General features: G+C 62.9%; 41 protein-coding genes and 1 tRNA gene. 32 read left to right on the top strand and 10 right to left on the bottom strand.

Features of this window, described 5'->3' with window-relative positions:
* From LLH00_03760 to LLH00_03790, 7 genes are all read left to right on the top strand, one after another.
* The coding region (locus tag LLH00_03760; GenBank protein MCE5270378.1) for a hypothetical protein at positions 1-195 on the top strand (195 nt) is incomplete at its 5' end.
* Positions 192-578 carry a hypothetical protein gene (locus tag LLH00_03765; protein ID MCE5270379.1) on the top strand — a complete coding sequence of 129 codons (387 nt, stop codon included), beginning with the start codon at positions 192-194 and terminating at the stop codon, positions 576-578. The genes LLH00_03760 and LLH00_03765, both read left to right, overlap by 4 nt.
* A 124-nt stretch (positions 579-702) precedes the next feature.
* Positions 703-1128 carry a hypothetical protein gene (locus LLH00_03770; GenBank protein ID MCE5270380.1) on the top strand — a complete coding sequence of 142 codons (426 nt, stop codon included), beginning with the start codon at positions 703-705 and terminating at the stop codon, positions 1126-1128.
* A gap of 654 nt (positions 1129-1782) precedes the next feature.
* The gene (locus tag LLH00_03775; protein MCE5270381.1) at positions 1783-2433 is read left to right on the top strand and encodes an HK97 family phage prohead protease; all 651 of its coding nucleotides are present in this window, start codon (positions 1783-1785) and stop codon (positions 2431-2433) included.
* A 12-nt stretch (positions 2434-2445) separates the two neighbouring features.
* Positions 2446-3627 (top strand): phage major capsid protein, encoded by a 1182-nt coding sequence (locus tag LLH00_03780; GenBank protein MCE5270382.1) that lies wholly within the window; start codon positions 2446-2448, stop codon positions 3625-3627.
* Between the two features lie 250 nt (positions 3628-3877).
* Positions 3878-4135, top strand: coding sequence for a helix-turn-helix domain-containing protein (locus tag LLH00_03785; GenBank protein ID MCE5270383.1), 258 nt, complete (start codon positions 3878-3880; stop codon positions 4133-4135).
* Between the two features lie 44 nt (positions 4136-4179).
* Positions 4180-5268: a tyrosine-type recombinase/integrase gene (locus tag LLH00_03790; GenBank protein MCE5270384.1), complete on the top strand. Its 1089-nt coding sequence runs from the start codon at positions 4180-4182 to the stop codon at positions 5266-5268.
* Between the two features lie 117 nt (positions 5269-5385).
* Here LLH00_03790 and LLH00_03795 read toward each other — a convergent pair.
* A tRNA-Gly gene (locus LLH00_03795) sits at positions 5386-5460 on the bottom strand.
* Positions 5461-5554: 94 nt separating this feature from the next.
* Positions 5555-5728: a hypothetical protein gene (locus tag LLH00_03800; GenBank protein MCE5270385.1), complete on the bottom strand. Its 174-nt coding sequence runs from the start codon at positions 5726-5728 to the stop codon at positions 5555-5557.
* Positions 5729-5892: 164 nt separating this feature from the next.
* On the opposite strand from LLH00_03800, the gene rph reads away from it, so the two are divergent.
* From rph to hflC, 7 genes are all read left to right on the top strand, one after another.
* A complete protein-coding gene (gene rph / locus LLH00_03805) occupies positions 5893-6609 on the top strand; it encodes a ribonuclease PH (protein MCE5270386.1) in 717 nt (238 codons plus the stop codon).
* Positions 6599-7210 carry an RdgB/HAM1 family non-canonical purine NTP pyrophosphatase gene (rdgB, locus tag LLH00_03810; protein MCE5270387.1) on the top strand — a complete coding sequence of 204 codons (612 nt, stop codon included), beginning with the start codon at positions 6599-6601 and terminating at the stop codon, positions 7208-7210. The genes rph and rdgB overlap by 11 nt, the downstream gene beginning before the upstream one ends.
* Before the next feature lie 222 nt (positions 7211-7432).
* Positions 7433-8362 (top strand): cysteine synthase A, encoded by a 930-nt coding sequence (gene cysK, locus LLH00_03815; protein ID MCE5270388.1) that lies wholly within the window; start codon positions 7433-7435, stop codon positions 8360-8362.
* Positions 8363-8491: 129 nt separating this feature from the next.
* Positions 8492-9259: a HesA/MoeB/ThiF family protein gene (locus tag LLH00_03820; protein MCE5270389.1), complete on the top strand. Its 768-nt coding sequence runs from the start codon at positions 8492-8494 to the stop codon at positions 9257-9259.
* Positions 9260-9279: 20 nt separating this feature from the next.
* On the top strand, positions 9280-9510 hold the full coding sequence (locus LLH00_03825) for a sulfurtransferase TusA family protein (GenBank protein MCE5270390.1): 231 nt from the start codon (positions 9280-9282) through the stop codon (positions 9508-9510).
* Positions 9511-9632: 122 nt separating this feature from the next.
* Entirely contained in the window at positions 9633-10610 is a 978-nt protein-coding gene (gene hflK, locus LLH00_03830) for an FtsH protease activity modulator HflK (protein ID MCE5270391.1), read from the top strand.
* Positions 10611-10623: 13 nt separating this feature from the next.
* Complete coding sequence (gene hflC / locus LLH00_03835; protein ID MCE5270392.1) at positions 10624-11487, top strand: protease modulator HflC; 864 nt, start codon at positions 10624-10626, stop codon at positions 11485-11487.
* A gap of 343 nt (positions 11488-11830) precedes the next feature.
* Here the strand turns inward: hflC and LLH00_03840 are convergent, their stop codons facing one another.
* Positions 11831-12658, bottom strand: a complete 828-nt coding sequence (locus LLH00_03840; protein ID MCE5270393.1) for a DUF72 domain-containing protein — start codon at positions 12656-12658, stop codon at positions 11831-11833.
* 178 nt (positions 12659-12836) lie between these two features.
* On the opposite strand from LLH00_03840, the gene LLH00_03845 reads away from it, so the two are divergent.
* Genes LLH00_03845 through LLH00_03860 form a run of 4 tightly spaced genes read left to right on the top strand, consistent with a single transcriptional unit; the run spans position 12837 to position 17715 of the window.
* Positions 12837-14960: a beta-galactosidase gene (locus tag LLH00_03845; protein ID MCE5270394.1), complete on the top strand. Its 2124-nt coding sequence runs from the start codon at positions 12837-12839 to the stop codon at positions 14958-14960.
* Between the two features lie 33 nt (positions 14961-14993).
* Entirely contained in the window at positions 14994-15347 is a 354-nt protein-coding gene (locus LLH00_03850; protein MCE5270395.1) for a cupin domain-containing protein, read from the top strand.
* Positions 15348-15389: 42 nt separating this feature from the next.
* Complete coding sequence (locus LLH00_03855; GenBank protein ID MCE5270396.1) at positions 15390-16055, top strand: hypothetical protein; 666 nt, start codon at positions 15390-15392, stop codon at positions 16053-16055.
* Complete coding sequence (locus tag LLH00_03860; GenBank protein ID MCE5270397.1) at positions 16042-17715, top strand: amidohydrolase family protein; 1674 nt, start codon at positions 16042-16044, stop codon at positions 17713-17715. The genes LLH00_03855 and LLH00_03860 overlap by 14 nt, the downstream gene beginning before the upstream one ends.
* Before the next feature lie 9 nt (positions 17716-17724).
* Here the strand turns inward: LLH00_03860 and LLH00_03865 are convergent, their stop codons facing one another.
* Positions 17725-18030, bottom strand: coding sequence for an MTH1187 family thiamine-binding protein (locus tag LLH00_03865; protein MCE5270398.1), 306 nt, complete (start codon positions 18028-18030; stop codon positions 17725-17727).
* 272 nt (positions 18031-18302) lie between these two features.
* On the opposite strand from LLH00_03865, the gene rnr reads away from it, so the two are divergent.
* Together rnr and LLH00_03875 are read left to right on the top strand one after the other, a co-directional pair.
* A complete protein-coding gene (rnr, locus tag LLH00_03870) occupies positions 18303-20528 on the top strand; it encodes a ribonuclease R (GenBank protein ID MCE5270399.1) in 2226 nt (741 codons plus the stop codon).
* The gene (locus LLH00_03875) at positions 20482-20976 is read left to right on the top strand and encodes a hypothetical protein (GenBank protein ID MCE5270400.1); all 495 of its coding nucleotides are present in this window, start codon (positions 20482-20484) and stop codon (positions 20974-20976) included. Before rnr ends, LLH00_03875 begins: the two co-directional genes overlap by 47 nt.
* Positions 20977-21065: 89 nt before the next feature.
* Here LLH00_03875 and rpsT read toward each other — a convergent pair whose 3' ends face one another.
* Positions 21066-21347: a 30S ribosomal protein S20 gene (gene rpsT / locus LLH00_03880; protein MCE5270401.1), complete on the bottom strand. Its 282-nt coding sequence runs from the start codon at positions 21345-21347 to the stop codon at positions 21066-21068.
* Between the two features lie 96 nt (positions 21348-21443).
* On the opposite strand from rpsT, the gene LLH00_03885 reads away from it, so the two are divergent.
* The 10 genes from LLH00_03885 to LLH00_03930 all read left to right on the top strand — a co-directional run bounded on the left by LLH00_03885 (position 21444) and on the right by LLH00_03930 (position 33057).
* Positions 21444-22454: a hypothetical protein gene (locus tag LLH00_03885; protein ID MCE5270402.1), complete on the top strand. Its 1011-nt coding sequence runs from the start codon at positions 21444-21446 to the stop codon at positions 22452-22454.
* A 102-nt stretch (positions 22455-22556) separates the two neighbouring features.
* Positions 22557-23120: an RNA polymerase sigma factor gene (locus LLH00_03890; GenBank protein ID MCE5270403.1), complete on the top strand. Its 564-nt coding sequence runs from the start codon at positions 22557-22559 to the stop codon at positions 23118-23120.
* Between the two features lie 4 nt (positions 23121-23124).
* Positions 23125-23745 (top strand): zf-HC2 domain-containing protein, encoded by a 621-nt coding sequence (locus LLH00_03895; protein ID MCE5270404.1) that lies wholly within the window; start codon positions 23125-23127, stop codon positions 23743-23745.
* 47 nt (positions 23746-23792) lie between these two features.
* Positions 23793-24593: a hypothetical protein gene (locus tag LLH00_03900; protein MCE5270405.1), complete on the top strand. Its 801-nt coding sequence runs from the start codon at positions 23793-23795 to the stop codon at positions 24591-24593.
* A 103-nt stretch (positions 24594-24696) separates the two neighbouring features.
* A complete protein-coding gene (locus LLH00_03905; protein ID MCE5270406.1) occupies positions 24697-25179 on the top strand; it encodes a hypothetical protein in 483 nt (160 codons plus the stop codon).
* A gap of 271 nt (positions 25180-25450) precedes the next feature.
* On the top strand, positions 25451-26488 hold the full coding sequence (locus LLH00_03910) for a hypothetical protein (protein ID MCE5270407.1): 1038 nt from the start codon (positions 25451-25453) through the stop codon (positions 26486-26488).
* A 72-nt stretch (positions 26489-26560) separates the two neighbouring features.
* A complete protein-coding gene (locus tag LLH00_03915; protein MCE5270408.1) occupies positions 26561-28087 on the top strand; it encodes a TolC family protein in 1527 nt (508 codons plus the stop codon).
* Between the two features lie 118 nt (positions 28088-28205).
* Positions 28206-30053: a hypothetical protein gene (locus LLH00_03920; protein ID MCE5270409.1), complete on the top strand. Its 1848-nt coding sequence runs from the start codon at positions 28206-28208 to the stop codon at positions 30051-30053.
* A gap of 128 nt (positions 30054-30181) precedes the next feature.
* Entirely contained in the window at positions 30182-31363 is a 1182-nt protein-coding gene (locus tag LLH00_03925) for an asparagine synthetase B (protein ID MCE5270410.1), read from the top strand.
* A 203-nt stretch (positions 31364-31566) separates the two neighbouring features.
* Positions 31567-33057, top strand: coding sequence for a UDP-N-acetylmuramoyl-L-alanyl-D-glutamate--2,6-diaminopimelate ligase (locus tag LLH00_03930; GenBank protein ID MCE5270411.1), 1491 nt, complete (start codon positions 31567-31569; stop codon positions 33055-33057).
* Between the two features lie 97 nt (positions 33058-33154).
* On the opposite strand, the gene LLH00_03935 is transcribed toward LLH00_03930, so the two are convergent.
* The 4 genes from LLH00_03935 to LLH00_03950 form a co-directional block, all read right to left on the bottom strand.
* Positions 33155-34456, bottom strand: coding sequence for a right-handed parallel beta-helix repeat-containing protein (locus tag LLH00_03935; protein ID MCE5270412.1), 1302 nt, complete (start codon positions 34454-34456; stop codon positions 33155-33157).
* Positions 34457-34609: 153 nt separating this feature from the next.
* Positions 34610-36058, bottom strand: a complete 1449-nt coding sequence (locus LLH00_03940) for an oligosaccharide flippase family protein (protein ID MCE5270413.1) — start codon at positions 36056-36058, stop codon at positions 34610-34612.
* A 2-nt stretch (positions 36059-36060) separates the two neighbouring features.
* Positions 36061-37218 (bottom strand): phospho-N-acetylmuramoyl-pentapeptide-transferase, encoded by a 1158-nt coding sequence (gene mraY / locus LLH00_03945; GenBank protein ID MCE5270414.1) that lies wholly within the window; start codon positions 37216-37218, stop codon positions 36061-36063.
* Positions 37215-39275 (bottom strand): glycosyltransferase, encoded by a 2061-nt coding sequence (locus tag LLH00_03950; GenBank protein ID MCE5270415.1) that lies wholly within the window; start codon positions 39273-39275, stop codon positions 37215-37217. The genes mraY and LLH00_03950 overlap by 4 nt, the downstream gene beginning before the upstream one ends.
* Before the next feature lie 461 nt (positions 39276-39736).
* Between LLH00_03950 and LLH00_03955 the strand changes: the two genes are divergently transcribed.
* Both LLH00_03955 and LLH00_03960 read left to right on the top strand, forming a co-directional pair.
* The gene (locus tag LLH00_03955) at positions 39737-40837 is read left to right on the top strand and encodes an aldo/keto reductase (protein MCE5270416.1); all 1101 of its coding nucleotides are present in this window, start codon (positions 39737-39739) and stop codon (positions 40835-40837) included.
* A 66-nt stretch (positions 40838-40903) separates the two neighbouring features.
* Positions 40904-42079, top strand: coding sequence for an NADH:flavin oxidoreductase (locus tag LLH00_03960; GenBank protein MCE5270417.1), 1176 nt, complete (start codon positions 40904-40906; stop codon positions 42077-42079).
* A gap of 25 nt (positions 42080-42104) precedes the next feature.
* On the opposite strand, the gene LLH00_03965 is transcribed toward LLH00_03960, so the two are convergent.
* A complete protein-coding gene (locus tag LLH00_03965; GenBank protein ID MCE5270418.1) occupies positions 42105-43298 on the bottom strand; it encodes an MFS transporter in 1194 nt (397 codons plus the stop codon).
* Positions 43299-43495: the final 197 nt, after the last annotated feature.

A 43495-nucleotide genomic window follows, 5' to 3' on the forward strand; every position in this document is an offset into this window, starting at 1 on the left:
TCGATGAACTGGCCGCCAGCTACGCGGCATGACATGGGAGCCGCTCAGATGAAAAACCGAGAGCAGGGCAAGGCGCATCGAGAAAAGCGATTTCGCACGCTCACTGAGCGCAAGGCCGCCAGCAAGTACGGCAACTTCCTGGCCGATCAGATCAGCGGCCCGAACAGTCCATACCGGAAACCGAGGGCAAAATGAGACAGTCGGAACTCGATCTTGAAGCCCGTATCGAGCGCATCGAGGAAATCCTGGGAACGATAGTCGACCTGGAGGCATTCGACAAGAAGTGGTGCGTCCTGAGAGCCAACCGGCTTATGATCCTGAACACTTCCGGCCAGATGCGGGCCGCTCTGACAGTGAATAAGCACCAGGACAAAGGTAATGGCGCTCTCTACCTCTGGGACCGGAGCGGCAACTTACAGGCGTCCTTGTTCGCTGTCCCGGATGTGGGCGGCCAGCTTTCGCTCTTCTCTCCTGACGAACTGAGGAAAGTCGCGGTCGGGGTGGATTCGACCGGCGACGGCAGAGTCAAGACCTTCAACGACGAGGTAAGCAGCATGGTTCCGGTATTCGACCGGTAAAAACAATGGCCCGGTGAAAGTTCGAGGCTTCCACCGAGCCGGCGTCTGCAACGGCTAAACTTGGTGGCCAGCCGAAGCAGACAACACGATCATACACCCGGGCCGCCGGGGGGTCAAGAGGTTCATGTATGACGAGGTTGCAGAGGTACGAGAGCGCCTTGAGCGCGTGGAAGAGCTTCTTCAGTCGTTCGTGTTTCAGAGAGAGAAGAGCGGCGGGATCATCCTGAAGGTGTCGGAACTGTGGATTGTGAACCAGGCGGGACAGAGGCGAGTCCACCTTGCCGAGTCCGCCAACCTCAAGGGGGGCAACATCCGGCTCTACGACCGAGGGGGCAACATCCAGATCGGTCTTGGAGCGGACAACGACAGCGGGGGAGTCGTGGCAGTCTACAGTCCGGACGGTGGAGTCAAGGCAAGGATGGACGTTGACCAGCACGGCAACGGAGAGATGGAAGTGTGCGGGCCCGACGGCATGGCATTCGTGGGAGTGAGTCACTACTCGAAGAGCGGCATCGTTTCGTTCTACGGTCCGCGAAAGGAAGGCTGGTAAAACTGCCCTGTGAGCGACGATCTCCACTCACGGACATGGTACGACCAGGGCGGCGGTGAGATCGTGCAGCCTGGGCCGCCGCTCGAAGAGCTTCGGCAATCGACAGAGGGGATAGGGGGATTGAATCATGCCGGGGATGATGGTTCCAGACCGACGGACCAGTCGAGAACGAAAACTCGCAAGTTTTGAGGGGGGGGGAGTCCCCCTCCACTCGGTAGGGGTAGGGGGGATCAAATCACGCGGAGAAAAAGGCTTCCAGACCGCTACCCCAGGCTTGCTTACAGTCGGTCAAAATGAAGACAGGGGGTCAAAATCGAAAAGGGCTTGAAAAATAAGCAGTTAAGTGTTGTTTGAGAAGGTAAGAAAAAAGTTAAGTGGAGAAATCACAGTAGGTTGAAGAGTCGAATGTTGAAGGAAAAGGGCCATTTTAAGGCGAAAAAGGCAGGAAAAAGAGCTTTATTAGCGAGTGCAAAGACACAACCACTTTAAAAATAAACGAGTTGTAGAGTTTGAAAACGGACGTTTTCGTGTAAGAAACCACGCTTTTCTTCACGAGAGGTAAGAAAGGCCAGGGTCATGTTCCAACGGGAAGCTGGTGTGGCCTTGCTTCGGTTTCAGTATGAGAGCAGAACAGTCTTCCGGGAGAGTGAAGCGATGCAGAGAAAGTTTCTGGAGAGACCCTTTCAACTGAAAGGCATCAAGGAAAACGGAGTATTCTCCGGCTACGGCAGCGTGTTCGATGTGGTGGACTCCTACAACGAAGTGGTGGCTAAGGGAGCCTTCACCCGTAGCCTGGAGGCGATGAAGCAGAAGCAGCGCATGCCTGCCCTTCTGTGGCAGCACAACAGCAACGAACCGGTGGGAGTCTACGCCGAGATGCACGAGGACGAGACCGGTCTGTTCGTCCAGGGTCAGCTTGCCATGAAGACCGCTCGAGGAGCGGAAGCCTACGAGCTTCTTCGGATGGGCGCTATCTCGGGTCTCTCCATCGGCTACAACGTGGTCAAAGAGGAACAGGACAAGGGAACCGGGATAACCGTCCTGAAGGAGATCGACCTGTGGGAAGTGTCTCTGGTGACTTTCCCGGCGAACGATGCGGCCCGAGTGCAGACGGTGAAGACGATTCTCGAATCCGGCGAACTGCCAACGATTCGAGAGATGGAGAGATTTCTACGGGAAGCAGGATTCTCTCAGTCCCAGGCCAAGGCATTTTTGGCGCACGGATACAATGCCCTCTCTCTGCGGGAAGCTGACGAGACGGCCTTTAGACAGGGAATTGAACACATGATTGATATTCTCAACTGAGGAGACAGAAAGATGGAAGAGTTAACGGGATTGATCGAAAAGCTTTCTCAGTCGTTCGAGCAGTTCAAGACCAACTACACGGATCGGCTCGATCATCTGGAAGCCAGAATGAACCGGCCGGGTGCCGGGAGAGCCAGAAGGGGGGACGACCTCGGGTCGGAGTTCTCGATTCTGAACGCCATCAAGTTCCTGGCAGACCCTACTCAGAAGTCCGAAGTATCACGCGAACTGGAGATCAGCCGGGAACTGCAGCGGCGCTTCGGTATCACGCCGCCGAACAACGGCCTGTTGATGCCTCTCGGCGCCCTGAGCGAGAAAGCGGTCACGTTCGGCGGCACCGGCGAAGACCTTGTGGCCACCGATCACATGGCCGGCAGTTTCATCGATGTGCTGCGCAACCGGTCCGTCATTATGAACCTGAGGCCGACAATCCTTCCCAATCTGGTGGGGAATGTCTCGATCCCGCGCAAGACCGGGTCGAGCGCGGCGCACTGGTTCGCGGCGGATCACAGCGATTCCATCACGGAAAGCACGCCGACTTTCGATTCGCTGTCGTTCTCTCCGAAGTTCTGCGGGGGCCTGGTGGTGGTTTCCTACCGGGTGACTCAGCAAGCCACGCCGGACATCGAGGACATCATCAGGCGTGATCTGGCCGCGATGCTGGCCGTGGAAATCGACGCAAAAGCGATCAACGGAGACGGCACCGGGAACGCGCCGCGGGGCATCCTCAAGACCGAGGGGATAGACTCGAACACGTACAACCCCGCTTCTTCCGAGCCGAGGTTCAGCCATATCGTCAACCTGGAAACGGTCCTTGCGAGCAAGAACGCCGACCAGGGGAATCTGGCCTACCTGACCACTCCGGGTATCGCGGGAGAGATGAAGCAGAGAGACCTCGGCGCGGACGGCGAGGGGGTCACCGGAAAATTCGTGTGGCAGCCGAGTCCGGGAGTTCCGGGCAAGGGAGTCATGAACGGTTATCCGGCGTACGCCTCGAACAACGTCCCGGAAGGCTATCTCGTTTTCGGCAACTGGGAAGACCTGGTTATCGGGATGTGGGGAGCGGTGGCCCTGGCGGTCGATCCCTACGGGTCGAACTTCGCCAAAGGCTCGGTTTCGATCCGGGCGATCATCGCCGTGGACTTCGGCGTCCGCCATGCTGAGAGCTTCGCGGAGATTCATCCGCAGGAGTGATCGAGAGATGAAGAAAGAGGAAGGCTTCTTATTGGGACCTGCCATCCCGATAAGAGCCTGACGCATGAACTGCCTGCCATCCGTGAGGACGCAGGGGGCACAAGAAGGTTGAGAATTTTCAGGTGGTGACGCCTGGAGGCGGGCCTACTCCTTCCGCGGTTGGTTCTCGATCAGCCTCGTCCCGCAGTTTATGCACAGAGGGGCCGGGTATGCTTGGCCCGGCCCCTTCCCTGAATCGAGAGCAACGAGAATGAGCGACCTTTCCAGAAAAATCTTCTCTCTGAATGCTGCGGCCGAGTACTCCGGCTACAGCCGGGCCGTGGTCGAATACTGGCTTGACTCCGGACTTCTGCCGTTCGAGGAAGTCCCGACGCCAGGGCAGAAGAACCGCTGCAGGCGCATCCGCAAGGCCGATCTGGATGCTTTTCTGGAAGGACACCTAAAGAAAAACCATGCTCCGGCCAGACCGAAGCTGAAAACCGAGTCCTTGATTTTGCTCGACCGATGATTCATACTTCTCGCGCAGGAAGGGTGCGCGGGGAGGGGGAGACTATGAGCCGTTTCACAGTCAACACCAGGTTCCGCCCCGGTTCCGGCACGTGGACCCTGGACTACTTCAACCCTGAGGGCCGCAGGAGACAGCTTTCAGGCGGGAAGGACGAGCAGCAGGCTCGACGTCTGGCCGTGAAGTTCACCGACTGGCTGATGGAGGGCAAGGATCCCGAAACCGAGATCGAGCGGGCCAGGAAGGTGGCCGAGCGAAAGCAAGTCACATTCGGCGAGCTGATCCCGACCTTCCTCGAACGATACGGCAAGTACCAGAGCCAGGGTCAGCAGAGGAACTATCGAGCGATCATCGACAACCTCAAGCGGTGCCCTCAGTTGATCGACTGCCCCGCCGAAGAGCTCAGGAAAAGCATGGTCCTTGAGTACATGCGGCTCAGGATGGAACAGCATCATGTGAAGGCGTCCACGGTGAACCACGAGGCTGACTTCATTTCCAGCGTGCTCAACCGGGCCGTGGAATGGGACATGCTCGATCGCAACCCGCTCCAGGGGATGAAGAGGTTCAAGGCGGCCGGCAAGCGGGACGTGTACCTGAGTCCGGAGCAGCTTTCCAGTCTGATCAACGCCCTGCCGTCCAGACTGGCGGACATGGCCGAGTTCGCGGCCTACACCGGGTTTCGGCTTGGAAACATCCTGACCCTGAGAATCAACCATGTGCGTTTCCACGATCTGACCAAGACCGGAGAGGCAGACCTGGTGATCAAGGGGGGAAGGCTCGAAACCTTCCCGCTTTCACAGCCCGCAGTGGAGGTTGTGCAGCGAGTGACCGAGGGCCGGAAAGAGGGCTACGTGTTCATCAACCCGGAGAACGGCAAGCCGTTCGCTCGCTCCGGGATAAACGCCTTCTACAGACACGTCCGCATTCTCGGCCTGAAGGCGAAGGACGGAAGCCCGCTGAGGTTTCACGATCTCCGGCACGTCTACGCGACCACGCTGCGCGACATGGGGATCAGCCTGGATGATCTTCGGGTGCTCCTGGGACACAAGGACAGATCGACCACGGACAGGTACGTGACCTATGACCGGAAGGCGGTGGGTGAATGCCTCACAGGCTTGAAAAGGCTCAGGAAATGAAAAACCCCGGAGGGGTGTCCGGGGCTTTCGTCTATCGGGTCTGTTACGTATTGTTACACTTGACCTTCCGACGTTCAGCCTTGTGTAACAACCGTCTTCTCAAACCCTTGTCAATTCTGGAGCGGGCGATGGGACTCGAACCCACGACGTCCAGCTTGGGAAGCTGACATTCTACCGCTGAATTACGCCCGCGTTGCGCTCTGGATCGTTTGTCACGACCTGACAGTCCAAACTTATCAGAGTCCGGGGCGCTTGTCAATATTTACCGGTGGCGGCGGCGGCAGGCTCAGGCCGCAAGGCCTTCGGACGCCAGATCCAGCGGGCGCGGACCCTTGCGGAAGAACCGCCGGTCCTCATCCCCGTTGCGGGACAGGGCGCTCACGGCATCCACGCACCAGAGGCTCAGAAGAAGGGCCAGGGCCAGCGCCAGCGCTCCCACGATCAGAAATTTCTTGAACATGTATCCTCCCCAGGCGCAGTCAGCTTGCGCGAACTCGTTCCTACTGACATATTTCGGTCATTGCGGCCCGGACTTTAGTTTCCGGGCCAGGGAGCGGCTAAGGTCCTGCCGACATCAACTTATCCAAGCAAAGATTCTTACCCTGAGCCCAAACAGGAGACCCTGTGAGTGAACGTTTAGCCTGCGGCCTGCGGCCGGTCGAGTTCAACCTGGATTTCATCCCTCACGCCGAGGGCTCGTGTCTGGTCACGATGGGCCGTACGCGGGTGGTGTGCACGGCCACTGTGGAGACACGGGTGCCCAATTTCCTCGCGGGCCAGGGCCGCGGCTGGATCACCGCCGAGTACGGCATGCTGCCGCGCAGCACCGGCACGCGCCAGGAGCGCGAGCGCACCCGGGGCAAACCGAACAGCCGCGCCCTGGAGATCAGCCGTCTGATCGGACGGGCCCTTCGCGCGGTGATCGACCTGGAGGCCCTGGGCGAGCGTACCGTGATGCTGGACTGCGACGTGATCGAGGCGGACGGCGGCACGCGCTGCGCCTCAATTAACGGGGCCGCGGTGGCCCTGCACCAGGCCCTGGCCCGTCTGGTGGCCGCCGGTTATCTGACTGTCAACCCGCTGCGCCAGCTTGTGGCCGCGGTGAGCGTGGGCCTTGTCGAGGGTGCTCAATTCCTTGACCTGGACTACAGCCTGGACAGCCGCGCCGGGGTGGACCTCAACGTGGTGCTGAGCGCCGACTGCCGCCTGATCGAAGTGCAGGGCACAGCCGAGCGCGAGCCGTTCAGCCGGGCGGAACTGGACAGCCTGCTCGACCTGGCCACAGTCGGAATCCGCGAGATCAACCGTTTTCAGAACGGAGCGCTGGGGATTGCCGGATAAAGAACTGCTGATCGCCTCGCACAACCGGGGCAAAATCCTGGAGATAGCGCATATCCTGACCGGCCTGCCGGTGCGCGTGGTCCAGGCGCGAGAGCTGGGGCAGGAGGCGCCTGAATTCCCAGAGACAGGTGTGACTTTCCGCGAGAACACCCTGGCCAAGGCGACGGCCTGGTCGACTTTCAGCGGACTGGCCTGCCTGGCGGATGACAGCGGCCTGTGTGTGAGTGCGCTGGAGGGAGCGCCCGGAATATACTCGGCCCGCTATGCCGGCGAGCCGAGCGATGACCGCCGCAACAACGGAAAGCTGCTCGCGGCCCTGCGCGATGTCCCGGACGGCAGCCGTCAGGCACGCTTTGTCTGCTGCCTGGCCCTGGTTGTCCCCGGGGTCCCGCCCAGGACTTTCGAGGCCGAGGTGTGGGGGACGATCCTGCACGAGCCGGTAGGCGAGGGCGGGTTCGGATATGACCCGCTGTTTTTCTATCCGCCGCTGGGCCTCAGTTTTGCCCAACTCGGACCGGAGCGGAAAAACCGGATCAGCCACCGGGCATTGGCCCTGGGGAAACTGCGGGCCTGGATTGAGACACACCCGGAGCTGTGCTGAACGGGACTTTTTTGCCCAAAATCTTGACAGGAGGGAGGCGCCTGTTTATATTATCATAAAGTCAATCGATTAAGTGATGATTAAACAGGTCTGAAAGCGCACCGGGCTGGATTAATCACACGGGGTGCGTTTCAATCAACGGCTCCCTTTAGGCGGCTCACGAGACCGCCCGGAGCGGGCGAACGCGGCGCAGCAGCCGCAAACAGCAGAGTGGAGGTTTATATGCCAGGTATCTATCAAAACATCTCTGAGACCATCGGGAACACTCCGCTGGTGAAACTCAACCGGTTGACCGAGGGCCTGGGAGCCACGGTGGTGGGCAAGATCGAGGCTTTCAACCCGCTGGGATCGGTGAAGGATAGGATCGGGTTGAACATGATCGAGACAGCCGAGAAAGAGGGCAAGCTTAAAAAGGAGACCGTGATAATCGAGCCGACCAGCGGCAACACAGGGATCGCACTGGCGTTCGTGGCCGCCTCGCGCGGCTATCGCCTCATCCTCACCATGCCCGACACCATGACCGTGGAGCGCCGTCAGATCCTCAAGGCTCTGGGCGCGGAGCTGGTGCTCACCCCCGGCTCTGCGGGCATGAAAGGCGCGATCGAGAAAGCCGATGAACTGGTGGCGACAACTCCCAACTCTTTCATGCCGCAGCAGTTCAAGAACCCGGCCAACCCCGAGGTGCACCGTCGCACCACAGCCGAGGAAATCTGGCGCGACACCGAGGGCAAGGTGGACATTTTCGTTTCCGGTGTGGGCACCGGCGGCACGATCACCGGTGTGGCCTCGGTTCTGAAGAAAAGAAAGCCTGGATTCAAGGCCGTGGCCGTGGAGCCGCTGGAAAGCCCGGTGCTCTCGGGCGGCACTCCCGGACCGCACAAAATTCAGGGGATCGGGGCCGGGTTCAAGCCGGATGTGCTGGACCTGAGCCTGGTGGATGAAATCATCAAGGTCAGCTCGGACCAGGCCATTGCCACGGCCCGTCGCATGGCGCGCGAGGAGGGCATTTTCGTGGGTGTTTCCTCGGGCGCTGCGGCGTACGCCGCCATGGAACTGGCCCGTCGCCCCGAGAACAAGGGCAAGCTGATCGTGGCCATATTCCCCAGCACCGGCGAGCGGTACCTGTCTCACCCGTTGTACGCCGAGGTCTGAGCGCTTGGATTCGGATGGAAACAGGGGTAGGGGCGGGTTTTTAACCCGCCCCTACATTCGCTTTATACTATATTGAAAAGAAAAGCGGGCTTACTTGGGCGAAACACCAACGCCGGTCCGGGATGCAACATGGAATTGAACGAACAGCAGCTTCTTCGCTACAGCCGCAATATCGTGCTGGCCGAGCTGGGGCCCTCCGGCCAGGCCTGTCTGCTTGGCTCTTCGGCACTGATCGTGGGCGCGGGCGGGTTGGGCTCGCCGGCGGCGCTCTACCTGGCCGCGGCCGGGGTGGGCCGTCTGGGCCTGGTGGACAGCGACCGGGTGGACCTGTCCAACCTTCAACGCCAGATACTGCACGACACCGGCTCAGTGGGACAGGACAAGACCGCCTCCGCCGCTGCCAGGCTCTCCGCGCTCAACCCGGACACTCGGGTCGAGTGCTATCAGATGCGCCTGGACCGGAGCAACGCCGAGCCCCTGCTCCGGGACTACGATGTCATCCTGGACTGCAGTGACAATTTCGACACGAAATTCCTGCTGAACGACCTGTGCGTAAACCTGCGCCGTCCGCTGAGCCACGCCGGTGTGCTGGGATTCCGCGGCCAGTTGCTGACAGTCGTCCCCGGCGCTGGCGGGGCCTGTCTGCGCTGTGTTCTTCCCGAGCCGCCCACCGCCGCCGACAACCCCACCTGCGCCGCTTCCGGGGTGCTGGGGGCCGCAGCCGGGGTGCTGGGCTCGCTCCAGGCCGCCGAGGCGATAAAAGTCCTCTGCGGGATCGGCCGGCCGCTCACCGGGCGCCTTCTGAGCCTGGATCTGCTCTCCATGCATTTCCGGGTCTCCTCCGCCCCGGCTGTGCGCTCCTGCCCGGTCTGCGGCGGTGGGATAACCGGGATGTGATTATTTGTCGAGGGGGCGTGGTGGAGCCTGACCTGAGAATCGATCTGCGGGGCGAGGCCTGCCCGATGAACTTCGTGCGGATCAAGCTGGCCCTGGACCGTCTGGCCCCGGGAAAGCTGCTCCTGGCGCGGGTCGACCCGGGGCCGGTCGCCGCCGATCTGGAACGCTCGCTCACAGCTCAGGGCTACCGGATGCATCACCGCAGTGAATCGGCTGTGGGCGCAGAAATCGCTGTCTCGCGCCCTGAATGACTTTTCGACACCCGCCTGTTTTCCTTCTTTCCTTGACTGGTCTTGACGCCCCGGATAGATTGAAACTCAGGTCTTAATTCCGGCGCCCGAGGGCGTCCAATTCTGCCGCTGGAGGTAAATGCATGCCAGCAGATGATTTCGAGGTCCGAATCCCGCAATTCAACCTGCCCCAGTTTAGCCGTAAGGCCGTGTTCACCGTGATCGGAATCGCGCTCCTTGTCTGGATCGCTTCCGGTCTGTACAAGGTGGATGCGGATGAGCTGGGAGTGGTGCTGCGTTTCGGGCGGATACACACGGTCACAGAGCCGGGCCTCAACTACCACCTGCCGTTCCCGTTCGAGACCGTGTTCACCCCGCGGGTTACCGAGGTCAAACGGGTGGAGATCGGGTTCCGCACCGTGGACCCCGGCCCGCCGGCGCAGTACGAGTCGATCCCCCAGGAAAGCCTGATGCTGACCGGGGATGAGAACATCGTCGATATCGACCTGATCGTGCAGTACAAGATCAAGGACCCGGCGGCTTACCTGTTCAAGGTGCGGGATGTTGGCCGCACCGTGCAGAACGCGGCCGAGGCCTCGCTGCGCCAGGTGATCGGCAACCACAAGATCGACGAGGCGCTCACGGACGGAAAGTTCCAGATCCAGAGCGAGATACAGGAAATACTGCAGCAGGTGCTCGACAGCTACAACGCCGGGGTGCTGGTGGTGGCCGTGCAGTTGCAGGATGTCCACCCGCCGGAGCAGGTGATCGCGGCGTTCAAGGATGTGGCCAGTGCGCTGGAGGACAAGAACAAGTTCATCAACCAGGCCCAGGGCTACCAGAACGACATCATTCCGCGCACCCGCGGCCACGCCACCGAGATTCTGCGCCAGGCCGAAAGCTACAGCCGCGAGCGTATCCTGCGAGCCGAGGGCGAGGCCGGACGGTTCAACCAGGTGCTGGCCGAGTACGAGAAAGCCCCGGCCGTGACCGAGAAGCGCCTTTATATCGAGACCATGGAAAAGGTGCTGCCCGGACTCAGAAAGTATATCGCCAAGGTGCCGGACGGCCAGGGGCTGATGCCGCTGCTGGACATGCGCACCAATTCCCCCAAACCCTGACCCGGAGACTGCTATGCAGCGCAAGACAGCAATCCTGGCCGCAGTCCTCACTGCGGCGCTCCTGCTGTTTCTCAGCTCGGCCTACCGTCTCTGGGAAACCGAGCAGGTGGTGATTACCAAGTTCGGCGCGCCGGTGCGCACTGTCACCGAGCCGGGCCTGCATTTCAAGATACCCTATATCCACAAGGCGCATTTCTTCGAGCGCCGTCTCCTGGATTACGATACCTCGGCCCGCGAGATATTGACCCAGGACAAGAAGACCCTGATCGTGGACAACTACGCCAAGTGGCGGATCACCGACCCGCTCAAGTTCCTGCAGGCCGTGCAGAACGTGGCCGGCGCGCAGAGCCGCCTGGACGACATCATCTATTCCGAGCTTCGCACCGAGCTTGGCAAGCACATCTTCCACGACATCATCTCGGTCAACCGTCCGCAGATCATGGCCACTGTCACCCGGCTGAGCAACGAAAAGGCGGCTGAGTACGGCATCGAGGTGCTGGATGTGCGGATCAAGAGAGCCGACCTGCCGGCGGAGAATGAGATGGCGATATTCGCGCGCATGGAGGCCGAGCGCAAGCGTATCGCCAACCAGTACCGCTCCGAGGGCGAGGAAGAAGGCTTGAAGATTCGGGCCGAGACCGACAAGGAGGCCGTGATTATCCTGGCCGAGGCGGAGAAGCAGGCCCAGGAGACCAAGGGCGGTGGAGATGCCGGGGCGACAAAAATCTACGCCGCGGCTTACAACCGCAACCAGCGTTTCTACGGCCTGATCCGCACCCTGGAGGCCTATCCGAAAACGATCGATTCCACCACGACCCTGATCCTCTCGCCGGATGCGGAGTTCTTCCAGTATCTGTGGAAAAGCACGCCGAAATGAAGTTGGAATATATGGCGGTTGTGGTGATGACTTAAAGTGCGGTGTGAGGTTTTGAGAGTCTGAGATTCACAATGAAAATGTTGGGGCACGGCAGGCCGTGCCCCTTTGTTTTTTTCTCCCCCTTCCCAAAGGAGGATCGAGGGGGATTGTAATATACTATGGGAAAATCCCCCCGGCCCCCCTTTAAAAAGTGGGGGGCGTAGGCCTGCCTTATCGTGTAGATCGTCGGCCTTTTCGCAGGGACGGGATACAACTCGCCCAAAATCGAATTGGGCACGGCATGCCGTGCCCCTAAGAAAGACTGCTGCTATACGTACCAGTTATTTGATTCTCTTTACCCTGCTTACAGCAACGGCAGTTCCTTGTCACTAAGCCTGTCCACCTCGCCCGGGTCGAAAAGCCCCAGCATCTGGGCCAGAAGGCGCGCATCTTTCACCGCGTTGCCGTCCCGGTGGTTGTTGAAAAACACCAGGGTCCTGTCCGTGTTCTGCTCCAGCCAGGCCAGCTTGTCGCGCCAGGGCTCCAGCTCCTCACGGCTGTACGAGTAATGGTAGCGCTCCCAGCTCTGCTCGTGATTGAACCATTTCTCGGCGTTGCGGCCGTGGAACCGCACGTAGCTTAAGGCCTGGCAGGTGCGCACCACCTCCGGCGGCATGAGCCCCGGCAGGGGCGGCTCATCCACGCAGCAGAGCGCCGCCCCGCGCAGCCGGAGCCAACTCCAGACACTTTTCTGCCACCACTGGACATTCCGGAATTCCACCACGGCGGGCTGCCCCTCCAGGCGTTTGAGAAGATCATCCAGGAACGCCAGTTCGGCTTCGCCATGATGGAAACTGTAGGGGAACTGGAGCAGAACCGCAGCCAGTTTGCCGCATTCCCGGAGCGGCTCCAGAAGAAGCATGAACTTGCGTAGAATGTCGGCGCTGTCATCTCCGCGCTGGTGGGTGATACCCTGAAACGCTTTGACCGCCACGTTAAACCCATCGGGCGTGTATTCGGCCAGATTGCGGATCAGCACGGGCGAGGGCAGGGCGTAGTAGCTGGAGTTCAGCTCCAGGGCCTTGAAATGCTCGGCGTACCAGGCCAGGAAATCGCGCTGGCTCAGTTTTTTGGGATAGAACACCCCGCGCCAGTCCGGGTACGAGAACCCGCTTGTGCCGATCAGGATCAAGAAACAAGCCCTCCCGCCGGTTTTCTTTTACAAAGGCAAACCCGAGGATTATTATTTCAGGCAAGGATATAGTCGCTCCGGCCCGAACGCCTGTTGGTGGCAAGCGGCCGCAGTGGAATCAATTATACAGCCGAGAGACGGTCCGGGGCAAGACAAGTAAAGCCAGAGGGGAGAAAGAATGCCGCAGCCAGCCGATTTCCATCTCGCAGTCCAGTACTACCGTCAGCCCACACCGCTGCCCTCCGAGTGGGAGGAGGACCTCCGGCACGTGAAGCGCCTGGGGTTCACCGCGGTGCAACTGCGGCCGCAGTGGGCCTGGCATGAGCCGGTGGAGGGAGCTTTCCGCTGGGATGACATCGACCGGCTGCTGGACCTGACCGAGCGGATCGGCCTGAAGGTGCTGTTCAAGTTTTTCGTGGAGAGCGCTCCGGGCTGGCTGTTCCGCAACTATGATGCAGTGCGGGTGGCCCCGGACGGCCGTCCGATCCAGCCGCGGGCGCGCGGCTCGTTCTACGTGGGCGGCTGGTTCCCCTGTTTCGACCGTCCGCTGGTGCGCGAAAAGACCGAGAGTTTCGTGCGCGCGGGCGTGCTGCGTTACCGTGACCGCAGCCATATCCTGGGCTGGCACCTCTGGAACGAGCCCCGCTGCCGTCCGTTCGAGGACTGCGCCTGCCCCGACTCGAACGCCCTGTTCCGGCGCTGGCTGGCCGACAATTTCGGCTCGCCCGAGGAGTACTCGGCCCGCTACGGCACGGCGTTGGCCGACTGGGAGGACATTGCCGCGCCCCCGGACCAGAGCGCCTGCTACGATACCTGGCTCTGGAGACAGTACCGCGCCTGGGCCGTGGCCGACCGTATCCGCTGGCTGAGCGAGCTGGTGCGCGGCCTGGACAGCTCGCGGCCGCTGTTCTGCCATGTGGGGTTCAACAGCGTGCTCCAGCCCTCGCTGCTCGACACCTGCGATGACCGTCAGACCGCACGTCACGTGGATGTCTACGGCACCAGCCTTCCGCACTGGACCGGCGATTTCCACACTTTCGCCCGGGTGGACCGTCCGGCCCTGTTCACCAACCCCGGCTACCGGGACGAGATGTTCCTCTACGCGCTCCAGGCGCGCTGGATCGGCGCGGTCAAGGACTATTTCTGGGTCAACGAGATCTACGGCAACAGCTGGAACTACATGGCCGAGGATTTCACCGGCCAGGACATCCGGTTCATGCACGCGGCAGTGATCTCGGAGGGCGCACGCGGCACGCTGATCTGGCAGTTCAGGCCCGAGCGGTTCTCGGAGGAGTCGATCTCCAGCGGCCTGGTTGCCTCGGACGGCTCCGACACGGAGCGCAGCCTGGCCGCGGCTGAAATCTGCGCCGCGCGCGCGAGCTGCCCGGAGGCCTTTGTCACCTGGCGGCCCGAGAAAGCCCGGGTGGCGGTTGTGTTCGGCCACGCGCTCGACATGTACTCCGAGCTGGAGGACGCCGAGGACCTGAGCCGGGCCGGAACTGTCTGCTACCGCTACAAGGATTCGCTCAAGGGCTGGTATTCGATGCTCTGGCGTTTGGGCCTGGCCGTTGATATAGTTCCTGCCGAGGACCTGGAGCGTATCGGCAAGTATGACTTCGTCGCTCTGCCGTACCTGCACCTGATAAGCGCGGAGCAGGCCGAAACCCTGAAAGCCTACGTGGAGAACGGCGGCGTGCTGGCCGCCGACATCGGGGTGGGTTTCCGCGACCTGACCAGCACCTGGGTCAACGCCGTGCGGCCTGGGTTCGGCCTTGACAGCCTGTTCGGCTGCCGGGAGCGTTATAACAAAGCCATTCTGGAGCCACGGCCGCTGGAGCTTGACGGGAAGCGGATCACCGCCACCCGCATGCTGGGCCGCCTCGACCCGCAGGATGGCGGCGAGGACCGCTCCGGGGGCCAGGGCCTTCTGATCGCCAACCGAACCGGGAAGGGACGTACATATCATTTTGGGTTCTATCCTGGCATCTCCTACCGCGACTGCGGCGAGAGCGCCTGCCTCAAACTTGTCGCTTCGCTGCTGGAGGAAAGCGGGATAGCACTGCCCACCCCGGCCGGAGCGCCGCTGGTGCGGGTGCGGCGCGGCGCTGTGGGGGAGGGCGAGACGCAGCCGGCGGCTTTTGTCCTGAACTACGAGGACTCCACCGAGGCTATTCCCGAGGGAAGCCTCGCTCCGGGACGCTACCGCTGCCTGATCACCGGCCGCGAGTTGGATACCTCCGGCGATCTTACAGTCGGGCCGCGCGAGACCCTGTTCCTGGCGCCGCAGGGTTTCGGGGCCTGAGAGAGAAAAACCATTGCTCTCAAAGGAATGGATATGGATGACTTTCCGGAGTTCATGAAAAGCCCGCTGAACCGGATCGAGGCCGCCTCGCAGTACACGGCGGACATCGAGGGCTACGTTTACGATGGGGCGGACGGCTCGCAGATGGCGTTCTGGACCTGCCACAGCGACCGGGTCTCGGGCGAGCACACACACCCGTACGATGAGTACCTGGTCTGTGTCCACGGACGCTACTGCGTGAGTATGAACGGGATGCTGTATCCCCTCGGGCCGGGGGATGAGCTGTTCATCCCGCGGGGCACGCCCCACGGCGGGCAGTGTGTGGCCGGGACCCGGACGATCCACTCTTTCGGCGGGCAGCGGGCGCGGAGGCAGAAACCGGCCTGAGCGTCATTCTGGCTGCCGACCCATTCACCGGAGGGACAGACGATGCCCGATCCGGATGGCAGAACGACAGGACGTGGTTATTTACGCACCGCGCTGTCAGTGGCCCTGTTCGCCGCGGCGATGGGCTACCTGGAGGCTGCGGTGGTAGTCTACCTGCGGCAGCTTTACTACCCGCAGGGGTTCGCTTTCCCGCTGCGGCTGATGGAGCGCGCGGTCGTGCTGGTCGAGCTGGGGCGCGAGGCCGCCACAGTGGCGATGCTCCTGGCCCTGGCAGTTCTCGCCGGTCGGCGCTGGGCCGAACGCTTGGCTTGGTTCATGACAGCGTTCGCGATCTGGGACATTTCCTATTATGTTTGGCTCAAGGTGATTTTGGATTGGCCGGAGAGCTGGCTCACACCCGATATCCTGTTCCTCATTCCGCTGCCCTGGGTCGGGCCGGTGCTCTCGCCGGTGCTCGTTTCATTGGCCATGCTGGTCGGCGCGGGGCTGATTCTGCATCGCCTGGGCCGCGGCGGCGTGTTCCGGCCCGATTTTCACGAGTGGCTGGCTGTGCTGGCCGGGGCGGGCCTGATCTTTCTGTCCTACGTTGTCGACACCCGGGCCGGCCTTCCCGGGGCCTACCACTGGGAAATGCTGGCCGGCGGGCTGTGCGCCGGTTTATACGGCTTGCTGCGCTGTTTATGGAGGAGTTCCGATGCACGAGCCTGAGGAAAGAGAGATCGTCTTTTTCGACGCCAACGCCTGCCTGGGACGCTCGGTGCACCGCACTCCGGGTGCGCCCTACGATACGGCCGGATTGATCGCTGAGTTGGACCATTGCCAGATCAGCCGGGCGCTGGTGTTCCACGCCGCGGCCCGCGAGCTGGACAGCCTGGCCGCCAACCACGAGCTTGTCTCAATCTGCCGTGAGCAGCCCCGCCTGTCACCCTGCGCCGTTTTAAGCCCCAATCCCCGCCGCGAGGGCCACTCCCTGGTCGGCGAGATTCAGACATACCTGGAGCAGGGGGTGCGCGCGTTCCGGATGTTCCCCAACTACCACGGGGTCTCTGTCTCCGACCCGGAGGTCCGCGCCGCGCTGGACACTCTCCAGGAGCGCGGGCTGCCCCTGTGGCTGGATTTCGACCAGCCCTGGTACAATTACTCCCAACTCGGTCAGCACGAGCACCGTGGGCCCTCCCTGGCTGCTGTCGAGAGTCTGGCCCGTGAATTTCCCGGCCTGCCCCTGTTGGTCTGCTCGGTAAACTACAACCACAACAGTCAGTTGCTGGCCCTGTTTGGGCGTTGCGCCAATATGAGAATCGAAACCTCGCTGTTCCAGGGGCTGGAGATGTTGCGGCGCGTCGTGGAGGAGTTCGGGCCGGAACGGCTGCTGTTCGGAAGCGGGCTGCCGGAAGTGTCGGCGGGGGCGGCGCGGGCCATGCTGACATATTCACGGATCAGCCGGGAGAACAAGCAGCTTATCGCCGCGGGGAACCTGGAGCGCCTTCTGGGGGAGGGCCCCACGCAGTCGTTGCCCGAACAGCCGGAGCGTTCGCCGATCCTGTTGCAGCTCGACCGCGGTGAGCCGATCAGCGCATGCTCGGTGCACGACTGTCACGGGCACATCGCGCCCGTGGGGTTCGAGGGGCTTATCGGCCTCACCCTGGGGCCGCAGGATGAGAACGCGATTGTGGCGGCCCTGGACCGTACCGGGATTCAGGCCTTGGCTGTGAGCAACTGGGAGATTTACGGCGGCGACGCCCCAGCCGGCAACGCCCTGGCCGCCGCGGCCGCCGACCGTCACCCCCGGCGGATCGTGCCCTACATGGTGGTCAACCCGAACTACCCGGAGGACTGGGAAAGCCAGGTGGAGGCCTGTTTCGGGCGGAGACGGTTCTTCGGGCTGAAACCTTACCCCTTCTCCATGCGGCGCTCGCTCACCGACCCGGCGTTCCGTCCGATGCTGGAACTGGCTCAGAAACTTCAGCTTCCCATCCTCTGCCACCTGGGTCTGGAGCCGCTTTCCGGTGTCACACCCGCACAGGTGGAGGAGCTGGCCCCGCGTTACCACCGGGCCGTGTTCATCCTGGCCCACGCCGGGGCCTCGTTCCGCCTGGCCGGGCAGGTCGCGCCCCTGGCCCGTCAGTTCGCCAATGTCTACCTGGAGATCAACTACACCTCGGCGCCCTGCCGGATGCTCCCGTTCCTGGCCCGGACCGCGGGCACGGACAAGGTGCTGTTCGGCAGCGACACCCCCATGCGCGACCCGGCCCCGATGCTGGGCTGGTGCGCCTATGACTGCCGGAGCGATGACGAGCGCCGCGCGATCCTGGGCGAGAACCTGCTCGCTCTCTGCCGGAGGATCGGCTACCCCTGGCCGGGGGCCTGAGCGGCGCGGCTATTTGTGCAGCGCACGGCCCAGCTTTTTCTCAACAGAGGCCACCTTGCCGCTCAGCTTACCGGTGCGGCCCTTGTGATCGTCGATCTTGAGCACGATATACAGACGCTCGTTGTCCTGGAGAAGGCGCTCGCGGCAGCGCCCCACCAGACCCATCACCTCGTCCCACTCGCCCTCGACCAGGGTGCCCATGGCCGTGAGCTGGTAGGGGAGCCCGCTTCTCTCGATCAGCTCCAGCACTTTCGAGACCTCTGCGCTCAATCCGCTCACTTTGCCCAACGGAAACATGGTCAGCTCAGCCAGCATCCTGTCCTCCCCGGCGGAGTCCCCGCCGCGCGAAATAGAATGACTCTCCCGGCGCAACCTGGGAAAGAGTGTGACCGCAAACTCAAAACTCATAGACAAGTATATTTCACCAGCCGGTCGCCTGCAAGGCGGCCCATAGATTAGGAGTGAGATTCTCTTCCGGTGGACAGGCCGGGCCGATAGTGGTAAATTCGAGGTGAGGCTGAAAACCGGGGCCCCGTGCAAGGGGCAGATATCCGCAGAGAATCCAACGCTCAACCGGGAAACTGAAAATGGCAATACAGCGCAAAGCCCTGAAAGAGTTCTTCCAGGAAAACGAATCGGTCCCGATCAAGCCCAAGCAGGTGGCGCGCGCCCTGGGGGTGAAAGGCGAGGATTACAAGCTTCTCAAGCGGGTGCTCAAGGAGATGTCCGAGGAGGGCGTTCTGCACCGGGTGCGCAACAACGCCTATGTCGCCGGCGGCGGAGCGGCCGAGACCCTGAGCGGCAAGCTCGACCTGGTGCGCCGCAACTACGGGTTCGTGGTCCCGGATGTGGGCGGACGGGACATATTTGTGAAGAACTACAACCTCGGGGATGCGTTCGACGGGGACCGGGTGGAGGTCAAGATTATCAACCGGCCGGCCGAGGGCAGCCCGGAGGGTGTGATCGTGCGGGTGAACGAGCGCGGCCTGCGGCGCTTCATCGGCACGTTCTACAAGCAGGGGCGCATGCAGACCGTGGTCCCGCGGGATGACCGTCTGGTCAAGGAGATAATCATCCCCAACGTCGAGGCCAAGGCGGTGAAGGACGGAGACCGGGTGGTGGTGGAAATCTTCGACTGGGGCGGCCCCGGGGGCAAGGCCCGCGGACGGGTGGTCAAGTCGCTGATGGGCCCCAAGGTGGGGCCGGATGATGAGATACTGATCAAGTACGATTTTCCGCAGCGTTTCCCGGCCGTCGTGCTCACGCAGAGCCGCGACATCCCGGACCACGTGCTCGAGGCGGACCTCGCCGGGCGCGAGGACCTGCGCGGGATCACCACGTTCACGATCGACCCGGCCTCGGCCGAGGATTTCGATGACGCGGTGAGCGCCGAGCCCCTGCCGGACGGCGAGACCCGGGTCGGGGTGCACATCGCGGATGTCAGCCACTACGTGACCCACGGCTCGCGCCTGGACCGCGAGGCTTTCCAGCGCGCCATGAGTGTCTACCTCACCGCGGCCTATATCCCGATGCTGCCCACCCGTCTTTCCTCCGGCGTCTGCTCCCTGGTCGAGGCTAAGGACCGCCTGACTTTCTCGGTCCTGATGCGGATCGGCGCGGATGGGGTGGTCCGTGAAAGCCGCCCCTGCCTGAGCGTGATCCGAAGCGCAAAGCGCATGAACTACGAGCAGGCGCAGACCCTGCTGGAGGGCGGCGCTCCCGAGGGGGATGGTTTCGAGGCCGTGCGCGAGCCGCTCAGGCGCCTGGGCGAGCTGACCGAGATTCGGCGGGGGATCCGGGTGAAGAGGGGTTATATCGACCTGGAGTTGCCCGAGCCGGAGGTGATCCGCGACTCCAGCGGCGTCCCGGTGGACATTCGTCCCAAGCCGCGCCTCTTGAGCCACCGCCTGATCGAGGAATTCATGGTCACGGCCAATGAGGCTGTGGCTGTGACCCTGGAGCAAAGCGGCCTGCCCTCGATCTACCGGGTGCACGGCGAGCCGGCGGTGGATGCGATCGACAACATGCAGTACGGGCTTTCCACCCTGGCGCACCAGCTCGACATCCCCAAGCATCTCTGGCCGGTCAATCCCGCGGTGCTGACAGGGATACTGGAGCGCGCCTCGGCCCAGGGCCTGGGGGATATCGTCTCGTACATCATCCTGCGCTCGATGAAACGCGCCCTTTACAGCACCAACAACATCGGGCATTTCGGCCTGGCCAGCGACAGCTACACGCATTTCACCTCGCCCATCCGGCGCTATCCCGATCTCTGCGTGCACCGTCTGCTCAAGCTCCACCTGGACAGCCAGCCGCCCGCGCCCAAGGTTCTGGAGTCGCTGGAGTCCGAGCTGGCCGAGGTTTGCCTGCATTCCAGCCACCAGGAGGAGCAGATCAGCTCTGCGGAGCGGGAATCGGATGACCGGGTGCGGGCCGAGTTCATGCAGCGCTTCATCGGCCAGAAGTTCGAGGCCCGGGTGACCTCGGTCAAGCCGTTCGGCATGGGGATCAAGCTCAAGCGCTACTACGTGGAGGGGTTCGTCCATATCAGCGACATGGACGACGATTACTACGAGCTGGATGAGAAGAAGGCGATCCTGCGCGGCAAGAACAAGCATCGTACGTTCCAGGTGGGGCAGGAGATCGAGGTGCTGCTCAGCCGCTCCGATCCGTCCCTGCTGCGCATAGAGTTCATCTTGGTCGGCGGGGACGCGGAGGCCCCGGAAGGCGTGGAGACCGAAAGAGAAAAACCCCGGAAGGAAAAAGATGGAGAACGGAAAGGACACCGGCACGGACACCGGCACGGGCGCTGAGCTGAACCGGAACGGCCTGCATAACGGCTCTGCGGAGCGTGACGGCTCGGGCGCGAGCCTGATGGTGTTCGAGGAGGACCTGCGGCGGGCCGCCGGAGCGCGCAGCCTGGGGTCGAAAGAGCAGGGAAGCTGGGTCGCCCTGCGCCGCAGCCTGCCGATCAGCCGCTGGGCCGAGCGTCCGGGCCAGGCGGTGGGCCGCAAGGAGACAGCCCGCCTGAGCCGGGAGCTGGACCGCTACCGCGAGGCGTTCGAGGCGGAAGCCGCCGAACTGGGTCTGAGCCTGGACATGAGCGTCAACTATTACAGCCGCGCGCTGGGCCTGGTGCTGGAGTGCCGCCGGCGGAAAAGCTTCGACTCCGCTGACCGCAAGGCCCTGCGAGAGCTGATGGTCCTGGTGGACTGGAAAGACGCCGTGCTGGGGCTGCAGATACTGCAGTCGATGGTTTGAGCGGTGGTATCTTCCCCAAAAAACGTAGGGGCGGGTTTCAAACCCGCCCCTACAGGTATTCTCTACAGCCGTTGGTTCAAGAGATGCACTCAGGCTTTCGGCTGGGCCTCGGCCGGCTTTTTCAGGGTCTGCACGAACAGGCTCAGACGGCTCTTGTAGCGCGCGGCGGTGCGGGGATGGATCACCCGGACCTTGGCATTCTTGTCGATGGTCGAAAAGACCTCGGGCAGAAGGGCCACGGCGGCCTCGTAGCTCTCGGCCTTGCGCAGCTTCTTGATCGCGGTGCGCATGGTGGAGCGGCGGATACGGTTTCTTTCGTTGCGGATCTGGTTTGTTTTGTTGCGTTTCTCAGCACTCTTTGTATTCGGCACGGCTGATCTCCTGAAGTGTATATGAAAGTCGAACGCTGTGTTTCAATTAGCGGCTGAAAGATAACATCTCGTAAGAGATTGTCAATGGTTTTGTTATTGAAAAAGTGTACCTGGCTGGCCCTGCTTTTGGGCTGGCTCTGGCCTGTCGGTGCGGCGCTCGCCGGGACCGGTTCAGCGGCCGTGGGAGCTTACCGCGAGTTGCGCGCCGGAACGGCCGTGGTGCTGTACCGCGACCCCGACTCCGCCAGCGCCGCTCAGTACCTTCAGTGGGCCGTGGCGTTCCGCCCGCGGGACGGTATCCTCACCGGCTGGCGCCTGGCGGAGGTGACGATCTGCCTGGCCGCGGATGAGAACGAGTTCCAGCGTCTGAGCGGCGGGGCGCTCCCCGAGTGGGGCCTGGCTTTCGCCGTGCCGTCCAGCGACCTGGTGATCGTGCGCTCACCCCGGATCGCCACCGGTGTGATCGAGGAACCGCGCGTGGTGCTGAACCACGAGCTGAGCCACGTGTTCCTGGACCAGGCCCTTCGCCCGGCCTCCATCCCGCGCTGGTTCCAGGAGGGTTACGCCCTCTGGAGCGCCGAGATGTGGGGCCTGGATGACATGTTCGAGACCTCGGTGGCCCTGACGGTGGGCTCGTTCCTGCCGTTCCGGGAGCTGACTGACGGTTTCCCGCAACCCGAGGCCCTGGCGCGGCGGGCCTACCTTCAGAGCTATACCGTGGTGGATTATCTGGCCACCAACTGGAACGAGGCCCAGCGGGACCTCCTGCTCCAGCGCTGGCGCGAAAGCGGTGACCTGGACACAGCGCTGCGCCTGTCGCTGGGCCTGACCCTGGAGCGTTTCGAGGCCGGCTGGCGCGAGTGGGTGGGAGTGCGCTACGGCTGGCTACGCCTTCTGGGCAGCGCCACTCTGCTCTGGATCGTGGCCGCGGGGCTGTTCCTGCTTGTGTTCGTCTCCCGGCGCCGCCGTTACAGCAGCGAGCTGGAGAAAATGAAGCGCATCGAGAGCCGCTACCGTCTGAGCGGCCCCTGGGCCGTGCCGCCGCCGCAGCGTCCAGCGCGGCGCCCCCGGCGAGAGGAGCAGGATGAGCCTGAAGCGGATGAATGAGAGGCCCCTATCCCTCACGGAATGCAAAAAAATGTAACATCCGCCGCTCACCCCGTGTCTTCACGTCAGAAAACAGTCCACGACGCACCGAAACGGACAACGATGAACGACGACATCCTGCTGGTCCGACGGATAAAGCAAGGCGAGCACGGCTGTTTCAGCGAGCTTGTCGAGCGCTACCAGAAGCCGCTTTACCGTTACCTCAGGCGTCTGGGGCTGGAGCATGACGAGGCGGCGGATGTCATGCAGAACGCGTTCATCCGGGCCTGGAACAACCTGTCCACACTGCACGAGGAAGGTAATTTCAGGAGCTGGCTGTACACCATCGCCTCGAACCAGGCCAAGAACTGGTTCCGGGGACGCTCGCGCCTGGCGGTGCTGGAGCAGTCCTCCGACAATTTCCTGGATGAGAATGCAGACTCGGACCGTGAGATGGACCGGGAAAAGATGCGCCACTGGCTGGATGGCGCCCTGAACCGCCTTCCCGCGGTCCAGCGGCAGATAGTGGTGCTCAGGGCTTTCGAGGATACACCGTTCGCCGCGGTGGCCGAGATTTGCGGCGTGAGCCTGACTGCCGCCAAAGTCTCGTACCACCGGGCGCTGAAAAAGATGGCTGTCTGGCTCAAGCCGGTGAGAGAGCAGGTCAACATGCAGGACGGGAGATAGACCGATGCGCTGCCCAATCGATGAAGGCCTGATGATCGATTATCTGGAGGGGATTCTCGACGAAACCGAGCGCGAGCGGGTGCGTGACCATATCCGCTCCTGCCCCGGCTGCGCCGAACGGCTCCTGGAACTGAACCGTGTACGGGGCTTGTTCGCCGCTCCGGCTCTGCGCCGGGTCGAGATGCCACCGGAACAGTTCTGGAACGAAAACCTGCGGGCGATCGAGGCTGCTACCTGGCGTATGCCCAGGCAGTGGCGTTCGCGGTTATTCCGGCATGCGGCCTGGAAAATGGTCGCCGCGGCCGCGGCCGTGCTGCTGGTGTTCCTGGGGGTCGGTCGGATGGGAGTGTTCAGCCCGGGCTCGCCCTCGCTGGCCGGACGGCAGAGTTTCATGCTGCCGGTGGAGCAGGACTCGATGAAAGTGATGCGCCGCATGCTGACCGATTGCACTCTGGCCGCGGAATACCTCCAGACTGTTTCGGACTTGAACGCCGACACCACGGCCGGCTCCGCGGATAAGACCGTGCTGTTCCCGGCCGGCACGAGTGCGACTGTCTACGACGGTCTGATGGACCTGGACGAGGAGCAGCTCGACGGGGTGATGGCCATAATGGCTGGAAACTGACGGCTCGAGAAGAAGAAGTGGATTGAAGTCAATAAATGGAGGTTCTTATGTTGCGACGGTGTTTCTGGCTGTGTCTGACACTGACTCTGCCCTGGGCCGTGACCGGGCTGGCCGCCGGTGAAAAATGCGATACGGGCAGGCGGGCGGATCAGACTGAGGCGGGGGGGCTGGAAAGCCTGCCCCAGCCGGATAAATGTGTCGAGCAGGCGATCGAGTTGAGCGAGACTGTCCTGGCACAGCTTTCCGATCCGGAGCCGGGACCGCCCGGACCGCCGGGACTGAAAGACATGGACCCGGATGTGCTGAAACAATGGCGGGCCCAGCGAGCCGAGCGCGAGAAGAACATCCAGATGCTCCAGTTGTGGAAGATCATGCAGGAAGTGGAGCTGCGCGATGACCAGTTGGACCGGTTTTTCCCCCTGATGCGCGAGATGCAGAAAAGCGAGCACGAGCTGGCCGAGCAGCGCCACGGCCTGGCCAGATCCCTGCGCCAGGAGCTGAAAAAGGACGACCCGGACAAGAAACAGCTCGAGAAACTTTCCGGCCAGTTGATCGACAACACCGGCCGTCTCTGGCAGTCCAAGTGCGAGGGGATGGAAAAAGTGATGTCGATCCTCGAACCCAGACAGAAAGCCAAGTTCGTCCTGGCGGTCTCCGGGATGGAGCGCGACCTCTGGGAAGCGATCGCCCAGGTGCGGATGAATGACCCGATGTTGATGTCCAAGTTCAAGTTCGACCGGGATCAGTTCGATGCCAACATGAAAGTGATCCAGGAACGCATGGACAAGATCAAACAGCAACTGCGCGAAAAGGGCTATCCGGTGGACAGCGACAAGGGGCCCAACTGAGCCCCGCAGCGGGCGGTTGAGGGTTGAATTCGGCGCATTTCGGCCCGGCGCAGTGTACGGCCGGGAGATACCATAAACGGAACGGACCGGTGGAGAGGGGACAATGGCAAGGACACGCTTCTGGCTGGTGCTGACCGCGCTTGTACTGGCGCCGTTGTGCGGGGTGAGGGCCGGGGCCGGGTCGTCCCAGGCGGGGGAGACTGTTCTGGCGCAGGGAGGCGGCGAGGGTATGCGCGGCATGCGCGACGGCAAGCGCCTGAGCATCGATGACCGGCAGAAAGAGATGGAAAAGCAGTTCGAGGAGATGATCAAGTACCTCGGCCTGGATGAGAAACAGTTGAAAGAGGCCCGCGCGCTGTTCAAGGACCGTCAGGACAAAGTCAAGAGCCTGTTCGGGCAGATGAAGGACGGGAAAGTCGACCGGATGGCGATGCGGGACACGATGCGCGAGATCGGCGGGGATTTCCGCGAGAAATTCGATAAGCTTCTCACTGAGGAACAGCGCAAGAAACACGAGCAGTGGAGCCGCGAGCATGCCCGTGGCGGATTCGGCGGCGCCGAGATCCCCGGCGGCGGAGACAATTGACCCGATGTAATCTCGGTCCGAGCGGAGCCAATATGTGACCATGGGTTAAGGTGAATTTCGACAAGGCAATGTAAGTCAAGATAGTCTTGTATTCCACCGCACGGACGGACACCGCGGGGGCCCCGCTGGGCGCCCGCGGTTTTTTTGTTTCATGCACAATAAGAACTTGAATAATTGACGCACGCTTGCTACCTTAGCCTTGCAACGATTATCGATCGGGAGGCGCCGGCTCGAAAGCCGGATGAAGGAGCAGAATCAGGTGCGAGGACAGATGCCGAGGGGCCGAAAAGGGCTGTTGAGGGGGATGCTGGCGCTCGTGCTGCTGGGAGTGGTCCTGGGTGGCATTTCTTTGACCCTGCGCGGGATACCCCTGCTGGATGAGCGTTACAAGAAGGTCGATTTACCGCTCAGCGACAGTCTGGACCTCACGGATGGCATCCACCTGGTCGGCCTGGAGACGGCGCGCGCTTTTGTCGAGTCGCACGCCGGCGCGGTCCTGGATGCCCGCGATCCGGAGCAGTACGTCCAGGGGCACCTTCCCGGCGCCCGGCTCTGCCACGTGTACGAGCTGGACAGCTATCTGCCCGGCCTCCTCGACAGCCTGACGCTCGACACACCGCTGCTGGTCTATTGCACCGGCCAGGACTGCGAGGACAGCCGTTTCCTGGCCCAGTCGCTGCAGGAGGTGGGTTACCGCAGGATATTCATCTACACCGGCGGTTTCGGCCAGTGGGCGCAGCAGGGGCTGACAGTGGAGACCGGGAATTCGGGGACTGCGGCCGCGGCTGTGGACAAAGCCGGACGGGCCCTGGATTTCAGCCGTCTGGCCCCGGCCTGGCTCTGGCTGGTCCTGGACCTGCTGGCCCTGGCCCTGGGGCTGTTTGTCGCCTGGCGGGCCTTGGCCGGAGGGTTGAGCCCGCGGCTGGCCGCGTTCGCCCTGCGGGCGGTAGGGCTCGTTTTCGTGGCGGCTTCGCTGCACAAGGTTGTCGCCCCGCTCGAATTCGCCCGCGCGGTGGACAATTACCAAATCCTGCCCTGGTATGCGATCAACGCCGTGGCCATGGTCATGCCCTGGCTCGAGCTATGCGGCGGGCTGCTGCTTCTGGCCGGGCGGTTGCGCCTGCCTGCCTCCGGCATTTTGCTCGTTCTGACCGGAGTATTCATCCTGGCCGTGGGGTTCAATATCGCGCGCGGCCTTCAGTTCGACTGCGGCTGTTTCGGCGGGGCGCACACCCCGGCCTGGCAGGTCCTGGTCCGCGACCTCGGCCTGTTCGGCTGCCTCCTTCCGGGATTGAAACCCAAAGCCTGATGTGATAGAATATCGTCATATGGCGAAAAGGATCGAACGAGCAAAAATGACAGGGTAAACAAGGAGCTGAAAATGCTGGAAACAATCAAAAGCAAAATGACAGCGCCGCCTGCCGCCGCGTTTGCGATCATGCTGTTGTGCCTGTATGTGTCAGTCGCCGCACCGCTGGGGGCCAAGGAAATCATCCGCCTGAACCTCGATTCGGCCGTGGATATAGCCATGGGCGGCAGCTACCGGATCAAGCAGCTGGAGATGGGTATCGAACGCACCCGATATTTCCTGAAATCCCGCCAGGCCTCGCTGAAATCCAAAGTGTACATGAACCTGCAGGCTCCCGAGATCAAGGCTGTCTCCGAGACCAAGTGGAACAGTACGCTGCAGAAAGACGAGATTGTCCACGAGAACACCTCACTGTGGCAGATGGACCTCTCGGTGCGCCAGCCGGTGCTGCTGTTCGGCTATCCGACCAACGGCTACCTGTCGCTCAACAACAAGATATACCGGTATCTGCAGGAGGACGGCGCAGACGATGTCGATTACTACAATCGCTATTATGTCAAGTTCGAGCAGCCTTTTTTCCTGCCCAACAGCCTGAAGAACAATATCGAGGATGCCGAGCTGGACCTGGAGAGCAGCGAGCTGAACTATGTTGTGGACCGCGCCGGGCTGATCGACGATGTGGCGGATGACTACTACGACCTGTTCGAGGTGGTCTACAAGGAAGATATCTTCAACAACGAGGTGCACAACCTGGAACGCCTCCTCGAGCTGACCGAGGAACTGGTGGCCGGGGACAAGAACCGGGCCATCGAGGTGGCGCAGGTGAAAGTCGAGCTGGCCAACGCCCGCGAAACCCTGTTCCGCAACCAGAGCCAGATACGCCAGGAGTCGGCCCAGATCAAGCAGCGTCTGCAACTGTCCATCGAGGACTCGGTGGTGGTGGAGCCGCTGGTGGTGATCAACCAGATGGATGTCAACCCGGAACAGGCGGTGGAGTACGGCTACAACCTCAGCCCCAGACTGCGCCGCCTGACCATCGACAAGCGCAAGAACGAGATCGAACTAAACAACTCCAAGGGTTGGGATGCTTTCCACGTGAACCTCGAAATGACCTACGGACTGGAAAAGCAGAAAGAGGATATCACCAAGATCTGGAACGAGTACGACGGCAGTTACTCGGTCTCGCTCAACGCCTACGTGCCGATCTGGGACTGGGGCCGCCGCAAGGCCCAGATCGAGGCCTACGAGATTTCGGTCCGCTCCACCGAGATGTACATCGAGGAGACCCGGAACAACATCCGTTCCAATATCATCAACGCCGTGACCAATCTCAACGAGTACCAGACCCGCGCACTGAACATGAAAGAGAGCGCCGACCTGGTGCAGGACATCAGCGATCAGGGCCTGAAGCAGTACCATGACGGAATTATCTCGCTGCAGGACGTTTTCCAGATGATAAGCCGCCAGCGGCAGACCGAGACGAATTTCCTGGAGGCCTACCTCGGCTACCGACGCTCGCTTATCTCTTTGATGATTCAGACTTACTACGATTACGAGAACGGCATCTCGCTGCTCGACAAGTTCCGCCCGGCCAAGTGAGAGCGGAACAACTGCTCCGCTTTCGGGTTTTAACAGTCGCCACCCGTGTTCGGGAGGCTGGAATGTTCGGCGGGGATGTGTCCCGGCTCAAGAGTGGCGTTCAGACCCGAGAGGGCGCGTGAATAGATTCGTTTCAGCTTCGGCACGGCTGCGGGCCTGGGCGTGCGCCCTGGCTTTCGCCGTGTTGACAGCCGCGGGAGCGGCTCAGGCCCAGAACCCGGCTGTCGGGCGCATAGATGACGGGATGCTCTCCAGCCTGCGCCAGATCGCCCAGTCCCTGGAGCGCAGCGGCCAGGTGGACCAGGCCCTCGACCTGCTGATGCAGTACAGCCAGGACCTGCGGGTGCTGGAGATAATCCAGGCCCTCTGCGAAAAGAGTGGCATGCAGGCCCAGTTCATGAAGCTCGCGGTCGAGGCCTACAATCGTGATCCGGGACAGGTGGAGGCCCTGGTGATCTTCATGCAGGCCCTGTCCGACCTGGGCCTCGAGGACAGTCTGCACGCGTGTGTGGAGCGTTTCCTCGTCGCTGCGCCGCCCGAGGCGGACACCTATCGCCAGATCGGACGCAGATACCGCAGCCTCGGACTTTCGGCTCCCGCGCTGGCACTGCTCGAGCGCGGGCGCAGCCGTCTTAACGACCCCACTCTCTATCGCCTCGAAATGTCCGACCTCCTGATCGACCAGGGACGCTACGACCGGGCCCTGGAGGAGGCGTTCGCACTGTTCGAGGCCGACCGCACCAATTTCACCTCGCTCCAGCGCCTGTTGTACCGGGTCCTCGACAGCGGCGACAGCGGCAGCCGCCTGGTGGCTTCCAACCTGGAAAAACGTCTGGACAAGTCCGGTGACGAGCTGCGGGACCAGTACGGACGACTTCTGCTGGATGTCCTTCTCACCCGCGGCGAGGAGCAGAAAGCCTTCGCCCTGCTGGAGAAAATGGCGCAGGACTCGGCCAAGCCGGCCTCGGTCAATCTGGTGGCCATTTTCATCGGGCGGGCGCTGAAACTCGAACGCTGGGACATCGCCCTGCAGGCTTACAGCCTGGCGGACCGTCTGGAGCTGATGGGGCATGACCGGGTGATGTTCGGGCAGGCGGACATTTACGGCCGGATGGAGCGTTACCGTGACCAGGAGCGCTCTCTCCTGGCCCTGAGCCGTCTCGATCCGCCCTCGCCCCTGCGCTTCGAAGCCCTGAACCGTCTGGGCGAGCTCTACCTGGGACATCTGGACCAGCCCGGCCTGGCCCTGGACTGCTACCGTCAGCTCGAGGCCGGCAACCCCGACCGTCAGGCGGCCAACTGGCCGGCCAAGCTGAAAATCCTCGACAGTTTCATCCACCTGGACAGCCTCGATGCAGCAGGCCGGTTGTGCGATGAACTGTTGGCCACACCCGCCCTGGAGACCGCCAACCAGGCCGAGCTGTTCCGCCTGAAAGCGGATGTGCAGTTTTTCACTGGCCGGCTGGAGAGCGCGGACTCGCTGTACCAGTCTTTCGCCCGACTCAGCCTCAACCGTCCCGCCACCAACGAGGCCATCGAGCGCTCCTGGCTCATCCGCAACGACCCGAGCCCCAAGGGGCAGGTCACGCAGTTGCTGGCCGGGGCCCTGCACCGCGAGGCCGCGGGAAAGCTGGCCGAGGCGACTGTCATGTTCCAGCAGGCCCTGGAGGCGGCGGGCGACTCCACCTGCCATATCCGGGTGGGCAACCAGATGGCCCGCATGTACGAGCGCGCCGGCCAATACCCGCTGGCCGCGAAGGTTTACGAGGACCTTCTGGCCGCCTCACCGCAGCATTACCTTTCGGCTGAGGTGGAGCTGCGTCTGTCGGTCCTGCTGCTTGAGTCTCTGGGAGACCGGGAGGGGGCGCGCCGTCACCTGGAGAACATCGTGTTGAACCGGCCCGAGGGGGTGGTCACACCGGAGGCGCGACGGCTGCTGCGCAGCCTGGAGGAACCGAAACTGTGATGCGATACTCGATTGATATTAATAGAAATAATGTGTGTCAGCTAAAGTTGTGCATCAAGGCGCTTCCGGCTTTCCTGCTGGGCTGTCTGCTCCTCGCCGTGCCGCTCAGGGCCGAAATCCTGGTACCCATGGACCTGAGCCAGAACGACCACCTCAAGGCCTACGGCCTGGCCTGGAAAGTGCTCAAGGCCGGGGTTAACGTGGAATGGCTGCTCAACTACCGCGGCGGCTCGTTCCTGTTCGAGGACCACGAGGCGTTCCGCAACGAGGCCCGCCGGATGGGCGTGACTTTCCAGGGCGTGGGGCCGGATGAGGTGCTGGCGATCCACCAGCAGATCGAAAGCTCCAACATGGATGTGATGCTGCTGGAGAAAGCCCCGCGTGTGGCGGTCTACAGCCCGCCCAACACCTCGCCCTGGGACGATGCCGTAACCCTGGCCCTGACTTACGCCGAGGTGGACTACAAGAAGGTTTGGGACGAGGATATGCTCAAGGACGGGCTGGAGGGCTGCGACTGGCTGCACCTGCACCACGAGGATTTCACCGGCCAGTTCAGCCGTTTCTACAACGGTTACGCCGAGCGCCCCTGGCTGCAAGAGGAGGTCACTCAGAGCCAGGAGGCGGCGCGCGCGATGGGTTTCCAGAAAGTCTGGCAGCTCAAGCACGCCGTGGCCCGCCGTATCGCCGACTACGTGCGCCAGGGCGGATTCCTGTTCGCCATGTGCCTGGCTGCGGAGACGCTGGATATCGCCCTGGCCGCGGGCGAAACCGATATCGTGGGGCCGCAGGCGGACGGCGATGGGGTGGACCCGGCGGCGCAGAGCAAGCTGGATTTCAGCAAAACGATGGCTTTCAAGGATTTCCGTGTCGAGCTGGACCCGTCGGTCAACTCGTTCTCCGACATCGACGGGCACCAGGTGAACAATCCGCCCCTGCGCAAGGAACTGGGCTATTTCCAGCTTTTCCAGTTCGCGGCCAAGTACGACCCCGTGCCCTCGCTCCTGATCCAGGACCACGTGGATTACCTGAAGGATTTCTACGGCCAGTCCACCAGCTTCAACCGCGCCGTGCTCAAGGATTCCGACACGGTTCTGGGCTACGAGGAGGGCAAGCCCTGGGTAAAGTACATCCACGGCAACTACGGCCAGGGGGCCTGGACTTTCCTGGGCGGGCACGACCCCGAGGACCCCGAGCACCGTATCGGCGACCCGCCGACCCAACTCGAACTGCACAAGAATTCGCCGGGCTACCGTCTGATCCTGAACAACCTGCTGTTCCCGGCGGCGCGTAAGAAAGAGCTCAAGACCTGATCTCAGCATTCGATCTTCCGCAGAAAAGATCGATCCGTAAGATCGTCTGTAGTGGCCCGGCGTGCAGTGCCACTACGCAGTACATACAGCAGGTAGTCACGGATCCCGCTGGATATCCTCCTTTCGCCGGAACCATAAAAGCGATAAATTGTAAAACCTGTTCTCTGTTTCAGTGTTCGCCAAAATGTCAGAGGAGGGGTCCATTGAGGCTGATTCAGATTCTGGGCGCGGCCGGGGCCGTGCCGGCCCGTCCCGGCGTGTGCGCGGCAGGGGTGGAGGTCGGCGGGATGAGCGCGGACAGCCGACGAATCCGTCCCGGCGACCTGTTTTTCGCCCTGGCCGGCGAGAGCACGGATGGCCACGCTTACCTGCAAGACGCCCGGCAGCGCGGCGCGGTGGCCGCGGTGGTGCAACACCTTGTCCCGGACTGCCCGCTGGAGCAGTATGTGACCCCGGACACCCGTGAGGCCCTGGCCCTGGCCGCGGCCGAGTTCTACGGCCATCCCTCCAGGCGTTTCCCGCTGATCGGGGTGACCGGCACCAACGGCAAGACCACGATCACGTTCCTGGTGCGCCAGCTCCTCGGGCACGAGGGCCTGAGCTGCGGCCTTCTGGGTACGGTGCAGAATATCATGGGGCCGGACCAGATCGAGACTGCGGAGCTTACCACACCTCAGTCGAACGACATCCAGAGCCGCCTGGCCCGCATGCTGGAAAACGGCTGCAAGGCCGCGGTGATGGAGGTCAGCTCGCACGGACTGTCGCAGAAACGTAGCCACGGGCTGGATTTTCAGGTGGGGGTGTTCACCAACCTCACCCCGGACCACCTGGACTACCACCCGGACATGGAGCACTATTTCCAGGCCAAGAGTATCCTGTTCCAGGGTCTGGGCGCCCAGGGGCGGGCGGTGATCGGCTGGGACGACCCCTACGGCGAGCGCCTGGCCGCACAGATGAAAGGGCCGGTGATCCGCTACGGCGAGCGCGAGAAAAGCGATGTGCGTATTCTGAGCTGGACCCCGCTGTTCGAGGGTGCGGCCTTGGAGCTGGAGGTGTTCGGACGGCGGATCGGGGCCACGGTGGCCCTGATGGGACGGTTCAATGCGCAGAATATTGCCGCGGCGACTGGAGTGGCCCTGGCCCTGGGGGTGCCGGTGGATTCGATCCAGGCGGCCCTGCCCAGGCTGCAGCCAGTGCCGGGACGGATGGAGCGGGTGGAGGCCGGGCAGGATTTCCGGGTCCTGGTGGACTACGCCCACACGCCGGATGCCCTGGAAAAGGCGCTGGCCGCCACGCGCGAGCACACCCAGGGACGGTTGGTGAGCCTGTTCGGTTGCGGGGGCTGCCGCTACCGTCTGAAGCGCGGGGCCATGGGCCAGCTCTCGGTCCGCATGGCCGATTTCACGGTCATCACCTCGGACAACCCGCGCAGTGAATCCCCGGCTGAGATAATCGAGCAGATCGTGGCCGGAGCAGTGCAGGCCGGCGGGCGCGAGGGCGAGCAGTTCATCGTGGAGCCCGACCGCCGCGCCGCGATCCGCAAGGCTGTGGCCCGGATGTGCTCCGGGGACGCTCTCCTTCTGGCCGGCAAGGGCCATGAGGACTACCAGATCCTTTCGACCGGTAAGGTCCATCTCGATGACCGCGAGGAGGCGAGAGCGGCGCTGCTCGAAAGGCTGGGCGCGAAGGGATGAGATGTGGTTGGAAATACTTGGGTAGAAGCGTGAAGAAAAATGAAGGGGCACGGTGCACCGTGCCCCTTTTCATTCTATCTAAATCTGCGAATGCTTCCTATTTCTGCTCGAACAAATCACCTTGCAGGTTGCCGCGGAACGTGTTGCCCTCGCTCTTGACCGGCCCGGCGGCCTTGCTCACCCAGATACCCCACTGCTGGGCCGCCTCGGCGCCCGTGCGGGTCTCCTCGATGGTGTTGCTCTCGAACACCAGATCGTGCGCCGGGGCCTCCACGTACACCCCGTAGCCCGCCTGCGGGCCGCCATTATCGGCGATCGTGTTGCCGCGGAACACGTTGCGGTGGCCGCTCAGCTTCTCGGTCTCCTGGCGGAAAATCACCCCGCAGATGCCGTTACCCCGGATCGTGTTGCCCTCGAACAGGTTATCGGTGTCCTTGTGGCCGATCGAGATACCGTACTGGCCGTTGTTCTCGATGACATTGTTGCTGAACTTGCCGTAGCGGACGCGCCAGCAGAGGAAGAACCCGATCTGGTCGTTGTGGTGGAAATGGCAGCCGCTGATCTCGGCGTTGGGGCTGCCCGTGCCGGGATGCACCCCGTAGCCGAAATTGTGGTGGCTTTCGCAGTCCAGCACTTTGATATTGTCCGTGATCTGGAACGAGATGCCGTCGCCGTTATAGTTGCGCACCTCGCAGCCGCGGATCACGCAGTTGCGGCAGTCGTAGAGATAGATTCCGCCGCCCCGGCACCCGTCGATATAGCCCGTGCCGCCCTCGCGGTTGCCGTCCACTGTGATATCCTCGATGGCGAGGCCAGTCTGCCCGTAGGCGGTCAGGACAGGGAACTTGTTTTCCACCATCGAGTTGCCTGTCTCGTAATCGTAATCGCGCACAGTGTAGGGCTCGATTTTGAGCGTGTCGCCGACTATGGCCTGGATCGTGGTCACCGTGACATCCCAGCCGCTGGCGTGAGTGTCATCCTGCGCCGTGATCCCCATGCCCACCTTGAACTTGCCAGGCTCGGCCACCACCAGCACCCGCTCGCCGTAGTCGCCGCAGTCGATCACCTTGGAGGATACTCCCGCGCTCTTGAACAGCACGGTCTGGCCCTTGACCCCGCGGACTGTCACGTTGGAGACCGGAATGACCAGTTTGTCCTCCATGGTCCACTGGCCCGCGCCTATCGACAGGGTGTCGCCCGGGCGCAGCATGTCGGCGGCTTTCTGCAGGGCCGTGTTGTCCGTGCCGATCACATCCGCCTGGCCGGACTGGGCCACGCTCACCGTGCGCGGGGCCGCTGCCTGCGGAGCGCTCTTGTCGCCCGCGCCGCAGCAACCCAGCACCAGCACCAGGGGCAACGCCAGGCCGAACATTCCGGCCGCCGAGTTGAGCATTTCCATGTTTCCTCCGCTTGCAGATGTTAGATCGTCCTCCCGGAACGGCACCGGGCGCGGTGACTTCAAGACAAATCAGCCTGTAGTTTCGAGTTGTGCGGGAAAGAAAGATAATTCACGGCCGTGAATTAATCAACTCCGGGCGGGAGGGCGCGCGGCTCAGCGGCGGGGCCGCGGCATTATCGAGCGCAGACTGCGCCAGTCGAGGACCCGGAACGCGAAGAGGGCCAGGCTGTATAGCGCGATCAGAGTGATTTTCAGCGTGAACCCGGCCCCGCTCAGGAGAGCCAGCCAGTAGAACCCGAGGCTGAGCAACCCCAGCCGGACCATACGGCTCCACTCGTAGCGGATGGGATAGATACGCTGGGAGAGCCAGTAAAGAAGGGCCGCCTGGAATACATAGGCCACCAGCGTGGCCCAGGCCGCGCCCATCATGCCGTAGGAGGGGATCAGCACGAAACAGGCCGCCACGTTGAGCGCCGCCGCCGCCCCGGTGGTCCAGGCGTAGTAGTGGGTCTTGCGCCGCAGGTCGCAGCCCACGCTCAGGTTGACATAGGCCCCGTAGAAAATGTACGAGGCCATGACCGCCGGCACCACGATCAACCCCTGCCAGTACTTTTCGCCCACCAGGCTGAATCCGAAGAACTTGAGGCGCACGATCTCGCCGGCCAGAAGCGAGATGGCCACTGTCATCCAGCAGAGCAGCACCAGGCTGAAAGTCATTACCCGGGCGTAGGTGCGCTCCGAGTCGGGCTCCGTGCTCACCCGCACCAGGAACGGTTTCCAGGCCATGGTGAAAGCCGCCACCGCCAGGTTCGACAGCGCCCCGATCTGGTAGCCCGCGCTGTAGTAGCCCACCACCTCCGGGCCGCGCAGGCGGTCGAGGATCAGGCGGTCGGCCAGGTCGAGCACGGTCTTGCCCAGGCTGGAGAAAATGATCGGGAAGCCGAAAGCGAAGTAGATCGCAAAGGTGGCGCGGTCGAACCGCAGGCGCAGGTAGCGCTTGAACACCGGCAGGAACAGGACGAACGAAGTGGCGCTGCCCGCGGCGTTGGCCACCAGCACCCCCTCCACGTCCCAGCCCAGCTTGCCCAGAAGCAGCATGGTCAGAGCGGCGTAGACCAACGTGGAGCTGAGCATCCCGGCCAGGTAGAGCCAGGGCCGGTTCTCGGCGCGCAGAAGGCTGTAGGGCAGGGTGGTCATGGCGTCGAACCAGAGGATGACCGCGGCCAGGCGGATCAGCATCTCATCGCCGGGGAGGCTTTTCGAGAAATAGGATTGGGCTATCGGACCGGCCGCCAGCGCGGTCAGCGCCGCCAGGATCGTACTGACAATGAACAGCGGCCAGAAATGTGTACTGAACACGTTCTCCTTTTCCTCGGCCCCGATAAGGTGGCGCACCAGCGAGGTGCCCATGCCGAAGACCATGAAAAGGAGGATCGGGCCGATCAGCACGTAGGTGAGCTTGAGGTTGCCGAAACGGTCGGGAGGCAGGACATTGGTCAGCACGGGCAGCAGCAGGAGGCCCATGCTGCGGGAGACCACCCCCGGGATGCCGTAGAGGGCGGTCTCGCGAAGGAGCGAGCGGATGCGGGGTGCGCCGCTCATGCTCAGCGGATCTTTATCGTGGCCAGGCTGATCAGCATCAGGATGATCCCGATGATCCAGAACCGGACCACCACCTTGGTCTCCGCGATGCCGAAATGCTGGAAATTGTGATGTATGGGGGCGCGGTGGAAAATGCGCCGCCCCAGCACGCCGATGCCCAGCTTTTCCTGGATCAGAACCGATGCGCCCTCGATCACGAAAATGCCGCCGGCAAGAAGGAACAGCAGCTCCTGCTTGAGCATGATCGAGGCCACGGCCAGCACTCCTCCCAGGGCCATCGAGCCGGTGTCACCCATGAAAATCTGGGCCGGGTAGGCGTTGAACCAGAGGAACCCCAGGCCTGCGCCCACCAGCGCCGACAGGATGATCGACAGTTCGGCGCTGCCCACGATGTGGGTGAAAAGCAGGGTGCCGGCGAGGATCGAGTTGCCGATCACGTAGGCGAAGAGGCCATAGACCCCGGCGGTCAGAGTGGCTGGCACTATCGCCAGCCCGTCCAGCCCATCCGAAAAATTGACCGAGTTGCTGATCGCCAGGATCACGAACACGCCGAACGGCAGGTAGAGCCAGGAGAGGTCCAGCACCGGGAACTTGCGGAACGGCACCTGTAGCATGAACTTGTAGTGCTCCGGGTCCAGGCCGGCCAGGCCCTGCAGAAGGTGGACCCGGTCGGAGCTCAGGGGGCTGAGACCCCGGGACAGGAAAGCCGCCATGAACAGCAGCGCGAACAGGGTTTGCAGGGCGAGTTTTTTCTTCTGGCTCAGGCCCATCCGGCTGTCCTGGTGCCGCATTTTCTGGTAGTCGTCGAAAAAACCGATCCCGCCGAACCAGAGCATGGCCGCGGTGATCCAGTGCACGAACGGGTTCAGCAGGTCGTTCCAGAGCAGGATCGAGATGAAGAGCGAACCGATCAGCAACACCCCGCCCATGGTGGGGGTGCCGCGCTTGCTCTCCGGGTCCAGGATGCCGTAGTTGTGAATCGTGTCCCGCGCGCCCTGGAGGTAGAGCCAGCGGATCACCCGGTTGCCGAATAGAAGGATCAGCCCGAACGCGGTGATCGCGCTCAGGATGCAGCGGAACGAGACATAGCTCGAGACCAGGCGCAGCCAGCCGAAACCCTGGAGCGGTTCGAGGACATATTTGGCCAGGTAGTAGATCATGTCTTGCTCTCCGGGCTCAGGTGGTTGTCCCTTGAGATGCCGCTACTCAGGCGGGCCCCGTTTTTCAGCTCGTTGAGCGAGCGTTTAAGGGGGAAAGTCGGCGTGAAATCGGTGCAGGTGGGGATAAGCTGGTCCAGGCGCTCCAGGATCGGGTCGCCGGGTTTCACCACGCCGCGGTGCAGCATGTGCGACAGGGCCATCAGCAGGGCCTGGCGGATACGCCAGTTGGGGTGGTACAGAAGGTCGCCCAGGTTCTGGATCGAATCGGCGCCCGGGGCCACCGCACCGGCCGCCTCCAGGCAGCACCAGCGCACCTCGGGTGAGCGGTGGTCCAGGTTTGCCTGCAGGGCGACCGCCAGTTCCTCATCCGGCCCGATTTTCTCAGACAGGCTCAGCACTGCCCGGGCCGCCTCGGAGCGAACCTCGTAATAGGGATCGCCGGTCAGGGCCTGGAGCAGCACCGCGCGCAGGCGCTCATCCCAGAGACCCAGGGCGGCCAGCGAGGTCAGGGCGTTGCGGCGGATGAACCCCACCTGGTGGTAGTCCCCACCGGCCAGGCGTTTCCACCAGCGGTCGGGCTGCCGCCCGGAGACCATTTCGAGCAGGCTGTCGCGGCGCTCGGTGTGCTGCAGGATTCCGGCCATCTTGACCCCGATGTTGCGCACCTGCCAGCGCCGGCTCACCAGATAGCCATCCGCAAAATATCGCAGGATGCGCGACAGGGGATGGGAGGCGATCTCGGAGCTGCTCCGTCCGGCTGCGGCTTTCTGGGCCACGGCCAGCATGCGCGATGGCGGCAGGAACGCCAGACGGGTCAGGTCCTCGCCTCCTGAGACGCTGTCCTCCACCCGGGCGGGCGGGGTGGGAGCGGACAGGCGCTTGCCCTCCAGCTCCTCGCGCACGGAGCGGATGAAACGCTCAACATTGGGACGGACATTCAGTTTCAGGGCGGCCTGGCTCATGCGCTCCAGGGCCGCGTCATCGGACAGCAGGCGGCGCACGGTGGCGGCCAGCTCGCGGGCGCTCACCCGGGACTCGGCCCGGTCGCCCACCAGCACCGGGTGCTCCAGGATCACCTCGGCCGCGCCGCTGCGGGCCAGGGCCAGGGAGTTGACCACCTGGTGCTCGCCGGACAGGTTAGACTTGGGGATGATCACCGCGGGACGGGCGCAGCGGCAGACCTCGTTCAGCGTGCCCGCCCCGCCGCGGCAGATCACCAGGTCGGCGGCGGCGTAATAGGTCTGGATGTCGTGGAAATAGTCGGTGCCGTGATAGCGCTCCAGACAGCCGCTCTCAAGGCCCAGGGCCTCCACCCGTGAGCGGTTGTCCCGGGCTGCGTCATAAGCCGCTCCGCGCTGCACGCCGTAGCCGTGGAACACCTCCACCCGCGGGTCGGCCAGTATCTCGGGCAGGGCCTCCACCAGGGCGCGGTTGATTGTCCGGGCGCCCTGCGAGCCGCCGAAAGCCAGCACCACCCGGGCGCTGTCGCTGATACCCAGCTCGCGGCGGGCGGCGGTCTTGGCCACCGGCTCGATCTGCTCGCGCACCGGATAGCCGGTGTACTCGGCCCGCGCGCCGTTGAAAAAGCGGATCGAGCCCTCGAACGAGACCCAGACCCGGTCCACCCAGCGTCCGACCAGACGGTTCCAGCGGCCGGGAGAGTAGTTCTGTTCGTGGATGAAAATGCGGCAGTCGAGAAGGCCCAGCTTGCGCAGCAGAACCGCGGCCAGGACCGCCGGCACGCTGGCGTAGCCGCCGGTGCCGATCACCAGCGCCGGCTTGAACCGGAGCAGGATAAAGCAGGCCTGCAGAAGGCCAACCCCGAGCTGAACAGCGCTCACGAGCCCGCTCAGGCCGACAGGGTTGCCACCGAACCCGACCCCGCGCACGTAGCGGATGGAATATCCCTGGGCCGGGACAATCTGCTCCTCGGCCCGGCCGCGCACTCCCACGTACAGGAATTCGGCGTCCGGGAACTCTTTCCGCAGCGCCTCGGCGATGGCGAGCGCCGGATAGACGTGCCCCCCGGTCCCACCGCCGGATAGAATTATTTTCACAGAGTTGGCGCCTTCTGATGCGGATTCGGGCAGCGGCCGCGGCGGGACTGTCCCGCGCGGGTGGATAGTGTCACTATTCCCGGTTGATAACTTGACAAACTTAACACAACCGGTCACGCTTTTCAAGGCGCTGTCTGTTTTCGCATTATTTGAGGCCCGGTAAGCCCGCCGGACCGAGGAGTGAAAAGTTGAAAAAATGAGCGGTAACGACTAAATTTATCGTTGTGCCACACTGCCCGTGCGCGGTATGGCAGACCCTCCGGTGTTTCGGGCCGTCAAGACGATAGGAGGCGGTCCGCCCGCGGACAGGCAGGAATTCCAGTTCAAATCTGTCGTGCTGCGGCAGTTGGCTTCCAGCGGCCGCAGGATGACAGGACCGTTCAAGACGGGACCCGGCGCGCGCCGGGCTGTCCCCTTTAGACTGGTGCAAACGGAAAAACGATCAAGGAAAGGTGCTGTGGATGTACACCTCCTACGGTAAGACCGGGCTTATGATAAGCCGGCTGGCTTTCGGCGGGATGCGTTTCGCCGAGCCGAAAAACGTGCAGAAAATGGCCGAGGTGGTGCTGGCCGCCCACGAGGCCGGGATCACCTATTTCGACACCGCGCCGGGCTACTGCGCCGACATGAGCGAGGACATAGTCGGGGCGGCGGTGCGGCAGATGCGCAGCAGTGGACTGCCGTTCTACCTGTCGTCCAAGACCAACAAGCCCAGCGCCGAGGGCGTGCGCGCCGACCTTGAGCGCACGCTCCAGCGACTGGGCGTGGACAGCCTGGATTTCTACCACTGCTGGTACATCCTGAGCCTGGAGGGCTGGGAGTCGCGCAAGCGCGGCGGCGCGGTGGACGAGCTTTTGAAGGCGAAGCAGGAGGGCCTGGTCAAGCACCTGGTGTTCAGCACCCACCTTCCGGGCGAGGACATCCGGGTTATCCTGGACGAGAACATCTTCGAGGGCGTCACCCTGGGCTACAACGCGATCAATTTCCCCTACCGCGAGGCGGCGGTCAAGGCGGCCGGGCAGGCCGGGATCGGCCTGGTGGTGATGAACCCGCTGGGCGGCGGCACGATTGTTGAGAACCCCGGCTCTTTCGGGTTCATCCGCAGCAGCGGGAAAGAGAGCATGCTCCAGGCGGCCCTGGGCTTCCTCTGGCGTCACCCGCAGATCACGGCGGCCCTGGTGGGTTTCCGCTCGCTGGAGGATGTGGCCAGCGCGGTCGAGGCCTGGCGCTCCTGGGACCCGTCCGCTCCGCGGCCCGACCTTGAGACGGTCAAGGATCAGATCCAGGTCTCTTTCGACAGCCTCTGCACCAGTTGCCGCTACTGCCGCGACTGCCCGCAGGAAATCGAGGTCCACAAGTTCATGGAATCCTACAACCACATGGTGCTTAAACAGGGCGAGAGCCTGTACGACCGTCTGAAATGGCACCACGGGCTGGATGACCTGAGCCAGCTCGATCGCTGCACGGAGTGCGGCTCCTGCGAGGCGGCCTGCCCGCAGCACCTGCCCATCCTGGAGCGTTTCGAGGCTATCCGCAAGGCCTACACGCAGCCGGGGGCTTGACTCTGTAAGCCGGCCGGCCCGGCTGTCCGGAAAGGAATGCAATTCAAGGCGAGAGAGGGAGGCTGTATGGCTGAATCGGTTGAGAGCTTGCCCGCCGAGGTTTTCGAGCCGTTCGAGTGCAAGCGGCTGAAGCTGGCGGGCCGTCTGCTGCGCGCCCCGATGTGGAGCGGTACGGCGGATGAAAACGGTTTTGTCACCCGGACCATGCTCGATTTCTACGGCAAACTGGCCGGGCAGGGCCTGGGGATGATCGCAACGGGGTTTGCCTTTGTCGATCCGGGCAGCCGGGCGGTGCCCAGGATGCTGGGTATCTCCAGCGATGAACACATCCCTGGCCTCAAGGAGCTGGTCGGCATGCTGCACGGCCGCGGGGACAAGGTCAGCCTGCAGATCGCCCACTGCGGGCTGAACGCCGACCCCAAGTACAACCCGGAGGGCCTGATATACGGCCCCTCGTTGATCGCGATCACCGGGCAGACCCAGGTGGAGCGCGCCGGCAGGCTGAACCGCAACAACGCGCGGATCATGCGCTCGATGACCCGGGCCCAGATCGCCCAGGCGATCGAGGATTTCGGGGCGGCGGCCGAGCGTGCGGCCGAGGCGGGTTTCGACGCCGTGGAGATCCACGGGGCGCACCATTATTTAATCAGCGAGTTTCTCAGCCCGATGTACAACAAGCGCACGGACATCTACGGCGGCGGGCCGCGTCAGAGGGCGCGCCTGGCCCTGGACGTGGTGGCGCGGGTGCGTCGCGCTCTGCCCGATATGCCGCTGATCTTCCGGCTCAACTGCGAGGATTTCACCCCGGACGGCATCTCGCTGTCGGACAGCAAGATCACAGCACAGCTCCTGGCCGAGGCGGATGTGGACATCGTCTCGGTCAGCGGGGCGCGGCCCACCCGCACCCGGATTGTCAAACCCGAGAAAGAGGCCTATTTCCGGGAGCAGGCCCAGCAGATCAAAGAATCAAGCGGCCTGCCGGTGATCGTGGCCGGGGGTGTCCGCTCGCCCCAGGCGGTGGGCGAGGTGCTGCAGAAAGGCTACGCCGACCTGGTGGCCCTGGGCCGTCCGCTGATCCGCACGCCGGACCTGGTCGCGCGCTGGCGCGCCGGGCAATTCGCACCCTACGACAGCATAAGCTGCAACGGCTGCATGCGCGCCGGGATGGAGTACTCGGTCAGTTGTGTGCGCCTGGGCGAGAACGGGACGGAGCTGGCAGCGGTGGGGTCGGACGAGGACTGAAAGACAGTTCGTCAGAAATTCAGGATCAGGCCCTGTCGGCTGCGGCTGACGGGGCTTCCTGTTTCAGGGGGCGGTAGAGGAGCCAGGCCTGCAGGGCGATCACCATCAGGATGACTATCGCGCAGGCCAGGTAGGGGGCGTGAAGGTTCCAGGCCCCGGCCACGTAGCCGCAGACCAGCGGCCCGGCCAGCGAGCCCAGGCCGATCATCGACTCATGCACCCCGGTGCGGTTGGAGCTTCCCGGCGGGCAACTGGTGCTGTAGTAGATGCTGGCCGTGTAGCTGAACCCGCCCGAGACCCCGATCAGGGCCATCGCCACGCCGTAGAGGACCACGTTGCCGGTCACGGCCAGCAGCAGTGTGCCGGGCAGGGTGACTATCTGGAACAGAAGGTAAATCCTGCGGTTGTACTGCCAGCCGTGCCAGTGGCGGACGATCCAGAACATCAGCATCTGGCCGGCGTGGATCAGGGCCAGCAGAAGGCCCAGCACCGTGCGGTCCAGATGGTCCACCTCCAGGGCCAGCTTGGGGAATATCATTTTGATCGAGCCGATCACGAACACCAAGGCGAAATTCGACAGCCAGCCGCAGTAGAGGAACCGCCGCCAGAGCTGCGCCCTCGCAGTGTCACCGCTGGAGCGCGAGACAAAATCGGCGCTGCCCATCCTGGCCTGGCCCTCCGAGTCGGACAGACGGGTGTTGATCAGCAGGATCGCCGCGCAGATGAACACGGACCAGAGAAACGGCAGGACCGAGCTGCTGCGGGTCAGGTAGCCACAGAGAAGGTGCCCCAGCGACAGGCCGAAACTCCAGCTCAGGCAGAATGCACCCAGGGTCGACATGAGGCTGCGGCGGTGCCCGCTGTCGGCCAGCAGTGCCTGCATGGGCGGCCAGTAGAACCCCAGGCAACCGTAGAGCAGGCCGAAATTGAGCGCGAGCTGGGCCACGGTCCGCGAGCGGAACAGCATGAAACTGAACACCCCGGCCAGGACCGAGGTGACCAGTATCATTTTCCGGCGCGAGAGCCGGTCGCTGAAATAGCCGCCGCTCAGGCTGGCGATCACATAGAAGAAAGCCGAGACCGCGCCGATGTAACCCAGCTCAACCGCGCTGGCCCCCAGGTCGATGGCGTAGACCGCCACCGCGCCCACGGCGAAAGTGTACACCACGTCCATCAGGAACGCGCTGGCGTATATCGTATGGCGGTTGTAGAGCTTCAAACCGGGCTCCTGTTGATTTAACGCGGGTTTGGTGTTATTTTTCTTTCCGGTTGCCTCAGCAATGTCCGGTTAGGAACTTGCAGTTTGAAGCTGACCGTCTCATTTCTGCTTTGGTTTCGGCCAAAGCAGCAAAGCCAGCGGGGGCCGCAAACTCGTCCAAACCGAGACTCTGCGTCAATCTTAAGTGTTTACGGAGT

The organism is bacterium, assembly GCA_021372515.1.
Taxonomy (GTDB): Bacteria; Gemmatimonadota; Glassbacteria; order GWA2-58-10; family GWA2-58-10; genus JAJFUG01.

Excerpts from the sequence above, each read along its gene's own strand:
- LLH00_03800 (MCE5270385.1), bottom strand. The coding sequence starts at position 5,728 with ATGTTCAAGAAATTTCTGATCGTGGGAGCGCTGGCGCTGGCCCTGGCC.
- LLH00_03910 (MCE5270407.1), top strand. The coding sequence starts at position 25,451 with ATGCCGAGGGGCCGAAAAGGGCTGTTGAGGGGGATGCTGGCGCTCGTG.
- LLH00_03770 (MCE5270380.1), top strand. The coding sequence starts at position 703 with ATGTATGACGAGGTTGCAGAGGTACGAGAGCGCCTTGAGCGCGTGGAA.
- LLH00_03905 (MCE5270406.1), top strand. The coding sequence starts at position 24,697 with ATGGCAAGGACACGCTTCTGGCTGGTGCTGACCGCGCTTGTACTGGCG.
- cysK (MCE5270388.1), top strand. The coding sequence starts at position 7,433 with ATGCCAGGTATCTATCAAAACATCTCTGAGACCATCGGGAACACTCCG.
- LLH00_03855 (MCE5270396.1), top strand. The coding sequence starts at position 15,390 with ATGCCCGATCCGGATGGCAGAACGACAGGACGTGGTTATTTACGCACC.
- hflC (MCE5270392.1), top strand. The coding sequence starts at position 10,624 with ATGCAGCGCAAGACAGCAATCCTGGCCGCAGTCCTCACTGCGGCGCTC.
- LLH00_03765 (MCE5270379.1), top strand. The coding sequence starts at position 192 with ATGAGACAGTCGGAACTCGATCTTGAAGCCCGTATCGAGCGCATCGAG.
- LLH00_03955 (MCE5270416.1), top strand. The coding sequence starts at position 39,737 with ATGTACACCTCCTACGGTAAGACCGGGCTTATGATAAGCCGGCTGGCT.
- hflK (MCE5270391.1), top strand. The coding sequence starts at position 9,633 with ATGCCAGCAGATGATTTCGAGGTCCGAATCCCGCAATTCAACCTGCCC.
- LLH00_03935 (MCE5270412.1), bottom strand. The coding sequence starts at position 34,456 with ATGGAAATGCTCAACTCGGCGGCCGGAATGTTCGGCCTGGCGTTGCCC.
- LLH00_03915 (MCE5270408.1), top strand. The coding sequence starts at position 26,561 with ATGCTGGAAACAATCAAAAGCAAAATGACAGCGCCGCCTGCCGCCGCG.
- LLH00_03875 (MCE5270400.1), top strand. The coding sequence starts at position 20,482 with ATGGAGAACGGAAAGGACACCGGCACGGACACCGGCACGGGCGCTGAG.
- rnr (MCE5270399.1), top strand. The coding sequence starts at position 18,303 with ATGGCAATACAGCGCAAAGCCCTGAAAGAGTTCTTCCAGGAAAACGAA.
- LLH00_03785 (MCE5270383.1), top strand. The coding sequence starts at position 3,878 with ATGAGCGACCTTTCCAGAAAAATCTTCTCTCTGAATGCTGCGGCCGAG.
- LLH00_03900 (MCE5270405.1), top strand. The coding sequence starts at position 23,793 with ATGTTGCGACGGTGTTTCTGGCTGTGTCTGACACTGACTCTGCCCTGG.
- LLH00_03780 (MCE5270382.1), top strand. The coding sequence starts at position 2,446 with ATGGAAGAGTTAACGGGATTGATCGAAAAGCTTTCTCAGTCGTTCGAG.
- mraY (MCE5270414.1), bottom strand. The coding sequence starts at position 37,218 with ATGATCTACTACCTGGCCAAATATGTCCTCGAACCGCTCCAGGGTTTC.
- LLH00_03820 (MCE5270389.1), top strand. The coding sequence starts at position 8,492 with ATGGAATTGAACGAACAGCAGCTTCTTCGCTACAGCCGCAATATCGTG.
- LLH00_03860 (MCE5270397.1), top strand. The coding sequence starts at position 16,042 with ATGCACGAGCCTGAGGAAAGAGAGATCGTCTTTTTCGACGCCAACGCC.
- LLH00_03895 (MCE5270404.1), top strand. The coding sequence starts at position 23,125 with ATGCGCTGCCCAATCGATGAAGGCCTGATGATCGATTATCTGGAGGGG.
- LLH00_03790 (MCE5270384.1), top strand. The coding sequence starts at position 4,180 with ATGAGCCGTTTCACAGTCAACACCAGGTTCCGCCCCGGTTCCGGCACG.
- LLH00_03775 (MCE5270381.1), top strand. The coding sequence starts at position 1,783 with ATGCAGAGAAAGTTTCTGGAGAGACCCTTTCAACTGAAAGGCATCAAG.
- LLH00_03940 (MCE5270413.1), bottom strand. The coding sequence starts at position 36,058 with ATGAGCGGCGCACCCCGCATCCGCTCGCTCCTTCGCGAGACCGCCCTC.
- LLH00_03960 (MCE5270417.1), top strand. The coding sequence starts at position 40,904 with ATGGCTGAATCGGTTGAGAGCTTGCCCGCCGAGGTTTTCGAGCCGTTC.
- LLH00_03850 (MCE5270395.1), top strand. The coding sequence starts at position 14,994 with ATGGATGACTTTCCGGAGTTCATGAAAAGCCCGCTGAACCGGATCGAG.
- LLH00_03845 (MCE5270394.1), top strand. The coding sequence starts at position 12,837 with ATGCCGCAGCCAGCCGATTTCCATCTCGCAGTCCAGTACTACCGTCAG.
- LLH00_03925 (MCE5270410.1), top strand. The coding sequence starts at position 30,182 with ATGGACCTGAGCCAGAACGACCACCTCAAGGCCTACGGCCTGGCCTGG.
- LLH00_03890 (MCE5270403.1), top strand. The coding sequence starts at position 22,557 with ATGAACGACGACATCCTGCTGGTCCGACGGATAAAGCAAGGCGAGCAC.
- LLH00_03865 (MCE5270398.1), bottom strand. The coding sequence starts at position 18,030 with ATGCTGGCTGAGCTGACCATGTTTCCGTTGGGCAAAGTGAGCGGATTG.